Annotated in this window: 49 protein-coding genes (2 of these 49 cut by a window edge); 25 read left to right on the plus strand and 24 right to left on the minus strand. The window is 41.8% G+C overall.

What is annotated here, in order from left to right; all coding sequences use genetic code 11:
• Both smpB and A3775_RS18505 read left to right on the plus strand, forming a co-directional pair.
• Positions 1-392 carry the 3' portion of an SsrA-binding protein SmpB gene (smpB, locus tag A3775_RS18500; protein ID WP_066375633.1) on the plus strand. Its footprint begins 76 nt before the window's first position, so 392 of the gene's 468 nt are visible here — the last part of the coding sequence; its start codon lies beyond the left edge, outside the window; it ends in the stop codon at positions 390-392.
• A 197-nt stretch (positions 393-589) separates the two neighbouring features.
• Positions 590-874 (plus strand): WGxxGxxG family protein, encoded by a 285-nt coding sequence (locus tag A3775_RS18505; protein ID WP_066426194.1) that lies wholly within the window; start codon positions 590-592, stop codon positions 872-874.
• A 98-nt stretch (positions 875-972) separates the two neighbouring features.
• Here the strand turns inward: A3775_RS18505 and A3775_RS18510 are convergent, their stop codons facing one another.
• Positions 973-2,400 (minus strand): IctB family putative bicarbonate transporter, encoded by a 1,428-nt coding sequence (locus A3775_RS18510; RefSeq protein ID WP_066426195.1) that lies wholly within the window; start codon positions 2,398-2,400, stop codon positions 973-975.
• A gap of 122 nt (positions 2,401-2,522) precedes the next feature.
• Positions 2,523-4,082, minus strand: a complete 1,560-nt coding sequence (locus tag A3775_RS18515; protein WP_066426196.1) for a GAF domain-containing sensor histidine kinase — start codon at positions 4,080-4,082, stop codon at positions 2,523-2,525.
• Positions 4,083-4,961: 879 nt separating this feature from the next.
• Here A3775_RS18515 and A3775_RS18520 point away from each other — a divergent pair.
• The 6 genes from A3775_RS18520 (at position 4,962) to A3775_RS18545 (ending at position 12,970) form a co-directional block, all read left to right on the plus strand.
• Positions 4,962-6,125 (plus strand): DegT/DnrJ/EryC1/StrS aminotransferase family protein, encoded by a 1,164-nt coding sequence (locus tag A3775_RS18520; protein WP_066375648.1) that lies wholly within the window; start codon positions 4,962-4,964, stop codon positions 6,123-6,125.
• Between the two features lie 143 nt (positions 6,126-6,268).
• Entirely contained in the window at positions 6,269-7,165 is an 897-nt protein-coding gene (crtB, locus tag A3775_RS18525) for a cyanoexosortase B (RefSeq protein WP_066375650.1), read from the plus strand.
• 265 nt (positions 7,166-7,430) lie between these two features.
• A complete protein-coding gene (locus tag A3775_RS18530; protein ID WP_066375651.1) occupies positions 7,431-8,210 on the plus strand; it encodes a glycosyltransferase in 780 nt (259 codons plus the stop codon).
• 283 nt (positions 8,211-8,493) lie between these two features.
• Entirely contained in the window at positions 8,494-9,225 is a 732-nt protein-coding gene (locus tag A3775_RS18535; RefSeq protein ID WP_066375655.1) for a cyanoexosortase B system-associated protein, read from the plus strand.
• Positions 9,226-9,278: 53 nt separating this feature from the next.
• Positions 9,279-10,634, plus strand: a complete 1,356-nt coding sequence (locus A3775_RS18540) for a polysaccharide biosynthesis/export family protein (protein ID WP_066375885.1) — start codon at positions 9,279-9,281, stop codon at positions 10,632-10,634.
• A gap of 152 nt (positions 10,635-10,786) precedes the next feature.
• Positions 10,787-12,970: a polysaccharide biosynthesis tyrosine autokinase gene (locus A3775_RS18545; protein WP_066375658.1), complete on the plus strand. Its 2,184-nt coding sequence runs from the start codon at positions 10,787-10,789 to the stop codon at positions 12,968-12,970.
• Positions 12,971-12,994: 24 nt separating this feature from the next.
• Here the strand turns inward: A3775_RS18545 and A3775_RS18550 are convergent, their stop codons facing one another.
• On the minus strand, positions 12,995-13,666 hold the full coding sequence (locus A3775_RS18550) for a rhomboid family intramembrane serine protease (protein ID WP_066375661.1): 672 nt from the start codon (positions 13,664-13,666) through the stop codon (positions 12,995-12,997).
• Positions 13,667-13,785: 119 nt separating this feature from the next.
• Positions 13,786-16,896: a plasmid replication protein, CyRepA1 family gene (locus tag A3775_RS18555; RefSeq protein ID WP_066426198.1), complete on the minus strand. Its 3,111-nt coding sequence runs from the start codon at positions 16,894-16,896 to the stop codon at positions 13,786-13,788.
• Between the two features lie 623 nt (positions 16,897-17,519).
• Here A3775_RS18555 and A3775_RS18560 point away from each other — a divergent pair.
• Positions 17,520-17,963 (plus strand): hypothetical protein, encoded by a 444-nt coding sequence (locus tag A3775_RS18560; RefSeq protein ID WP_066375667.1) that lies wholly within the window; start codon positions 17,520-17,522, stop codon positions 17,961-17,963.
• A 123-nt stretch (positions 17,964-18,086) separates the two neighbouring features.
• On the opposite strand, the gene secA is transcribed toward A3775_RS18560, so the two are convergent.
• Positions 18,087-20,879 carry a preprotein translocase subunit SecA gene (gene secA / locus A3775_RS18565; RefSeq protein WP_066375671.1) on the minus strand — a complete coding sequence of 931 codons (2,793 nt, stop codon included), beginning with the start codon at positions 20,877-20,879 and terminating at the stop codon, positions 18,087-18,089.
• Here secA and A3775_RS24400 point away from each other — a divergent pair.
• Positions 20,878-21,021: a hypothetical protein gene (locus A3775_RS24400; protein WP_156481676.1), complete on the plus strand. Its 144-nt coding sequence runs from the start codon at positions 20,878-20,880 to the stop codon at positions 21,019-21,021. The genes secA and A3775_RS24400 overlap by 2 nt on opposite strands.
• 217 nt (positions 21,022-21,238) lie before the next feature.
• Here A3775_RS24400 and A3775_RS18570 read toward each other — a convergent pair whose 3' ends face one another.
• The 5 genes from A3775_RS18570 to surE all read right to left on the minus strand — a co-directional run bounded on the left by A3775_RS18570 (position 21,239) and on the right by surE (position 26,366).
• Complete coding sequence (locus A3775_RS18570) at positions 21,239-21,781, minus strand: diheme cytochrome c (protein ID WP_066375674.1); 543 nt, start codon at positions 21,779-21,781, stop codon at positions 21,239-21,241.
• Between the two features lie 92 nt (positions 21,782-21,873).
• Positions 21,874-22,782 carry a MoxR family ATPase gene (locus A3775_RS18575; RefSeq protein ID WP_066375680.1) on the minus strand — a complete coding sequence of 303 codons (909 nt, stop codon included), beginning with the start codon at positions 22,780-22,782 and terminating at the stop codon, positions 21,874-21,876.
• A gap of 240 nt (positions 22,783-23,022) precedes the next feature.
• Positions 23,023-24,078 carry a bifunctional riboflavin kinase/FAD synthetase gene (locus tag A3775_RS18580; protein ID WP_231867036.1) on the minus strand — a complete coding sequence of 352 codons (1,056 nt, stop codon included), beginning with the start codon at positions 24,076-24,078 and terminating at the stop codon, positions 23,023-23,025.
• 265 nt (positions 24,079-24,343) lie between these two features.
• Positions 24,344-25,243, minus strand: a complete 900-nt coding sequence (locus tag A3775_RS18590) for an MBL fold metallo-hydrolase (RefSeq protein ID WP_066426199.1) — start codon at positions 25,241-25,243, stop codon at positions 24,344-24,346.
• Between the two features lie 325 nt (positions 25,244-25,568).
• Positions 25,569-26,366 carry a 5'/3'-nucleotidase SurE gene (surE, locus tag A3775_RS18595; RefSeq protein WP_066375688.1) on the minus strand — a complete coding sequence of 266 codons (798 nt, stop codon included), beginning with the start codon at positions 26,364-26,366 and terminating at the stop codon, positions 25,569-25,571.
• Between the two features lie 194 nt (positions 26,367-26,560).
• On the opposite strand from surE, the gene pheS reads away from it, so the two are divergent.
• Together pheS and A3775_RS18605 are read left to right on the plus strand one after the other, a co-directional pair.
• Complete coding sequence (pheS, locus tag A3775_RS18600; RefSeq protein ID WP_066375691.1) at positions 26,561-27,553, plus strand: phenylalanine--tRNA ligase subunit alpha; 993 nt, start codon at positions 26,561-26,563, stop codon at positions 27,551-27,553.
• A 101-nt stretch (positions 27,554-27,654) separates the two neighbouring features.
• The gene (locus A3775_RS18605; RefSeq protein WP_066426200.1) at positions 27,655-28,128 is read left to right on the plus strand and encodes an AAA family ATPase; all 474 of its coding nucleotides are present in this window, start codon (positions 27,655-27,657) and stop codon (positions 28,126-28,128) included.
• Position 28,129: 1 nt separating this feature from the next.
• Here A3775_RS18605 and A3775_RS18610 read toward each other — a convergent pair whose 3' ends face one another.
• From A3775_RS18610 to A3775_RS18625, 4 genes are all read right to left on the minus strand, one after another.
• Complete coding sequence (locus tag A3775_RS18610; protein ID WP_066426202.1) at positions 28,130-29,575, minus strand: ATP-dependent DNA helicase RecQ; 1,446 nt, start codon at positions 29,573-29,575, stop codon at positions 28,130-28,132.
• 42 nt (positions 29,576-29,617) lie between these two features.
• Positions 29,618-29,842 (minus strand): DUF6887 family protein, encoded by a 225-nt coding sequence (locus tag A3775_RS18615; RefSeq protein WP_066426204.1) that lies wholly within the window; start codon positions 29,840-29,842, stop codon positions 29,618-29,620.
• A 264-nt stretch (positions 29,843-30,106) separates the two neighbouring features.
• Positions 30,107-31,711 carry a 2-isopropylmalate synthase gene (locus A3775_RS18620; protein WP_066426206.1) on the minus strand — a complete coding sequence of 535 codons (1,605 nt, stop codon included), beginning with the start codon at positions 31,709-31,711 and terminating at the stop codon, positions 30,107-30,109.
• Positions 31,712-31,795: 84 nt separating this feature from the next.
• Positions 31,796-32,317, minus strand: coding sequence for an NYN domain-containing protein (locus A3775_RS18625; protein WP_066375705.1), 522 nt, complete (start codon positions 32,315-32,317; stop codon positions 31,796-31,798).
• A 682-nt stretch (positions 32,318-32,999) separates the two neighbouring features.
• On the opposite strand from A3775_RS18625, the gene A3775_RS18630 reads away from it, so the two are divergent.
• Complete coding sequence (locus A3775_RS18630) at positions 33,000-35,342, plus strand: CHASE2 domain-containing serine/threonine-protein kinase (RefSeq protein ID WP_066426207.1); 2,343 nt, start codon at positions 33,000-33,002, stop codon at positions 35,340-35,342.
• A gap of 52 nt (positions 35,343-35,394) precedes the next feature.
• Here A3775_RS18630 and A3775_RS18635 read toward each other — a convergent pair whose 3' ends face one another.
• Positions 35,395-36,114, minus strand: coding sequence for a rhomboid family intramembrane serine protease (locus A3775_RS18635; RefSeq protein ID WP_066375711.1), 720 nt, complete (start codon positions 36,112-36,114; stop codon positions 35,395-35,397).
• A 446-nt stretch (positions 36,115-36,560) separates the two neighbouring features.
• On the opposite strand from A3775_RS18635, the gene A3775_RS18640 reads away from it, so the two are divergent.
• The 3 genes from A3775_RS18640 to A3775_RS18650 are packed head-to-tail and all read left to right on the plus strand — an operon-like array spanning position 36,561 to position 40,776.
• Positions 36,561-38,750, plus strand: a complete 2,190-nt coding sequence (locus A3775_RS18640; RefSeq protein WP_066426210.1) for a hypothetical protein — start codon at positions 36,561-36,563, stop codon at positions 38,748-38,750.
• A 17-nt stretch (positions 38,751-38,767) separates the two neighbouring features.
• The gene (locus tag A3775_RS18645) at positions 38,768-39,805 is read left to right on the plus strand and encodes a hypothetical protein (RefSeq protein WP_231867034.1); all 1,038 of its coding nucleotides are present in this window, start codon (positions 38,768-38,770) and stop codon (positions 39,803-39,805) included.
• 2 nt (positions 39,806-39,807) lie between these two features.
• On the plus strand, positions 39,808-40,776 hold the full coding sequence (locus A3775_RS18650; RefSeq protein ID WP_066426212.1) for a hypothetical protein: 969 nt from the start codon (positions 39,808-39,810) through the stop codon (positions 40,774-40,776).
• A gap of 252 nt (positions 40,777-41,028) precedes the next feature.
• Here the strand turns inward: A3775_RS18650 and A3775_RS18655 are convergent, their stop codons facing one another.
• Positions 41,029-41,502, minus strand: a complete 474-nt coding sequence (locus tag A3775_RS18655) for an MEKHLA domain-containing protein (protein ID WP_066426214.1) — start codon at positions 41,500-41,502, stop codon at positions 41,029-41,031.
• A gap of 121 nt (positions 41,503-41,623) precedes the next feature.
• Here A3775_RS18655 and A3775_RS18660 point away from each other — a divergent pair, with 121 nt between their 5' ends.
• The 4 genes from A3775_RS18660 to A3775_RS18675 are packed head-to-tail and all read left to right on the plus strand — an operon-like array spanning position 41,624 to position 43,776.
• The gene (locus A3775_RS18660) at positions 41,624-42,241 is read left to right on the plus strand and encodes a hypothetical protein (RefSeq protein ID WP_066375720.1); all 618 of its coding nucleotides are present in this window, start codon (positions 41,624-41,626) and stop codon (positions 42,239-42,241) included.
• Between the two features lie 49 nt (positions 42,242-42,290).
• Positions 42,291-43,130, plus strand: a complete 840-nt coding sequence (locus A3775_RS18665) for an urease accessory protein UreD (protein ID WP_066426216.1) — start codon at positions 42,291-42,293, stop codon at positions 43,128-43,130.
• A gap of 24 nt (positions 43,131-43,154) precedes the next feature.
• On the plus strand, positions 43,155-43,457 hold the full coding sequence (ureA, locus tag A3775_RS18670) for an urease subunit gamma (RefSeq protein ID WP_066375725.1): 303 nt from the start codon (positions 43,155-43,157) through the stop codon (positions 43,455-43,457).
• A 10-nt stretch (positions 43,458-43,467) separates the two neighbouring features.
• Entirely contained in the window at positions 43,468-43,776 is a 309-nt protein-coding gene (locus A3775_RS18675; RefSeq protein WP_066375727.1) for an urease subunit beta, read from the plus strand.
• A gap of 39 nt (positions 43,777-43,815) precedes the next feature.
• On the opposite strand, the gene A3775_RS18680 is transcribed toward A3775_RS18675, so the two are convergent.
• Positions 43,816-44,193, minus strand: coding sequence for a GxxExxY protein (locus tag A3775_RS18680; protein ID WP_066375728.1), 378 nt, complete (start codon positions 44,191-44,193; stop codon positions 43,816-43,818).
• A gap of 78 nt (positions 44,194-44,271) precedes the next feature.
• Between A3775_RS18680 and ureC the strand changes: the two genes are divergently transcribed.
• The 4 genes from ureC to A3775_RS18700 all read left to right on the plus strand — a co-directional run bounded on the left by ureC (position 44,272) and on the right by A3775_RS18700 (position 49,164).
• Complete coding sequence (ureC, locus tag A3775_RS18685; protein ID WP_066426218.1) at positions 44,272-45,978, plus strand: urease subunit alpha; 1,707 nt, start codon at positions 44,272-44,274, stop codon at positions 45,976-45,978.
• Between the two features lie 53 nt (positions 45,979-46,031).
• On the plus strand, positions 46,032-46,205 hold the full coding sequence (locus A3775_RS24755) for a hypothetical protein (RefSeq protein ID WP_197480193.1): 174 nt from the start codon (positions 46,032-46,034) through the stop codon (positions 46,203-46,205).
• A gap of 322 nt (positions 46,206-46,527) precedes the next feature.
• Complete coding sequence (locus A3775_RS18695; protein WP_066426222.1) at positions 46,528-47,673, plus strand: hybrid sensor histidine kinase/response regulator; 1,146 nt, start codon at positions 46,528-46,530, stop codon at positions 47,671-47,673.
• 108 nt (positions 47,674-47,781) lie between these two features.
• A complete protein-coding gene (locus A3775_RS18700; protein WP_066426223.1) occupies positions 47,782-49,164 on the plus strand; it encodes an aldehyde dehydrogenase in 1,383 nt (460 codons plus the stop codon).
• Between the two features lie 120 nt (positions 49,165-49,284).
• Here A3775_RS18700 and A3775_RS18705 read toward each other — a convergent pair whose 3' ends face one another.
• The 3 genes from A3775_RS18705 to A3775_RS18715 all read right to left on the minus strand — a co-directional run bounded on the left by A3775_RS18705 (position 49,285) and on the right by A3775_RS18715 (position 51,153).
• The gene (locus A3775_RS18705) at positions 49,285-49,878 is read right to left on the minus strand and encodes a sulfite oxidase-like oxidoreductase (RefSeq protein WP_066375740.1); all 594 of its coding nucleotides are present in this window, start codon (positions 49,876-49,878) and stop codon (positions 49,285-49,287) included.
• 349 nt (positions 49,879-50,227) lie between these two features.
• Positions 50,228-50,401, minus strand: a complete 174-nt coding sequence (gene rpmF / locus A3775_RS18710) for a 50S ribosomal protein L32 (RefSeq protein ID WP_066375742.1) — start codon at positions 50,399-50,401, stop codon at positions 50,228-50,230.
• A gap of 209 nt (positions 50,402-50,610) precedes the next feature.
• Positions 50,611-51,153, minus strand: coding sequence for a hypothetical protein (locus A3775_RS18715; protein ID WP_066426225.1), 543 nt, complete (start codon positions 51,151-51,153; stop codon positions 50,611-50,613).
• Positions 51,154-51,348: 195 nt separating this feature from the next.
• Here A3775_RS18715 and A3775_RS18720 point away from each other — a divergent pair, with 195 nt between their 5' ends.
• On the plus strand, positions 51,349-53,304 hold the full coding sequence (locus tag A3775_RS18720; protein WP_066426227.1) for a caspase family protein: 1,956 nt from the start codon (positions 51,349-51,351) through the stop codon (positions 53,302-53,304).
• Between the two features lie 43 nt (positions 53,305-53,347).
• On the opposite strand, the gene A3775_RS18725 is transcribed toward A3775_RS18720, so the two are convergent.
• The 4 genes from A3775_RS18725 to A3775_RS18740 all read right to left on the minus strand — a co-directional run.
• Positions 53,348-53,725 carry a Mo-dependent nitrogenase C-terminal domain-containing protein gene (locus A3775_RS18725; RefSeq protein ID WP_066375747.1) on the minus strand — a complete coding sequence of 126 codons (378 nt, stop codon included), beginning with the start codon at positions 53,723-53,725 and terminating at the stop codon, positions 53,348-53,350.
• 547 nt (positions 53,726-54,272) lie between these two features.
• Positions 54,273-56,042 (minus strand): ribonuclease J, encoded by a 1,770-nt coding sequence (locus A3775_RS18730; protein WP_066375750.1) that lies wholly within the window; start codon positions 56,040-56,042, stop codon positions 54,273-54,275.
• 287 nt (positions 56,043-56,329) lie between these two features.
• Positions 56,330-57,214: a 4-hydroxy-tetrahydrodipicolinate synthase gene (dapA, locus tag A3775_RS18735; protein WP_066375752.1), complete on the minus strand. Its 885-nt coding sequence runs from the start codon at positions 57,212-57,214 to the stop codon at positions 56,330-56,332.
• A 178-nt stretch (positions 57,215-57,392) separates the two neighbouring features.
• Positions 57,393-57,671: the 3' portion of an aspartate-semialdehyde dehydrogenase gene (locus A3775_RS18740; protein WP_066426295.1), read on the minus strand. The gene runs 759 nt beyond the window's last position; the window shows 279 of its 1,038 coding nt (coding positions 760-1,038); its start codon lies off the right edge, out of view — the gene reads right to left on this strand; its stop codon occupies positions 57,393-57,395.

Raw genomic sequence — 57,671 nt, forward strand, 5'->3', positions numbered from 1 at the left:
CCTATGAAGCTGGGATTCAGTTGACAGGAACAGAAGTCAAATCAATTCGTGCGGGTAAAGTCAATCTCCAAGATGGTTATGCTTTGATTCGTGATGGTGAAGCATGGCTAATTAACGTGCATATTTCACCTTACAACGCCAGTGGACAATATTTTAATCATGAACCACGCCGGACTCGCAAGCTGCTGCTACATCGTCAGGAAATTCGGAAACTAATTGGTAAAGTAGAACAGCAAGGCTTGACATTAGTACCTTTAAAGATGTATCTCAAGCGGGGCTGGGTGAAAATTAGTATAGCCCTTGGTAAAGGTAAAAAGCTCCATGATAAGCGAGAAGACCTCAAACGCCGTCAAGATCAACGGGATATGCAACGGGCTATGAAAAATTATTAGTGGTAGGAAAATCTTTCTGATTTACACCCCTACACCCATGCTCTATTCTCAGAACAAAGTGATCACAGTAAACGAGCGACTGTATATCTTCAGCGTGAGTTGAGTAAACACCCAGTTTATAGCCGCAGATTGATACTGCTAGCTAGTGTAATCGATACAGTTGTGGATAACTGTGGAAGCAACAAGGAACTTTTACCATGAAACGTTACTTCACCACTTCTGTTGGGGCTGCTGTTCTCTCTTTAAGTATGGCGACTTTGCCCTTGAGTTTACCTGCCAACGCGCAGGTAACTGATCCGAGAGTTGAGACTATCCCCAGGACAACAACTTATTATGAACGGGACACTTTTGATTGGGGTTGGTTGGGTTTAATTGGTTTATTAGGTTTAGCTGGGTTAGCGGGTAGAGGTAGAAGAGATCGTGAAGAACCAACCCGCTATCGTGATCCGAATGCGCCTGGTGCTACCACTTACAGAGACTAAGCCTAGCCGTAGTTTGTGAATTTTTGTGTGTTAATGATTATAGGCACGGCAAAGAAAACTAACTTCCATGATGCCGTGCCTTTTGATTTATTTACACTTTAATTGGCTGCTGGTTGTGGGTTGGGTGAGTTAACTTCTGGAGTTTGCGCTTGAGTTAGAGGTGTCCAATAGCTGGCTATCAAGGCAACCATCAGCCACCAGAGGGTATTCACTTCAGGACGAAACCAGATAGTATCTACTGTGCCATGAGCTAACATCCCCAGCATCGTGGCAAAAGCTCCAATTAACCAAAATCCTTCTTTGTTACCTGATTGTCGCAATCGTCGCAATTGCATAAAGGCTGTATTCGCGGTAACAATGATTAACCAGAGAAAACAGCTAAGTCCAATCAACCCAGTTTCTACAGCCACCTCTAGAAAAATGGAATAGGCACTTAAGGCAGTATAGCGAGGGCGTTGATAAAGAGGGTAGATTTTATTAAATGAGTTGTGACCAGGGCCGATACCGATAATCGGGCGATCGCGGATCATCTCAAATACCGCATCCCAAACATTGCGACGAAAGTTATTACTGCTATCTTGGCGGTCGGCAAAGATGCTCAAAATCCGCAGCCGTACTGGTTCCACGAAAATGACTGCTAGCACCAATAAGCCAATGACACTGCCGAACAGAAGGGGTAGCGACCAAGTGCGCCAAAAAGGCGACATTTGCAAACCCCACCAATAAATTAACAAAGCGATCGCACTCAACAAAGCCACCAACAAACCAATCCAGCCACCACGACTAAAAGTTAAAACTAAACAGGCAGTATTGACAATTAACATGGTTAATGCTAATGCTTTTCTCACCCAGCTTTGCCAAGCAAAAAAAGCAACTAGACTTAAAACTACGGCTGGGACAAGATAACCAGCTAACAAATTAGGATTACCCAAATAACTGTAAACCCTGGTAGTTTTAGATAAGGGAGATTCTGGATCAACCCAAGTAGCTAACTGTGCCGCACCAAAAAACCATTGCCGCAAACCGTATACACTCACAATCAGTGTCACGTGTAAGTAAAGGGTAATCATCCAAGAACGTATTCGAGGCGATCGCAGCACTCTAGCACAAAGAGCAAATAGCAGCAAATACAGCGTCAACGTGATTAAATCACTTAACGCTGCTTTTTTAACTGGTGACAACGCTGTGGCGACAACAGCAACTCCCCAGTACAGCAACACCAAAAGATGAATCGGTGTAAATAAAGAATTGTTTGCGGATGTTGGTTCGTCAGTTAAAGTCAACAATAACCAAAATCCCACACAAGCTAATAGTAATACCCCTACCAGGGTACTAGATACAAAAGGCGCAAGAGCATATACCAAGCTGAGTAAGACAGCAGCTAAGATATCTCCCCACTGAATTAAAACACTGCTTTGCCGCCAAGAAAATAACAGCCCCACCAGATAACGACGCAAGTAACTGGTAGCTAGATATTCTTTTAGCGGTAAATATGATAAAGTAAGCCGTTGCCAGACTAAATTCATAAAACACGCACACTATCAATGAGCAAGCACTATTAGCACTTAGACCTGATCATAATGCGCCTGATATCAAAGAGTCATAACGCCGAATATAACAACTACTAGGTATTACTCATACTCTCCCATCAAGAAATATCGTTAACTTGTGAAGTGCTACTCATTTGCAATGGCAAACTCACTACATAGCGGTGTCCTGATTCTGGTGAACCTTGGATGGAAATCTTGCCCCCATGTAATTCTGCCAATTGGCAGCTAAGTAATAAACCTAAGCTTTCACGGGAAATATGTCCTTTTACTTGAGTGACATCTCTATGAGGATTGCCAGTAAACATATTGGATTCAGCATCATCATCCAAAGGATGTAACTTCTCTAGTGTGATTGGTGAGTCCTCAGTTTCCTTCTGATTTTCCAGATGAACACTGTAAGGATCTGTCTCACCAGCCAACTCTAGTAGAGATAATGTATTGAGCCGGAAATAAGGATCAACCTCAGTAATACCATCTCCTAACCAGGGATGGGAAACCCAGACAGTAATATTGAGCGTATTTTCCTTGTAAGAGACATGAATCCGCACAATGCTACCCGTAGCAGAGAGTTGAATCACACTGAAAATCAGGTGATATAGTATTTGTCGGACTTTATCTTTATCTAAAGGCCAAATACGTCCACGTCCTGGTTCGATAGACAGGCGAATATCTTGCTCCCGACGATTCGCTGCTTCTTCTAAAGTATTGATCGCCTGTTGACATAGCATCTCAATATCTACAGGAGCAATATTCAACTCAGTCGAATTGTCATCTATGCTTCCTAATTCGGTAATTTCGTTAACCAAAGAAAGTAAGTACCGACCACTGTGTTGGATAATCTCTAAATATTCTCTTTGCTTACTGGTCAAAGGGCCATAAATTTCCCTTCCTAAAACACTTGCCATACCTAGTACGGATGTTAAAGGTGTACGTAATTCCTGTGTGAGTTGGGCTAAAAGTTCTAGTTTGATTTCCTTGGTGCCTAAAGATTCTTTTTCTAAACTAGGTGCAGTTACTTTCATATCAGCCACCAGTTCGTCATTGAGTAACAAAGAAGGCGGACTCTGATGGCTGATTTTTTCCGGTTTTCTCGCCATGAGGAGCCGATTGCGCTCAAACTCGCTCATGCTCCACCGGGCTATAATTTGCAAAAACTCAATATCTCGATTGGTAAAATTACGTGGTACTAAGTCCATTACCGCCAAAGCACCCAAGCAATTACCTGCCCCATCTATCAGTGGTGTTCCCAGGTAAGCGCGGATACCATACTCTTGTACCAACTTGTTAGAGATAGGTGTGGAATTGTTCGGATTTTGCGTATCATTAATGACAACTGTTTGAAAATTTTCTACTACCTGAGTGCAGAAAGATTCACCACGCAACAGCTGACGGCTTTGAGCTAAATGATTCATCAGCCCCAGTCTAGATAAGCCCACCGCCGACTTAAACCAATGACGTTCTTGATCTATAAATCCTAAAACTGAAATTGGTGCTTCCAAAAAGTGAGCCGCAGTTTGAGTAGCCTCCTCAAAAACTGCTATGGTTTCTGGTTGCCGCAAACCTAATTCTGACAATGCTTTGAGACGTTGTTTTTCTCTTGATTCAGGAGAAGCCCAACCGTCTTTCAGGACAAATAATCTGTTATCCGGCTCTACCATTGCCACCGTTACCTTGATCATTGCTCGATATTGTGATTTATCTAACCGCTATCACTGGGTTATGATTTCCTATTTTTAAGCATTCCCCAATTTTGCTGCTGACAAACAAGTTGAGCCAAAATTTTCTTCCCTTGATGTAAATAAGGCAGAAAATCTGTACTAAAGCCTTAGTCTCACAGAATTATGTTCGGATAATGGCAGCAACATTGTTTACTCCTGAGTTCGCATATAATGTTAATTCATACTTTTAAGTGGGTATGATAACTGTAACAGTACAGGGTGTAGATTAGGTAGAAAATACGGTGAACATTTTCATGCTCAATATGCTAGAAAGACTCAGCCCGCATGAATTTTGCCTAGGCTACGGTCAGAGATGATCATTGAGGAATCAAGGATGATTTTAATTTCATCAGCCTAAGTATGCCATCAAAGGATTTCTAGTTTTTTCTGCCCCCAAAATTTGTTGACAAAGCTGATACCACTCACTATATATTCTGGTGACAGTCACCCAAGCCAGTTAAACAATCTGATGATGTGCAAGCTTTGTTGCTGGCATTAACCCCTAGAAATTTACACCGCAAATTTTTGGGGTAAATCTCACCCTAACGGAACTGGGATGCTGACTCTCAAAGTGCATAATTTCCCATGAATTCGCTTTATTTATTCGGAATAAATCACAGAAATAACGAATAAATAAATTTGTGAAATTAAATGGTAGAAATTATAGTTTTTACATAGATAATTTTTATTTATTCAAAATTGTATATGAGAAAATATGTCAATTTTTTCTAACATTTGATGCTTGATAATGGCAACAAAACTTACTTTTAAATCATAGGTTCATCAAAACACCAAACTTAATTGTGAGGCTAACTAGCAATGACTAATATGAGAATTCCTTTTGTAGACTTACAGTTACAACACCAGTTAATTCAAACCCAGATTCAACAGGCAATTGCCAATGTTGTGCAGCAAGGAGATTTTATTTTAGGAACAGCACTGGCAGAATTTGAAGCAGACTTTGCCAAAGCCTCTGGAGCAAAATATGGTGTGGGTGTAGCATCGGGAACTGATGCGATCGCACTAGGTTTGCAAGCCTGTAACATTGGGGCTGGGGATGAGGTGATTTTACCAGTGAATACTTTTGTCGCCACACTGATTGGAGTGCTGCAAGCGGGAGCCAAACCCATCCTTGTAGATTGTGATCCGGCAACAGCATTAATTGATTTAGCAGCAGCCGCAAAAGCCATTACACCCAGAACTAAAGCCATTATTCCCGTACATCTGTATGGACAGATGGTATCTCCTGAGCAACTCAGGGATTTTGCCCATACCTACAACGTGTTAATTTTTGAAGATGCAGCACAGGCACACCTAGCCCACAGAGAAGGCTATACAGCCGGTAGTGTAGGTGTAGCCGCAGCTTTTAGTTTTTATCCCAGCAAGAACTTAGGGGCGTTGGGTGATGGGGGAATCCTACTCACAAGCGATGCAGATATTGCCCAAAAAGTGGCTCGCTTACGGAATTACGGCTCATGCCAAAAATATGTGCATGTAGAGATGGGAACAAACAGTCGTTTGGATACATTGCAAGCAGCTGTTTTATTAGAAAAACTACCACATTTACCACAATGGAATCGCGATCGCCTCAGCATTGCTCAACAGTATGACTTAGAACTAGCACCTTTAGCATCTGCTGGTATTATCCCCATCCAAAATCAAAGCGGTGCAGGTCATGTTTATCATCTTTATATCATCAGAATTACAGATGCTTGCCCTGTAAATCGCCAGCAAATCCAAGCCCAATTAACAACAAGCGGAATTCAAACCGGCATTCACTATCCAATATCTTGTCATCTTCAGCCAGCATTTACCAACTTAGGTTATCAAAGCGGAGATTTTCCCCAGGCAGAAAAACTCGCCCAAGAAATACTATCTTTACCCATGTACCCTGGTTTGAAGCATAGCCAAATCCGAGAAGTTGTCGCAGCTATTGCCAGTGTAGTTGGAGATTTTGCAGATCACCCCGCAACTACTCCATAACCAGTGTAATATATTACCAATATATCAGCAAAAAGTGGCGATTAGCACTATACCCCTACAGGGAATTCAGTTGCTTGTTGAATCCATTACAGTCTTCATACTCAGCAGTCTTGATATCTGATGTTTTTGTACCGCTTAAAACTATGGCACTTCAGCAACAGATTAAACACACAAACATAGCCCCATTGTTAAGCATCGGGATTTTCAGCCTTTTGAGCTTGCTATATGCTCCAGTGTTACTACATTGGTTAGATGGATGGCTACACAAAACTATCAGCATTGAACATGAATATTTCAGCCACGGGCTAATCGGGCTGCCATTTGCTGCTTACCTCAGTTGGCAAAACCGCAAACAGTGGCAACGCTTGCCAGATAAAAACCATACCTTGGGCTTAGTTTTACTCGTAATTGGGGGAATTTTTTATTTAAGCGGCGTTACAGAATGGGTGAATCTTTCCTTTCCCACTATCTTGGCAGCACTTTGTTTGTGGTTTAAGGGTATCCCAGGTTTCCGATTACAATGGTTTTCTCTACTGCTAGTATTTTTAGCCACCCCAACAGCCATACCATATCTCATTGCTCCTTACACCTTTCCCTTGCAAAGTTTCATTGCAGGTACAGCAGGTTTTATCTTAAATCAGTCCGGCATGGAAGTAGTTGTTGACGGCATCAATATCTATGTTGCTGGCAGAATTGTGGAAGTGGCTCCCTACTGTGCAGGGCTAAAAATGTTGTTTACAACTATCTACGTCAGTTTGATGCTGCTGTATTGGAAAGGTGTTTTATCTTCACGCCAAACAACAATTTGGTTTTTATCTATTGCTATTCTCATTAGCGTTGTTGCTAATATCATTCGTAATACTTTACTCAGTTACTTTCATGGCACTGGTAACGAAGCAGCGTTTACATGGTTACACGATAGTTGGGGCGGCGACCTCTACTCAGCTTTAATGTTACTGTCATTAGTGCCTCTGCTCAATTGGATGAATCAATATTTCTCAGTACCTCTAGACACCATAGAAGAAGCGGATATAAGCTAGAGGTGAAGTATACCAATCTGCTGAGTTGAGGTAGGCTCACATCTTGCACCTACCAATAAACCCATAAATAGCAGATACAAATTACAAAAAAATCACAGTGTATAAATGCTAAGTATCCAGAAGACTAAACAAGTTGTGACTAGTAAGTTTTTCCACTCAGTCAGCTATTAGATCAATCTAGCTCAATAAATTGAGTTGACCAACTTGAAAATAGAAATAACTGGGGATAAAACCTCCCCTTTTCGATGTTACTGCGGAGGTTAAGATGGAAAAAACTGTGGCTGTGATTATGACTGTCTATAATCAAGAACGCTATTTAGCTGCTGCTATCAAGAGTGTCTTGAATCAAACCAGACAAGATTTTGAACTATTAATTTGGGATGATGGTTCTACTGATAGTTCTGTGAAAATAGCGCGTGAATTTGCTCAAAAAGACAAGCGAGTACAACTTATAGCAGCAGAACATCAAGGACGAGCAAAATCTCTAAAAGCAGCAATGAATCAGATAACAAGCCCCTATTTTGGATTAGTAGACAGTGATGATTTATTAGCACCAACAGCTATTGCAGAAACCTCGGTCATACTGGAAGCACAGCCAAATGTAGGACTTGTATATACAGATTATCAGGTAATTAATCAAGATAACAAAATATTAGGATATGGAAAACGTTGCCGGATTCCTTACTCCAAAGAGCGATTATTAATTGATTTTATGATCTTTCATTTCCGGTTGTTACGCCGAGATGTTTATGAGCAAATAGGTGGGTTCAACGAAGAATTTGAACTAGCTCAAGATTATGACTTGTGTCTACGATTATCTGAGGTGACACAAATACAACACTTAGCAAAGCCACTCTACTATTATCGCTACCATCCACAGAGCGTATCCCAGACCAAAAGAGTCGAGCAAATCCTAGCATCACAGAATGCCATCAACCAAGCTTTAAAGCGTCGAGGACTTGATGAGACTTACGAGCTTGAAGTCGAGATTATAGGACGCTACAGGTTGCGCCCCAAGGAAAAAACACTCAATGTAGGTCTGTAGTAATAACAGACACCCCCGTAGCGGAAGATGAAAGAAGCACAACCAACGTTCATCTACCGATATGGATGTTTTGGCACCATTCAGGGAATTCAGTCGTTTTTGTGGAACTTTTCCCAGCATCGGCTGATATCAATTCACAATTCCAAAAGTCTGATTGAGCTTAGGTTTCAAGAATCACATCCCACTAAGTTAACAACACTTTTTCTCTATTACCTTAATTTTACTGAACTCATCATGTGATTTTTGCTAGTAAAATTTGGCATCAACATAGCAATTTTTACTGATGACTTTCCTATCTAACTTGTTTAAAGAAAAGCATTGGACTTATTTAGCCGTGCTGGTAATTTTGTTGCTGCTCTTAGTAACAGGAGCAGCCCCCGGATACCTCACAGGCAAATGGCAATGGAAACAACCACCACCTATTAGTAACCTCAAGGCATTGAGAGAGATACGTGCTAAAGGGTTAACTCTAGATGGTTGGAAAACTATTGAACAAGTTGAACAACTGATTGGCGAGCATAAATGGTCTGTGCAACTACTTAAGCAAGAAAACTCAGAAAACAAAGCTATCTTGCTGTTATTACCGCAAAATGGCCCCAAGGATCAACCGGAAATTGAATGGACAGATATTAGCGGCTGGGGCAAGTTTCGTTGGGGACAATGGAATATAGCGCAAGAACGTTCTGCTCAGTTAAATATTCCACAATCGCCCGATGCGGTAAATACTCAAATTACAGTAGAAGCTAGATTCTTTCGTGTCTCCACAAATCAAGAAACCTTTGCTGTCTTACAATGGTACGCTTTACCCAACAGTGGTTACACTTCTCCTTGGCGTTGGTTTGTGGCAGATCAACTAGCACAATGGCAAAAGCATCGTGCTAGTTGGGTGGCTGTCAGTATTCTCGTTCCTATGGAACCTTTAGGTAATGTGGAAACTACTTGGCCGTTAGTAAAGTCTATTGGTGAACTAATACAAGCCACATTGATGGCAGGCCCACTAAAGCCAACTCCTTGAGTGTAATTGCTGCTGAAGCTGCCCACTTTCTCTTCTATATTTTCCAGATAGCAATGTTCTTAGTTAGCAATTTTTATATACGTGCATTTAGTACCCTGTGCTTTGCTAGTTTTCAAGCAGGGATTTTCTTAAATACTTTTTCACCTGTTGTTGCTCAAAGTTTACCGCCTTCAGGGGAATCACCAGCTAATTTTCCTTCACCTCCACTAGATACAGAAACTTTACCAGCCAGTGCAAATAATCAGATTTCGCCTCAATTTAACCGTTATCTGTTAGGGCCGGGAGATGTCCTAAACGTGGCTTTTCAACGTCCTGCGGGTGCTTATCGCTTAGGGCCTGGTGACGGTATTAGCGTGCTTGTGCAACGCTTTCCAGATTTGAGCTTTCAAACCACGATTAACCCAGAAGGTAATATCACAGTGCCACTACTAGAAACAGTGTCACTGCAAGATTTAACTTTGCAAGAAGCCCAAGCAAAAATTCGCTCGTTACTCAATCGGTATGTAATTAATCCTGTGGTGGTGTTATCGTTGGCAGTACCACGCCCTGATTTGAACTTCTCAGCCCCAGTTAATCCCGAAGGCAATATTGTCATCCCACAAGTGGGAACTATCTCTGTACAAGGGTTAAGTGTGCAAGAAGCACAAGAAAAAATTCGCTTGACTTCTAGCGAGATTTTAGCAAATCGGATGTTGGTGGTGTCGTTAGCAGCCCCAAGACCTGTGCAAGTAACTGTCAGTGGGGAAGTGTTTCGACCAGGAATTTATGGTATGGCTTCATCAATACCTCGTGTTGCGGATGCTTTACTCGCGTCTGGTGGTTCTACTATGAATGCTGACTTGCGACAGGTGCAGGTACGTCGTCGGTTGATGGATGGTTCTACAATTTCTCAAACGATTGATTTATACGGGGCATTACAAAATGATGGTTCGCTGCCTAGCTTACGTTTGCAGGATGGGGACGCAATAGTTGTACCTAGTCGTGAAATTGGTGCAGATGACGGTTACGATCGCTATTTAGTGGCTCGTTCTTCTCTGGCTGTCACACAAATTAGAATCCGTGTGTTAAATTACGCTGCTGGAGGGCTTGTAACTCAAGCACTGCCTAATGGTAGTAGCTTTGTTGATGCCTTGGGAGGAATCAATCTTGATACTGCCAACCTGCGAGATATTGCTTTAGTGCGGTTCGATGCGGAACGTGGCAAAGCTGTCACCCAAAAATTAGATGCTAAGAAGGCTTTGGCTGGTGATGTCTCTCAAAATGTGCCTTTACAAGATAATGATGTGATTGTGGTTGGCCGCAGCTTGGTTGGGAGAATTACTAATTTTTTAAGTACGATTACTCAGCCATTTTTCAATGTCCGGTCTTTCCTGAATTTCTTTGAAAGCTTCGGCGGAGGGGGAAATTGATGTATATTTTTAGACTAAATTAAAAATGTATAAAAATTATAGCCTGGGGGTGACTAATCCATGAAGCATCAGGAATAATAACAAGTAACTAACTGGACAGCTAGCGATCGCTAGCTTCAATTCAACCTCGTCTGTTTACTTATGGCTTTGTTATGACCCCACCAATTGTTAAACGCTACATTATCGCTTTTGAAAAATACAAGTGGATTGGATTAGCCAGCTTTGGTTTAGTAATCGCGGGGTCAACAGTGGTGGCTATGCAACCAGAACCACCAGCCAGTTATATAGCAGATGGCGCACTGACATACACTCGTCCACCAGTTTCATTTTCTACTACTGGTACGGAAATTCAGCAACAGGGTCAGGGACTCGATGCCAAAGTGTTACTATCAGATCCTTTGGTGGAAACTGTAGCAGCAAAGGTTAATGTTTCACCTAAAACTATTGGCAAAAATATTGCTATTAAGGCACCAAAAAAAAGTGCCACCGGGGAATTAGAATCTAGCATTATTGAACTGAAATATAAAGATACTGACCCTAAGCGCGCTCAAGAAATCATCCTGGAATTGATGCAAGCAATGGTCAAGCTGAGTAATGATATTAATACTGGGCGATTAAATGCAATTATTGAAAAAATTAACGAACGCATACCCCAAGTAAGATCAGAACTGCAAGCGGCAGAAAGGAAACTAGAACTGTATGATCGCCTGGAACGTCCCGCTATATTAGCAGCAGAAAACGGTAGTCTGTTGAGTGCGATCACTAATAGTCAAAATCAACAGCGTACAATTCAACAAACTATTACGGGGATTGATGCCCAAATTCGCAGTTTGCAAACAAAATTGGGATTAAATGTCGATCAAGCTTATGTTTCTTCTGCCTTAAGTGCTGATCCCATCATTGTCAGTTTACGCAATCAGATTTATCAGACTGAATCACAAATAGCTTTGCTGCGTAAGGATTTACGCCCAGAACATCCCACCATGATTCAGTTGCAGCGTCAAAAACAAGCCAATGAGGAATTATTACAACAACGGGCTGCGGAGGTAATTGGTGGTGGTGGGGCAGCCGCACCTTTAGCACGTAACGTTACTGATATCCGCGCCCAAATTAATTTAGATCCAGCTAGGCAGCAACTAGCAAACCAGATGGTGGCTTTGCAAACCCAACGAGAAACCCTGGAACAGCAGTTGGCGCAGCAATTGCGCGAAGAGATGCGATTGCGAAAGGAATATTCTCAAATACCCAACAAACAACTAGAGCGATCGCGCTTAGAACAGGAGGTAGCCCTCAAGAAAGCTGTTTTTGATCAAATGCAAGCCAAACTCACCGATGCTAGAACTGCTGAGGCAGAAACTGTCAGCAGTCTTAGCATTGCCCGACTTCCTTCGATTCTGCCTGAACCTAAAAAATCTAAGAGTATACCTTTTACTTTAGGTGTGGGCGGTTTCTTGGGAATTTTAGTTGGTGGTGGAGTTATATTCTTGTTAGGTTCGCTAGAAGGTACTTTGAGAACTAAGGAAGATATCCGCGACAACCTCAAGCAACGGGAAGCGGTACTGTTGGGAGAACTACCGTTAATGCCTGTGGATGATTTACCCCCTGAAGGAATACCGGTTGTTTTTTCTCCAGATTCCCTATATTTAGAGTTTTATGAGAAGTTCCGCAGTAATCTGCGCCGGATGGGTGGGAAAAATTTGAAGGTAATTTTAATTACTAGCACAGGTAGCAAAGAAGGTAAAACTACCAGTGCTTATAACTTGGGTGTAGCAGCTGCGCGAGCGGGAAAAAGAACTTTAATTATTGAAACAGATTTGCGATCGCCTTCCTGCTGTTCATCGCTGAAAATCAACCCAGATCCAGATGCTACTATAGAACCCCTGCGTTATTACGGTAGCTTGAGTGAATGTATTCGTTTAGTGCCAGATGTTGAAAATTTATACATCATCCCCAGTCCAGGGCCTGTGCGTCAGTCGGCGGCTATTCTAGAATCAAGCGAAATGCGGCGACTGATGGAAGATGCCAGGGAACGTTATGATTTAGTAATTTTAGATACCAGTCCCCTGAGCTTATCCAATGATCCCTTATTAATCCAACCTTACAGCGATGGCATCATCCTAGTAGCCAGACCAAACTATACTCAGGAAAATATGCTAGGAGAAGCTATAGACCAATTAGTGCAAGATGAACTGGGATTATTAGGAGTGATTATTAACGGTGCTGATATTACCATCACTTTACCACCAGTAGCTCAATCCTCATCTGAGGATGTACCCGAAGAAGACAAACAGGAGGAATCACCACAAATCTCCGTAGGTGTAACTAACTTCAAATAATTGCCCTGGCAGTCAAATCACCCACTAATCACGTCTAAATAAACCAAATAAAGGGCTAAGAATTAACCCGAAGACAAAACCGCCAATATGCGCCCAATAAGCAACGCCTCCTGTTTCTACACTCATGTTAGCAGCAGCTTGTAGACTAGCAAGACCAGATATAACATTCTGGATAAAGAAAATCCCAATCAATACCAGTGCCGGAATACTGATTGTAGTCACAAAAAAACCTAAAAAAACCAAAGTTGTAACTCTGGCATAAGGAAAACGAATAATGTATGCACCCAACACCCCAGAAATCGCACCGCTAGCACCCAAAGACGGGATAGTTGAATACATCCCAATAAACCATTGACAAGCAGCCGCTAAAGCACCACAGGCTAAATAAAAAATTAAATATTTGAGATGTCCTAAGCGTTCCTCAATATTGTTACCAAAAACCCACAGAAACACCATGTTGGTGATCAAGTGCCACCAACCACCATGTAAAAATTGCGACGTGAATAAAGTTGTCCACTCACTCGCAAAATTGCTGGTTAGCTGTACGGGTACTACAGCATACTGATCTAAAAACTGATTTAATTGGGCATTAGATAAGCTCAATTCGTGAAGAAAGACTAAAACATTCATCCCAATTAAACCGTAGGTAAAATACGGGGTGACTCGCGTCGGGTTTTCGTCGTAAAGGGGAAACACAGGTGTTTTTCCTCATCATTCATTAATTGCAATATAACGTGAACCCGGAGTTTAATTGGTTAAATGTATCTTTTTATTCTAAGTGAGTTAAACCGGCACGCAAAGCACCGCTTTCTACCCTAAGCACCTCTAACCCTTACCATTTGTGACTTACGGTGTAAGGCAATATTAGTGATTTCACAGCCGACGGTTTTCATCTGCGCTAATATACGTTTATCCCGTTGATGCCAAACTGCAAATATTTGTTGTCTACCATCATAAAATGTGTCTGGGTCAATTTGATAAATATCATTGACGCGTTTTAACCTCAAACCGAATAAATGTAACAATCGACTCAAGATTTTAATTCCTGTGGCTTTATTTTGTCCTTTGAAAAAATCAATACCCAGGACTCTTTTAATATGTTTACTGTGTTGCCCAACTACATCTTTTAGCCAGAGTAACTTACTATCATCCTCAGTTAATTTTAGTTCTGTATCTAGGAATTGCAGCATTCCCAAGGCTCTCATTGCCTCAACTTTCAAGGTATAGGTTTTTAAATCTGGTAAAAACACTTTACCCTCACCTAAAGATAATTGCTGTTGCCATTCTTGCTCATCTTTGATATGAAAATACTCACTTTCATGGGTGAGATAATAATGAATCAATAATTGCGAGTAATATCCTTGATCATCCTGCAATTTCAGACGAGGAGTTATTTTAACTCCATATTTTTGCTTGAGATGATATTTCTGGATTTGGTGACGTTCTTCATCAGTAAGTGAATGTTGAACAGATAAATACTCATATTCTACATAATCAATATCTTTGGCGTTGGCAACATTGGTTGCTGCTGTTAATTGATTTTGTTGCTTAATATTTTTAATTTGACGCTTAATTTCTTTAGCTTTTTGCCGTTTGTCTGTCCATTCTTTCTGTACTTTGACAATTTCGAGGACTAATCTTTGGCGATTAGCTACATCACTCGGATCAGTTGCTAAAAATGCTAACCGTAAATCTCGGATAATATTGTTGTGAATGGCATTGCTTCTTACCCAAAGTTGATGTCCATCAGTCTTTAAACCGTCTTGCATTGATTGTCTGTAAAGACGCAAAGAAGCATTTACTCTCGCAGATATTTTAGCCCAAGTGCGTAAATGAATCGGGTCATAAACTAAGGGTAAATCTACATCTATTTTATGTAAGGGACTCAGCAATGCTAAGTTTTCTTTTTGATTTTCTTGATACCAATTTGACAGTAAACGATAGTTTGTACTACCGCTACCAATTAAGCCAATTCCTCTTTTAGCACACCAAACAATTCGCGGGACATTATCCCGAACTCTGGCTAATGCTTGTCGGGCTTCTGAATCGGGAATTACTCCTTGAAAAATGCCATAAACTCGGTCAAAATGTTGGACATCGATACTAATACCTGTCCCTAAACTAGGAGTTACAAATACATGATCATATTCAGTAATTTTTTGATTAATAGCTGCTACAAAATCTACGGCTGCATGTCCTGGTGTATTTGTGGTTTGACTATTGATAACTAGGGTTTTTGGAAATTCATATTTTAGTTTTTCTAAACGCTCTTTGAGATAACTTTGGATGGTTTCACAACTGTAACGTCCAGAGCGGCTGTCTGTTGTAACGTAACATTTTCTGCCAGCGAGTAAGTCTAATTCTAATTGTTGAATTAAAGGTATGGGATTGGGAGAATCATAAAATGTCACATCCCAACCTCGTTGGGGTTTCCATTGATTTACTACTACCCAAGGTTTAATTTTACATCCTGCTAACCCTTGGAGATATTCTAAAGAAATATCTGATAAATCAGCATCTTGGGCAATGACTAAGCCCCCAGTTAATAATACTGTAGAAATTAATTGTTGGAATACTTTTAAAATTTTGACGCGCTTGTGTTTACAAGTGTTGCTGTTGAGAAGATGCCATAAAGATTGTTCTACTTCATCTAAAATGACTATTGCTCCTTGCCAATCTTCTGGATGCAGTTTCCAGATAGAATCAACACACAAACCTAAAGATGGGATTAGTGCTGATGCTGGATGATTAATTATTAAGGCATTACTCTGGTTTTTGATGCTTTCACTCTGACCTAATCCCCATTTAATCCCAATTTTTTCACATAAAAATTTACCTAGTTGGATTCTATGGGTAATGAGTAATACAGGTTTGTGGTGAGTTTTGGCTTGAGTTACAAGAGATTGTAGGGCTGTGGTTTTACCTGTACCTTTTGCTGATTTGACTCCTACTAATCCAGCAGTCGGAAAATTGATTTCTCCTAAATAGGGACGATTAATGGTGAGTGTAGCCGGAATAGTTAACTCGGTGTGGGGTTTAATTTGGGCTAGGTAAATTTCTAAGTCAACGCTTTGACGATAAACTTTTTCAAAGGTGTTTGCACCTTTGGCAACTATCAACTCATCAACGCCTTTTTCTTGCCCTGGTAGTTTGATGACTTTGACAGGACATTTTTTTTCTTGAAATAAACAGCCAAGTTGCGCGATCGCATTACTGACGGCAGCGATTTTTTTAGCTTCGGTTTCAAAATCAAAACATATATAAAAACTGCGTTGCATCCGCGTAAATGCCGCTAAGTCAGGTATCAATTGCCGATTGATCACTTTACCAAATCTATCTTTGATTACCCGATAACCGCTAGTAATCCCAGGAATAGCGATCGCTGCATAGCCTTGTGTCAATAATGTAGCAGCTTTCTTGGCTCCCTCACAAATAATCACAGGGATTTGAGACTCCATCACCCATTCCCAAAAGCCTACAGCTTCGCCCTGTTCGTTGATGCGGATGTGGGCAGGTATGGCAATATTATACCTTTGGGAAATTTTCTCCCAGATACCCAACGTCACCCGCAGACAAAATAACCTTGTTGGTGTGCTAGGAGGATGTTCGTATTTAATCGGCTTACCATTTTGATTCTGACGCGGTTGGTTCGGTTTAAAGCAACCCCATTCCATCGCTTCCCAATTATTCAGGGGATCTAAGCCAGAACACCACCAGCCACCAGCACCAGCATGACTGTAGCGTTGTAACCAGCCAGTTTTTACCATTCCCGTGTTCGTGCGGGGTAGATGCTCAGAAATCAACAGACACTCTAATGCTGCTACACCTGTGAGAGTCTTGAAATTCAGTTGTGTCAAGGCTAAATCAATACCACTACTCTTAATTAATTCTTCAAGATGTTGTGGGTGTAAGTCTTGTAGATACATGGGGCGAACCGCGAACGGAATCAGGATGGATTTAAAACCTTACCACGCCTTTACTGATTTTTTTTAGCAAAAATTCTCAGGGTATCTTGATATTTTTGTTACTTCGTTATCCGAGATACATCGGTGAGTGAGACCTTGGGTGATTTTGTCCGATGTCATTCGGAAATTAATAAGTTTGTATTGTATTTTTAGTGACAAAAAATTTTATATTTTCCGTATTTTTCTGGCGTGACTTGCTCTATCACAAAAGTATAATTTTTGTCAATCAAAGTTTGTCAACTCTCTCTCCCTGGGTTTGAGTCTCCCACCAATAGGTGGTAGGACTGGACGGGGGTAATCTTTCACAGATAGTCCCTGTTCCCTGTTCCCTGTTCCCCGTTCCCCGTTAAATGAAAATCAGAGGGCAGAAGGCAGAAGGGAGTTGATAATCACATCCAATTATGTATATGTAATTTAATTTTTTTCTAGTTCAGTGAAATTCCATATACGTATTGACAAGAATGAAGTATAAAGTAACAGGGTTAAAAAAATTAGAACCACAAACAAAGTTGACTTGTATTTTGGTCAAAGAGTTATTTTTTCTGCCCAATGTTAATTAAATATTATCGGAGATATGACAACTTATGCCCAGTATACTCAAACGAACTGCTACACTTTCTCTAGCAGGTGCGATCGCATTAACTTTTACAGGTTGCGGAGAAAGCAAAGTAGCTCAATGTAACAAAGTTATTAAAGTTGCCAATCAGGCGGCGGTTTTAGGTCAAGAATTCGGTAAAGATCCCAAATCTGCAAAAGGTTCTCAAGGTCTAATTGAACTTTCTGGTAAGATAGACCAAATCAGTACAGAAATGAAAGGCTTGGCAATTCAAGATGAAGCATTAAAAGGTTTCCAAGGACGCTTTTTTAAACTCTATCAAGACATTAGTAAAAGTTTAAATGATACAGCCGCAGCTATAGATAAAAAGAACATACGAGATGCAAATCGCTTTTTAGTAACCTTACAAAAGAGCAGTGTTGAAGAAGGTGCCATAGTCAAGGAAATCAATACCTATTGCTCTGGTAAATAAACATTTTTTCCCAAATATGACCAAAAAGGGAACAGGGAACAGGTTTTTAGTACATCCTTTATTGATTGCCAAAAGCGGGTCAAGGTTTGGCTCACCACTTTAACCCGCTTTGGATGATAAATTTTACACCATCTCAGAAGAAGTTTGCACTGCTGGCTGAGGCTGAGGTTGGAACATGAACAGCGAGTAAACAACATCACGGCGGATGTTGACCATCATATCCAAGAACAACTCATAACCCTCACTCTTATACTCAATAAGCGGGTCTTTCTGTCCATAACCACGCAAGCCTACAGACTCACGCAAAGCATCCATTTGTTGGAGGTGTTCACGCCATAGGGTATCAATGCGTTGCAAGATGAAGAAACGTTCAGCTTGGCGCATCAGTCCAGGTTGAATTTGGTCAATTTGGGCTTCTTTGAGGTCGTAGGCAATTCTTACTTGTTCATGCAAGAAGGCTTTAATTTCACCTACTCCCATGTCTTCTAATTGACTGGCTTGCATATCAGACAGCAAATAGACGAACTCCTTAACTTTCTCCACCAACTTTTCTAATTCCCACTCTTCTGAGGGGAGATCGGCGTTAATGTAGTAGTCAACGATTTCGTCCATCGTTTTTTCGGCGTACTTAATGACCTGTTCTTTTAGGTCTTGCCCTTCCAACACCCGACGACGTTCGGCGTAGATGGCGCGACGTTGGTTATTCATTACCTCGTCGTACTCAAACACCTGTTTACGGATGTCGTAGTAGTAGGTTTCAACTTTTTTCTGTGCGCCTTCTAAGCTGCGGGTAAGCATGCCCGACTCAATGGGCATATCTTCCTCGACGTTGAAGGCTTCCATTAAACCGGCAACGCGATCGCCTCCAAAAATCCGCAGTAAGTTATCCTCTAAACTCAAGAAGAATCTGGTTGAACCAGGGTCTCCTTGTCGTCCGGCGCGTCCCCGTAACTGGTTATCAATCCGCCGTGATTCGTGGCGTTCAGTACCAATTACGTGCAGACCACCCAATTCTATAACTTCGTTATGCTCCTGCTCGGTAAATTCTTCGTATTCCTGCTTCACCCGTTTGTAAGCATCTCGTAATTTCTGAATTACCGGGTCATCAGTAGGGGCTTTTTCGGCGGCTACAGCTACCTTATCTTCTGCTTCTAGTTCTGCTAAACTACGCTCACCATACTCCCGCACGGCAGCATCTACAGCTTCTTTTAACAGCTGTTCTGCTTCTTTAGAGATTTGGGTGGGGAAAATTTCCGGGGAAGCTTTCCAAGTTTTGACTTTTTTGCCAGGAACGAAACCTTGACCGCCACCGTGTCCTGTGGGTAAACCCGCCGCCCTCTGTACGCCAAAAACGTCTTCATCGTCTGGTCTAACGATGCGTGGCATCAAGTATTCCCGCAGTTTCAGCCTGGCCATATATTCGGAGTTACCACCCAGGATGATGTCCGTACCACGTCCCGCCATGTTTGTGGCAATGGTAACAGCACCTTTACGTCCTGCCTGAGCGACAATTTCCGCTTCCCGTTCTACGTTTTCGGGTCTGGCGTTGAGTAATTCGTGGGGAATGCCTTGTGCTTTTAGTAGTTGACTGAGATATTCAGATTTTTCCACACTGGTAGTTCCCACGAGAACCGGTCTACCCTGTTGGTGCATTTCGGCACATTCACCAGCGATCGCGCGCCATTTGCCAGTCTCTTTCTTAAATACCAAGTCAGATAAATCTTGCCGTTTTCTGGTGCGGTTGGTAGGAATGATCGTGACTTCTAATTTGTAAATTTTTTCAAACTCGGCTTCTTCTGTTTTCGCCGTTCCCGTCATCCCCGCCAATTTGGGATACAACAAGAACAGGTTTTGATAAGTAATTGTTGCCAGCGTTTGGGTTTCTGGCTGAATATCTACCCGTTCTTTCGCTTCAATCGCTTGGTGCAAGCCATCACTCCAACGCCTTCCGGGTAACACCCGTCCAGTAAATTCATCAACAATTACCACTTCGCCATTACGGACGATGTAGTTGACATCCTTGACGAAAAGTTCTTTAGCTTTAATCGCATTAAATACAAAGTGCGCCCAAGGATCTTCCGGATCAAATAAATCTGTCACCCCCAAAAGCTGTTCTGCTTCCGCGAAACCTTCATCGGTTAACAGTACGTTACGAGCTTTTTCATCTACCTCATAATGCTCATCTTTTCGTAGAGTCAAGGCGATTTCCGCCGCTTGGAGATACTTTTCTGTCGGTCTTTCTACCTGACCTGAAATAATTAATGGTGTCCGCGCCTCATCAATTAAAATTGAGTCTACTTCGTCAATGACGCAATAGTTAAACGGACGCTGTACTACATCAGCCATTGATGTAGCCATGTTATCCCGCAGATAGTCAAAGCCTACTTCACTGTTAGTTACATAAGTGATATCGCAGTCATAATTTTTCTTGCGTTCACTGGGAGTCATGCTCGCCTGAATCAAACCCACACTTAAACCCAGAAAACGATGTACCTGTCCCATCCATTCCGCGTCCCGACGAGCCAGGTAATCGTTGACAGTGACTACGTGGACACCTTTACCAGTCAGGGCATTTAAATAACTTGGTAAGGTAGCCACTAGGGTTTTACCTTCACCAGTTTTCATTTCGGCGATTTGTCCAGTATGTAGAATGACACCGCCCAACATCTGAACATCAAAATGCCGCAACCCTAAGACTCGTCTACCTGCCTCCCTCACTACAGCAAAGGCTTCTGGCAGGATATCGTCCAGAGTTTCGCCTTTGGCCAGTCTCTGTTTAAACTCTACTGTTTTGCCTTTTAAATCTTCATCGGCAAGAGCTTGAATCTCTTCCTCTAGAAGATTAATTTCTGTAATGTAGGGTTGGTATTTTTTCAGCTTACGAGCGTTGGGGTCGCCCAACAAGAGTTTTAGCATGGCAGATTCTGGAACTAAATTGAGAGGATGGGAATTAAAAGGGTTTGACTATTCTAATGATTATAAGAATTTAACCCAACCCAACCATTGTCAGTCATGGATGGGAATGAGAGGTAAAGTAACTCAAAAACAGCAAAAATGAGACTCAATCTATGAATTTAGATGATCCGTTTGATTTCGCAGTTTTAAATGGAAACTCTTTTAATAGTATCATTTCACCCCCAGATGAGGCAGCGATCGCCCACCATACTCAAGTAGCGATATCCGATGAGGGGGATGAGGGAGATGAGGGAGAATTTCTTCTTAATATCCAGTACCTAGTACCCAGTCCCCAGTACCCAGTCCCCAGTCCCCAGTCCCTAATTTTCCCACTCTGGACTGAGGCGACGAAAATTAAAGTCCTTAGCACTCGGATGACAACTGATACAACCACTGATCTGCACAGGGCGGGGTAAATCGACTTGGGGATGTAAAGCTTTAAAATAACGCGAATTATTCACTCGATAGGGTGTGTTTTCGTCTGGTAATTGGGAACGGGAGAAGGTGGAAAGATACCTCCATACAAGCATACGCGGTGGATCAATCAACGGTTTGAGGGTTACGCCGTAGTGCTGGGAGTCTTCTATCAGGTTTCTCCAGGTTTGGGTGGGTAATACCGCCGGTGGTAGGGCAATATGACAACCAGAACAATTTTCTAGATATAATTCTTGTCCTAGTTGGTGTTGTGCGGGTACTAGATCAATTGTGCCAATTTCTGCTGAGGGTGTGACACCTTGGGCGGTAGTTGCCAAAGCTAACAGCCAACCCATTACCAGACTCCAAGTTAAAATGATGAATATTAACCCCAAAGGCTTGCGGTTGAGTTTGCGGCTACGGGATTTGCGTTTAACCAGATTTGACATTCCTCACATTCCCAAATAAACATTTAGATGTGTCCTTGTTTTTTAGGCGATCCTAACACGCGCAAATCTCAGCAGGATAAGGAAACTAGCGTTTAAGGAATAGGTACTGCTCGCAATAATCGCTCCACTACACTTCTAGCATTACGCCCTCCTCTGGGAATCAGACGATGACAAAGTACATGAGGAGCTAAAAACTTGACATCATCGGGAATGGCATAATCACGCCCCAACAGAAAAGCTAAGGCTTGGGTGGCTTTTTGTAAGGCTACTGTCCCCCGTGGACTCACACCAAGGGTAATTTCTTCATCTTGGCGTGTTGTCCGCACTAATTCCAGAATGTATTGCTGTAAGGAAGTTTCTACTTGGACTTTTGAGCAGAGATGACGTAATTGTGCTACTTCTTCCAAAGTCATGCAAGGTTGTAATTCATCTACCTTGATACCCTGCTGGAGATTTTGCAGCATTTCTAATTCTTCATCAGCAGAGGGATAACCTAAGCTCAAGGACAGCATAAATCTATCCATTTGGGCTTCTGGTAGGGGAAAAGTACCTTGATATTCGATGGGGTTCTGGGTAGCAATCACAAAAAACGGTTGTGGTACTGGGCGGGAAACTCCATCAACTGTAACTTGATGTTCTTCCATCACTTCCAGTAAAGCTGACTGGGTGCGGGGTGTGGCGCGGTTGATTTCGTCGGCTAGCAAGACGTTAGCAAAAACCGGGCCGGGCAGAAAAGTAAATTCGCCGCTTTTGGGACTCCAGATGTTTGTGCCTGTGATATCTGTGGGGAGTAAGTCGGGTGTACATTGTAGCCGTTGAAATTTACCATCTAGTGAACGAGCTAAGGATTTAGCTAAAAGAGTTTTACCGACTCCTGGCACGTCTTCTAGGAGGGCGTGACCTCCACCTAACAACGCTACTAAAACTAAGCGTATGGCTTCATGTTTGCCAACGATGGTACGATTGAGGTTTTGGGTTAGAGCGTCAATTTTTTCTCTCATGCTCCACAGGTTGGGGGTTGGTGACTCGGCGATAAGAAACTGGAGCAGAGAATAACCTATGCCCTATTCCCCACTCCTCTATTTACAGTGTTCCCACTTAGCTGCTAAACAATTCACAATTCAAAATTACATTTCAAAATTTATAGCAGGAGGCAGGAGGCAGCCAGTAGGGTGCGTCAGATATCAACAATCTGTTTATTGGCAGCATTTAAGCAGTCTGACGCACCCTACAAGACAGATTTAATGTGACACTTGCGTAAGTCCTAATTCTGATAAAACTTCTTTGGCAATGGTGCAGTCTTGTTGAATTTGGTTTTTGAGGGCTTCTAGGGATGAAAATTTTTGTTCTGGGCGCAAAAATTCTACTAACTCTACAGCTAGTTTCTTACTGTATAAATCACCCGACCAATTGAAAAGATGTACTTCTATAGAAAAATTAGTACCGTTGACTGTCGGACGATTACCAATATTCATCACTCCCAACAGTTCACTAGATGTATTATCTGCTGATATCTCGTTGAGCAGGTTGACACGGACTGCATACACTCCTTGACGGGGGATAAATTTGTCTTTGGGGAGTTCTAAGTTAGCTGTGGGAAAGCCTATGGTTCTACCTAGTTGTTCACCTTTGACTACCGTACCAATCAGGGTGTAAGGTCGTCCTAAGCATCGGTTAGCGTTTTTGATATCTCCGATTTCTAAGTGTTGGCGGATCAGTGAAGTGCTAATAGGAGCAGTAGAGTGAGTTTGATCTGATAAAGGTGCTGTCGTAGTTTGTAAAGTTACTATAGTCACAGGTATATGATACTTGGCGGCGATCGCCTGCAAATCTTTGGCAGTTCCTCGGCGTTCTTTGCCAAAACAAAAGTCTTGTCCGACGCTGATTTTCTGACAGCGTAGTTGCTGTACTAAAATTTTTTGGACAAATTCTTCAGGAGTCAACGCGGCTAATTCTCTGTCGAAGGGTAGCAAAACTAATTGTTCTACCCCAAGCGATCGCAATTGTTGTACTTTTTCATCTAATGGTGTTAACCATGTCCGGGGTTGCCCGGTAAAAAACTCCTGCGGGTGGGGATTAAAGGTGACAACTGTCGAGTATATCCGTTCTTGTGGGGTTGGTGGCGTGGTGAGTTCATGGGGTGAGTGTGCTGATAAATTTTCCCCATCTCTTAATCCTGACTGCAAAACTGGTTGAATGACTCTGTGATGGCCAAGATGGACACCATCAAATTTGCCAAGAGCAACAGCAGTTGGTGTTAGCAGCCCTTCAGTTGCATTTGCAGAAGCCACCCACACAGAACACCCTTTTTGAGACAAATTTAGCACTGAGATTCTGGGATTTGAGGTTTATTGACAACAGGCAGGAAGCAGAGGGCAGTTATGCTGAAGGCTGCATCTGCTGACAATTTTCGAGAGCAAGAGTTTAAGACACCAAGTCATCAAGAGGCTCCAATTCAGATGCGTTTTCAAAAGTTTGAAAACGTTCCTTCTGCCTCCTGCCTCCTACCTCCTGCCTTCTTCAAATTTAATCTAAAATCTCCCATGACTTTGACTGTCACGGTTAATCGGAAATATGACTGACAGGCAAAGATTCTGATAAGGGGCGTGATACAGGAATATGAAGTACCATTCCTTCCCGTGCCATGACAGCACCAGGAAATTGAGCAATGGCTTCTGCTCCCACATTATCTAAAAAATCATCATCATGGGCTGGATCATGATGAAATATTACCAGTGTCTTGACATTAGCTGCTTTCGCTATTTTCACGGCTTCTTGCCAAGTAGAATGTCCCCAGCCGATTTTCGGTGATCTAGGGGAATAGTATTCGTCATCAGTATAGGTAGAATCGTAAATTAAAATATCCGCATTCCGTGCCAGCCACAGCACATTTTCATCTAATCTATCGGGAAAATGTTCTGTGTCGGTAATGTAAACCGCCGCCCCATTACACCAATTCACTCGATATCCTACCGCCTCCCCAGGATGGTTGAGTGATGCCGTTTCTACGGTAATGCCACCATCAATATATATTGGTTGCCCTGGGTGAACGTTGTGGAAATGCAAGTTAGCTTGCATGATCTGCAAGGGTACGGGAAAATTTGGATGCAGCATCTGATCATTCAGACGCTGTTCTACTGTAGAACCATCAGGAGCGATCGCACCATAAATATGAAAGTTATTCCCTTTGACAAATCCGGGGACAAAAAAGGGAAATCCCTGTATATGATCCCAATGGGAATGAGTGAAAAATAGATAAGCTTCTATCGGCATTTGGCGCAATAACGATTGCCCCAAAACGTGCAGCCCTGTACCACCATCAAAAATTAAGCGTTTACCACCCACTTGCATGGAGATGCAAGGAGTGTTACCACCATAACGGACTGTGTGTGTCCCTGGACTGGGAATGCTGCCGCGAACACCCCAAAATTGTACGCTAAATTGGTTCTCTATCCTAGACATGGGCATTATTTGCTGGACTGAGCGGGCAATCAATAACAAAAGTTTGTGTTGTCTTGTTAAATTTATGCTGTTTTACTGTATGTGATAGAGAAAAAGGTGAATGGTAAAACAGCACACCTTGTTGAAGGTAGCTTATGTCAACTAACTAAGTGAATGCTAGGCATTTACTTTATTATTCCCAAAATATTTGTATAAGTAATATCAACAACGCTCCTAATTTATAGCCTATATTTGGCTGTGTTGCATTTTACTGACTCAAACGGATTGGGTATTGGCAACAGCAACGAATAAACATACCAGGAAATCCGATTTACCCTCAAATTCTTTAAGAAAAATTCCACTCCCAGTCAAATAATTTATCTAATCCGGTGGCATAAGTCAGGTTGTATTGCAATGGCGTAATGCTAATATAGTTATCCCGAATCACATTTACATCAATGGGTATGTTTTGCGGTAAATGTAACCCGGCTGGCGGTTCGACATCTTCTAACACTTCCCCAGTTAACCAGTAGTAGGTTTTACCACGCGGATCAATGCGTTTGTCAAAAACGTCTACATAACGCCGTACTCCTTGACGGGTAAGTTTGACACCGGCAATTTCTTCGGCTTTCACCGCCGGAATGTTAATGTTGAGCAACATCAAATCGGGAATCGGTTTGTGAGATATTTGCTCGACTAGGGTTGTGGCAAACTCCGCCGCCGGTTGAAAATTTTTTTCAGTGTGGCTGGTTAGGCTCAGTGCGATGCTGGGGATGCCTTCAATCATGCCTTCCATAGCCGCAGACACCGTACCAGAATAGAGGATTTCTGTCCCCAAGTTGGCACCTTGATTAATGCCAGAGAGAACCAAATCCGGGGGCGATTCTAATAAAGCCCACAGTGCCAGTTTTACACAGTCGGAGGGAGTCCCATCACAAGCCCAAGCTTTGACGGCAGGATGAAAAATCGATTCGACAATTTCGGCGCGAATCGGTTGGTGTAAAGTCAGTCCGTGGCCAGTTGCCGATCGCTCTCGGTCAGGGCAAACTACGGTAACATCATGGCCTGCTGCTGCTAAACAGTTGGCGAGGGTACGGATACCTAACGCGGAAATGCCGTCATCGTTGCTAATTAGTAGTTTCATAGTCAATTAACACAGGGAATGGGGAGTAGGGAGTGGGCAGAACAATCACCTATCTATCTAATCACGTTAAACTGGTAAAAAGACGTATGGTTTTAACTCCTGTCGTTGATGAATTAATGGCATACTACTAAAGTTATTTGTCGAATAGTCCAAAAATATGGACTATTGACTATGGACTATTGACTATTAACTCAATGACTAGCAACTTAGAAGCTCAACTTTTAGCATTGCGCCAAGAGGGAGAACAAGCGATCGCCGCCGCCGATAGCCTAGAACGTCTGGAGGAACTCAGAGTTAACTATCTGGGGAAAAAAGGCCAGCTAGGTGCGCTGTTGCGAAGTATGGGGCAGATGAGTGCGGAAGAAAGACCTAAAATTGGTGCGATCGCTAATACCGTCAAGGAAGCCCTACAAGCCAGTTTAGACCAGCAAAAGGCTGCTTTAGAAGCGGCTCAAATTCAAGCACAACTAGAAGCAGAAACTCTAGATGTGACGATGCCCGGCATCTACCGTCCCCAAGGTCGCATTCATCCTTTAAATGGTATAATTGACAAAGCATTAGATATCTTTGTCGGCATGGGTTACACCGTGGCGCAAGGGCCAGAAATGGAGACAGATTACTACAATTTCGAGGCTCTGAACACTCCACCCGATCACCCAGCCCGTGATATGCAGGATACTTTCTACCTGCCTGACGGTAATCTTTTACGTACTCATACTTCATCAGTCCAAATTCGTTACATGGAAAAGGAAGAACCACCCATCCGGGTTGTTGCTCCAGGGCGAGTTTATCGGCGTGATAATGTTGATGCCACTCACTCGGCAGTTTTCCATCAAATCGAGTTGTTAGCCATTGATGAGGGATTGACTTTTACAGACCTCAAAGGCACTATCAAAGTATTTTTACAAGCAATGTTTGGTGATTTGCCCATTCGCTTCCGTGCCAGTTATTTCCCATTCACTGAACCTTCTGCTGAGGTAGATTTACAGTGGAATGGGCGTTGGTTAGAAGTCATGGGTTGCGGTATGGTTGATCCGAATGTGATGAAATCTGTGGGTTATGATCCAGAAATTTACACCGGGTTTGCTGCTGGTTTTGGTGTAGAACGTTTTGCAATGGTATTACATCAAATTGATGATATTCGCCGCTTGTATGCCAGCGATTTCAGGTTTTTAAGCCAGTTTTAGGTATACGGCAACCAAACACGTAGAGACGTTGCATGCAACGTCTCTACACTATTGTCTAATTAGCCGAAAACTGCTGTAATATTTATTGTTAAATCAATACAATGTATCGATTTGTAATATTTGGTAATTCCGGTTCTGGAAAAAGCACCTTAGCACATCAATTAGCAGAAAAATTCAGTATTCCAGTTCTTGATCTAGATACTATTGCATGGGAAGCAAATCAAATTGCTGTCCGCCGTTCTCATGCAGATGCAGCAAAAGATTTACTAAATTTTATCAACAATAATCATTCTTGGGTCATTGAAGGTTGTTATAGTAGCCTCATCGAAATTGCTCTAAAATTCGCCAGTGAAATTTATTTCCTCAATCCTGGTATTGATAAATGTTTAGAAAACAACCGTAACCGCCCTTGGGAACCTCATAAATTTACATCACCGGAAGAACAGGCGGCAACTTTTGAGTTTCTCCAAAATTGGATTCAAGAATATGAAACTCGTGATGATGAATTTGGTTATTCATCTCATCGCGCATTATTTGAGCAATTTAATGGCAAAAAGCAAGAAATTACTGGATAAGTCAATTTCGACAATTATCACAATGTCCACAACGCCAGTTAGTGGCTTCTTTATCAAAACCAAAAGCATTTAATAAAAACTGCCAACGACATTGTTTAGTAGTTAAATATTGCGTCATTTGTTGAGCAGCTTGTAATTGCGTTGGCGGTTGATGTTTGGCTTTGTGTTCTATTTTGTAATGGAAAGGGTCAAGCCAGGTTAATTGTCCGGTACTATGAAGTAAAGCTAAAGCTACTGCACTATCAGGAAATTGTTTGGTGATGGCGTTAACTTCTCCCTGGTGTGGTAGTTTTTTGATTAACTGCTGGGCTTTTTGTTGCTGCGATCGCATTTGGTCTTGAAAAAATTGCTGTCTTTGTTTATCATCTGGATCTAACCACCCGGTAGGCTCACTCACCAATGTTAAAGCCTCGGCTGGTTTACCATCCCTACCAGCGCGCCCAATTTCCTGCACATATTCAGATAACAGGTGCGGTGCGTGATAATGTATAACCCATCTCACATCAGGCTTATTTATCCCCATCCCAAAGGCACAGGTACACACCACAAAGGGAATTTTACCACCCAACCAACTGGCTTCCACAGCCCGGCGTTCTGTTGCACCTAAACCGGCGTGATAGCTGGCGGTTTTGTAACCCATCTGTGTTAACCAAGCGGCTAAACTTTCACTATCTCGCCTGGTACGAACATAAATCAATCCGGCTTGTTGTGGTCGATTTTGAATAAATTTGATTAATTGCTGTTTCCTACCCCTTGGTGTCCATATAATGCGGACGGTAGGATGCAAATTAGGACGGTAAGGATTCAGGCGAAAAATCTCTGTTTGTTGTAATTGTAAAACAGTTTGAATAGTTTTCTGCGCTAGGGGGTCAGCCGTAGCAGTAAAGGCTGCAATACTAATTTTAGTCCCCGGTGGTTTATGTTTGAGTAATGCCGGTCTAACTGCGCCTAGTCTGCGGTAAGTTGGACGAAATGTTTCTCCCCACTGTACTAGACAATGGGCTTCATCCAAAATCAAGCCATTAATTTGCAATTGCGGCTGAGTTAATCTTTCCCAAACTGGTGGACTTAATAAAGTTTCTGGTGATAAATAGAGTAATCTTAGCTGTTGTTTTTCTAAAGCTTGCAAAGTTGCACGGCGTTGAAATGATGGTAATTCACTATGCAAGAGTGCGGCTTTTTGCTGACGTTGCAGTAGTTCCTGCACTTGATTTTCCATCAATGCTACTAATGGGGATATTACCAAAGTCAACCCGGTTTGTAGGAGTGCTGGAAGTTGAAAACAAATTGATTTACCGCCCCCTGTGGGCATAATTATCAGTGCATCTTGTTGTGATAATAAACTGTTGACGATTTCCCCTTGTGGCGGACGGAAATCTTCATAACCCCAGATTTTTTGAAAAGCCGCGCGGACTTCTTGCCAAGATTTTTGATGATGATAATTCATGAATGGTAGTAGATGCCTTGATTTTGACCGTGTGCATAAACATCAATCCTGTTCTCTATTGCTACCTTTTGCTGCTTCTAGCCGTTGGCGAATTGCTGCTTGAATTTTTTCATCAAAATTAGGATCATCTGGACTAGCAATGATTTTGTGGGGTTGCTGATTAAGTCTATCTAGATATGCCTGAAAAGCAGCTTTATCTTGACGGTTTCTGAGAAAGTATTGCTTCAATTCTGCATCTGACATTGCACTGTAATTAACTTGACTCATCAAAATACCTCTCCATTAGGTAATATTTGAAACTCAAGCTCTTCGTTTTGTCCAGCTAGGATATAAATGTTCAGAGTTCGGTTATCTAAGCATATCAGATGTATTGGCTGGAGCATAATATACGTCAATTGATAGCAAACACGATATAAACTCTGTAATTGAGCCTCAGTAGCCACTTCGATCAACCTACCTGCTGTCTATTCTCATATCTTAGGGCAAGGCTGAAGTAGAAAAAATACTTACAACAACCTTGGCCTAAAACTTCTACACTGTCTCTACAGCAACTTCTTGAGGTTTCTCTTGTGTTTGCAAAGCTGCATATAAACGATTGAGGGCGTTAACGTAAGCTTGCGCGGAAGCTACAATGATATCTGTGTTGGCTGCACGACCGGAAAATACTCTCGATTCATGTCTTAGGCGGATAGTCACTTCACCAATGGCATCTATTCCGGCGGTTACTGACTGCACAGAAAACTCAATCAACTGGTTAGGCACGTTTACGACACGGTTAATTGCTTTGTAAACTGCGTCTACTGGCCCTGTTCCGATGGCTGCGTCGGTGAGTTCTTCGCCTGTGGGGGTGCGGAGGGTAACTGTAGCTGTGGGGCGGGCATTGCTACCGCAGGAAATCTGTACCAATTCTACCCGGAATAAGTCGGGTGCTTGTTGGATTTCGTCGTTAACAATTGCTTCTAAGTCCCAGTCAGAAATTTCTTTCTTTTTGTCGGCTACTTCTTTAAATCTGACAAAGGCTTTATTGAGTTCGGTTTCTGAGAGTTCAAAGCCTAATTCTTTTAGCCGGGTGCGGAAGGCATTACGCCCAGAATGTTTACCCAATACTATTTGATTGTCTGTTAAGCCAATCAATTGGGCATCCATAATTTCATAGGTGAGTTTATTTTTCAAAACTCCATCTTGGTGAATTCCTGACTCGTGGGCAAAGGCGTTAGCACCGACAATTGCTTTGTTAGGCTGGACTAACATTCCCGTTAAGTTGGAAACGAGGCGGGATGTTTTGTAAATTTGTTTGGTGTCAATATTGGTGAGTGGTTCTTCGGAATTTTCGGGTCTACCCAAGAAGGGGTTAAAATATTGTCGCCGGACGTGTAACGCCATGACTAATTCTTCTAGGGCGGCGTTTCCTGCCCGTTCACCGATGCCGTTGATGGTGCATTCTAATTGTCTAGCACCATTTTTGACGGCTTCTAGGAAGTTAGCAACTGCCAAGCCTAAATCATTATGTCCGTGAACGGAAATAATGGCTTGATCGATGTTGGGGACATTTTCTTTAATCCCCTTAATTAATGCCCCGAATTCGTTGGGTGTGGTGTAACCAACTGTATCGGGAATGTTAACTGTTGTTGCGCCGGCGGCGATCGCCCGTTCTAAAACTTGGTATAAGAATTCTGGATCAGAACGTCCGGCATCTTCTGGGGAAAATTCGACATCGTTGGTGAAACTCTTGGCATAGGCTACCATTTCTTCGGCGATCGCCAACACTTCTGCTCTAGTTTTTTTAAGTTTATATTGCAGGTGAATGTCAGAAGTGGCAATAAAGGTATGAATTCTCCCTTTAGCGGCGGGTTTAATGGCGGTGGCGGCGGCTTTAATATCATCGTGTCTCGCCCTAGCCAAACTACAAATTACCGGGCCGTTTTCTGTGCCGACAGTTTGAGCAATTTTGCTGACTGCTTCAAAGTCGCCGGGACTAGCAAAGGCAAACCCGGCTTCGATGATATCAACTCCCAACCGTGCCAATTGTTTGGCGATCGCTAACTTTTCGTCTATATTTAACGTTGCGCCTGGACACTGTTCGCCATCGCGAAGCGTCGTATCAAATATGATGATTCTCTCTGGTTTATTTGTCATTGCGACTCTTGGCTTTAGTTTTACTTTTAATATCGCTTACATTAGTGGTTTTAGGTTTAATTTTGTAAATATTTGCAAAGGACATTAAGCTTCTGTTTTCTCTATTTGGTCTCTAATATCATTTAAGTCTATATATCTATCTGTGGCATTGCGTAATTCTCTGGCAATCATTCCTTCCGTTGAAACTACGGTAATATGTGTATTTTTGGAACGTAATAGTTCAATTGCCCGTTCAAAATCTCCATCACCACTAAATAAAACTACTCGGTCATACTGATCAACCGTGTTAAACATATCTACAACGATTTCAATATCTAAATTAGCTTTCTGTGAATAACGCCCTGACGAATCATCATAATATTCTTTGAGGATTTTCGTTCTGACTGTATATCCTAAGCTAATTAGCGCATCTCTAAATCCTCGTTGATCCTGTGGGTCTTTTAAGCCTGTATACCAAAAGGCATTAATTAATGTTGTGTCGCATTGTTCATGTTTGAAGTATTCTAAAACTCTTCTGGGATCAAAAAACCACCCATTTTTTTGTTGAGCATAGAACATATTATTTCCGTCTACAAAAATAGACAGACGATTCATTGGAGAACCCATAGAAAAATACACCTAAAAATAGTAAAGAAATTAGAGTGAACAATAGATTATAGCAATTATCAATTGACAAATTGGCTAATATCTCAAGCTTAGGTTGTCATGTATAGCTTTTATCTTACCTCTTTCACAGGTAAAAATTAGCTGCCAGATATGAATTTATCTGTGGGGTGTTAAACATTTTCACCACCCACACTATCCAAGACACCCTGTAATCAAAATCTACCAATAAAATTGACTCCTTAACAGGATGATTTACGCTTGAGGCATCAAGTTTACTTCTAAAGAGGTAAGGCATAGGTCTTAGGATAGGATAGGGACTATATAAATTGTGCATTTAACAAGATTTGCATAACTGTCAATCTATCAACCACTCGTCAAGCACAAACAGGATCTGTGAGTTGCAGAGAGTGTAATCTAGCCAGCATCAAACACAGAGTCGGTGAATTCCGCCTCTAGTTCATCAGGCATAATCACTACTGGCATCTCACAGAGAGAGGAAGTTAGACAGTGTTTGGGGTAAAAGCTGCCTCAGTCGAGATTTACTCAAGCGTTGATGAATAATAACTGTTTTATTCCGAATGTATAAGTTGCTCATTTAAGTCTGATTTCAATATGGTTGTAGTATAAATGGAAGTGAATAAATCAAACAATTGTACGTAAACTAATTAATTATTAACACGATATGGCAGAAGAACCTAGATCAACCTCCGATAAAAAATATGTATCTACTGCCAATATAGCGTCAAATAAACCAACAAAACCAACACTGACAGCCTCATCCCGCCAGCCGCAGCGTGTGCTTGGCTTTGGTAATGTACTCGCCTTTGCGTTTGCAATTGGGGCAGCATTACTGACCACTTCTAGCATAACTGAGACTAAATGGCTAGAAAATCAAGCCCTGTCTGCATTTTTTCACCTGCGGGGTGCGCTGGTGCCTCCAGAAGATATTGTCATTTTAGCAATTGATGATCAATCCATATCAGTACCCGAACAATACTATAAAACAAATCCGCAAAAGTATGCCTACCTGGAACCACTGAGAGCATTCCCGTTTAAAAGGGCGGCTTATGCCCAGGTAATTGACAAACTGATGCAAGCTGGGGCGCGGGCTGTGGCTTTGGATGTGGTGTTTGATACTCCTGGTAGTTATGGTGCAGAGGACGATCGCCAACTGCAAGCGGCTTTGCAAAAATATGGTAGTAAAGTCACCCTCGCCGCGCAGTATGACATCTTTGCATCTCACCAAGGCGTATTCACACAGTTGAGATTACCATTAGAAAAATTTCAAGCCCCTCCAGTGTCTATCGGGACTGTAAATTTTCCTATAGAAGTAGATGGTAAGGTGCATCGGTTAGCTAATGAGTTCACCAAGCAGTTAGCCATAGATGATGTTCTCACAGATAAAATCCCTGCGTTTGAGCAAGCGGTGTTAGGTGCAGCCCAAGTTAATTATCCCCAACCGCAAGGCGATCGCATCCACTTCTGGGGGGCAGCTGGCACATTTGAAACGATTCCTTTATGGTATGTCCTCGACCCGCAAAACTGGAACTATTATTTACAGCAGGGTCGGGTATTTCGGGATAAAATTGTCTTGGTGGGAGCTACAGCCCAGTTAGCCAATGATTATCATCCTGTTCCCGTGGGGAGAAATTGGTTGTCTCCTGAACGGATGTCAGGGGTAGAAATTCACGCCAATGCGATCGCCACTTTGTTAACCGGAAAAGCGATCGCGCCAGCAATTAACAGTCCTTTATTGCAAGGTTTATTTGTGCTGGGATTGGTTGGCGGTACATCATTAATTATTAGCAACAGCAAAAGCGGAATTAAAAGATTTATCTTGTGTATGGCTGTGGCTGGGGTTTGGGGAGTGATTAGCTATATAATTTTGACTGAGAGACAGTTAGTTTTACCGACAGCAGTACCAATACTAGCGATCGCATTTACTGGCACATCTTATCTAGCAACGGAAGTAGCCAGGGAAAAAATCAGAACACGCCAAATAGTCGAGATTTTTCAGAAATATAAAACTTCCCCCGTTGTCCAAGAGATTATCAGCCAACAACAGGACTTGCAAGACCTACTACAACAACGAGATTTAGCCGTAGCCGGGAACATTCTGGGCGGACGCTATAAAATAGTCAAAGTTCTCAGTTGTGGTGGATTTAGCGAAACCTACATTGCCGAAGACATACAACGCCCTGGTAATCCCCAATGTGTCGTCAAGCAACTCAAACCAGCCAACAGCGAAGCCAAGGGATTAGAACTAGCTAGACGTTTATTTGCCACAGAAGCGCAAACATTAGAAAAATTGGGAACACATCCGCAAATTCCCCAGTTATTGGCTTATTTTGAACAAAACGCAGAATTTTATTTAGTACAAGAATATATTATTGGGCATCCTCTCAACCAGGAATTACCATCAGGTGAAACTACATCAGAGATAAAAGTTATTAAACTTGTCAAGCAATTATTACAAATATTAATCTTCGTCCATGAAAATAGTGTAATTCACCGGGATATTAAACCCAGCAACATCATCCGGCGACACTCAGACAATAAATTAGTATTGATTGACTTTGGTGCAGTCAAAGAAATTTCCTTACCACAACTAGAAAATCAAGAGCAAATTCCCTTTACTATTGGGATTGGGACGAGAGGATATGCACCTAACGAACAATGTTTTGGTCGTCCGCAATATAACAGTGATATCTATGCAGTGGGGATGATAGGGATTAAAGCCTTAACAGGTATCGCACCCCACGATATACCAAGAGACTCTTTTGATGAATTGAAATGGATAGATAAAGCTATAGTAAGTCAAGGTTTCGCGCAGATTCTCAGTAAAATGGTGCGGGATGATTACAAACAGCGATATCAGTCAGCGTTAGAAGTATTAACAGCAATTGATGAATTAGAACATACGCCCATGCAGAATTCCATCCCCCCAACTTACCCAGCAATGAAGACATTAAAATCTTCAGATGATTCTGACTCACCCACCGCACCCTGGCCGAAAAAGTTCTAAACCCAGATACCCAACTTCTCAAAAAAGTCGGGTATCTATGACATCATCAATTTTATCCATACCAAGATTCTTCTTTTGGTTTATCACTAAATAAACCCAACAAAGGAGCAAGAATTGCGCCAAAGATAAAACCGCCAGCGTGCGCCCAATAAGCAATACCGCCGCTTTCCATGCCGATATTAGTACGTGCTTCTAAGCTAGCGAGTCCGTAGAAAGACTGTTGTAGAAACCAAAAACCTAAAAAGAAATATGCAGGAACACGGAAAGTGGGGAAGAAAAAGCCGAGAGGGATAACACCGAGAATTTCAGCTTGGGGGAAGCGGAGAATATATGCACCCATCACACCAGCGATCGCACCACTAGCACCCAAAGAAGGAATGTTAGAATCTTGAGCGAAGAACCATTGAGCCAAAGACGCTAAAACACCACAGGAAAGATAAAACAGCAAATACTTGGCATGACCTAATTTTTCCTCAACATTATTCCCAAAAATCCAGAGAAACAACATATTACCAGCTAGGTGCAGTAAACCACCATGCAAAAATTGCGAACTAATTAATGTTGCCCATTCTGGTACAGGTTGATGCACATCAACCCCAGCAAAACTTAAACTCAATTCCTGGGGAACTACAGCTGCTAAATGTAAGAACCCGTTTAATGCTTGCGGAGGAAGACTAGCTTCATAAAGAAACGCCAGCACATTCACCGCAATTAATCCAAAGGTGACATAAGGCGTAATTTGTGTAGGATTATTATCTCGAATAGGAACCACTGGTTTATTTCCTCATATTGCAGCAGCTAACCCCAAGGTAATAATTTTTGCTTGTGGTTGCTTCTAGCCAGTGGGTGAAAATCAAAAAATCTCCAAAATGTAGGGTGCGTCAGTACGAGAAACCCTCCTAGGGGCGGGTTGATCAATATCTGGGATTATTCAACTAGGGTATTTGTGAACCCGCCCCTACCATATCTAGAATGCGTGAGTTATGTCCCGTTCTGACAAGAAAGGATTCGTAAGAACACACCTTACTAACTTATTTGACTAAATTACGCTTTTTTTGGTTCTAGGTTGTTAATTAGCTCACTGAGTTTGGGAACACTAGCAAAAGTGATTTAAAACGTCACTGTGTTCTCAATATCCGTCATCAGTACAGTTAAGCGAATTTAACTGTTCCTGAAGCTGTAACTCAAGCCTAAATTATCTACCGAACAAGCTGTTTTATGTACGCAACTACCAACAGGACTGAGAAAATTGCTAGTATTCTGCAAAAACGCCGTCCTCTAGCTGAGAAAATTCAAAATGTAGAGACTAATCTGCGATCGCTTTCTTCCACACTACGCCATCTGGAAAACAGCCGCAATCATTTACTAGCAAAACTCGAAGATCAAAACGCCTGTCAACGGTTGCAGGAAATCGATTGTACAGCCATTCACAAAAGTATTGATCAAGAATTGACTGCTTTGAGTCAGCTAAAAATGCGTTTTTGTCGTGATACCCTCAACATTGGGGTAGTTGGACGCGCACGACAAGGTAAAAGTCGTTTACTACAGAGTCTCACAGGACTCACTACTGCCGAGATACCAGACGGAGATAGGCAACATTGCACCGGGGTTCGTAGTACCATTTACCACCACCCCAACGTCAATACTTACGGAGAAGTTTGGTTTTACTCAGAGCAATCATTTTTAGATGAGGTAATTAGACCTTATTATCAAAAACTCGGTTTAGGCAACACACCCAACACAATTGAAGAATTTGGGAAAAATCCTCTACCTAACTTGCCTAAAAATATCCCCGGATATGCTGAACCGGCAGCAATGTATGAACACCTAAAAAAATATCACACTAATTTAGAAAAGTATCAGCACTTGTTACAAAAACCCTCACCTCGGCGGATTTCTAGAGATGAAATTAGGGAATATGTAGCTCAAGATACTCCTGAAGGTGAAAGAATATTTTTTAACTATTTAGCAGTGCGGGAAGTAAAGATTTTTTGTAACTTTCCTAATACTGATGTAGGACAAATTGCTTTAGTAGATATGCCTGGGTTGGGTGATACAGGCGTAGGTGATGAAGACAGATTAATGAGAACTCTAGGACAAGATGTTGATGCTGTGCTGTTTGTGCGGATGCCAAAATCATCTGGTGACTATTGGGCAGAAGTAGATGTAAAACTATATGATACTGCTCGCCAAGCACTGCTTGATTTGCCTCTTGACTTGTGGTCTTTCATGGTACTCAATCAAACCTCTTCTAACTCAAAAAACCACAATAACTTTCCCAATTGTCAAGACTTAGCCGCAGACATTAGCAACAAACATATTAATGTTCGTGAATGTATTATAGCTAATTGTGCTGAGGTAGACGAAACCAACAAACTTCTAGATAGAGTTCTTGAATATTTTGCCTTGAAAATTACTGATTTAGATAAGCAGTATGCAACTGCTTGTCAAGAGAGATTGATTAAACTTCATCATCAAGTGCAAGCTGAGTTAAAGAAAGCGAATAATGCCTTGAGTGAAGAATTCAACGATGAAGAAGAGTCAATGTTTGATGATTTATTTGAGGAATTTTTCGAGGAAGTGACAAATAGTCTAGAAGAACTGCTTAAAGAGCTAATTGTCAAGCGTGATTCCCAAAATGATTACTTGAAACAGCAGATAGAAGAAGTTTTTCAACTTTGCCGTCAAGACACTGGCATTCCCACCGTGGAGGACATAAAAAAGAGAGCTAATCGTGAAGGCTCTTATCTAACAGCCTACAGTAAATATCTGCATGAAATCAGAACTAATCTCTCAAACAAATTTCTGTCTTTGGATGATAGCTTAAAATATTCAATCGAGGAAATAAAATCTTTAGTGGCAGATGTTTTAGTAGAAAAAGGACATCTGGGAGGTTTAACAGCAGCACGAGGTTCTGAATTTATCAAAGTGATTGCTGAAGAAATACCTGATACTTTATCTAGCCTCAAACATGGATTTCAAATCCTATCTGATTTTCAACTATCATATAGAGGATTAATTCAGCATCGCATTCGCAAGCATCTAGATAAACTAACACCTAATTTAGCCGTCCGCCTTCCTCAAACACCTGACGAGCAAAATGTTCTTGATACTTTTCAAGAGATTTACCCAGAAGTAATTTATCAATGTGGAAATGCCTTACAAGATTTCCTTACTGAGCCTAATCAAGCCGCTTTTGCAATATTAGAAGAATTTGTTGATCGTGTACTGCGTGCAGAAAACATTGAGAAAGATTGGCGGAAGTTTTTACGCAAAGTTCGTAAACAAGTTTGGGCGGAACATTTTCAACCTTTAGCTGATAAAAATCGCCTTCTACGCGAGTGGTTTAATGTGGTAGAGCAAGCAACTAATATTAATGATTTACCAGCCCAGAACTTTTTGAACTAAAATCACAAAATTCCATAATGCAAATTTTTCAGTGGATTAAAAGAATGTTGAGCAGAATATTTCAAGGGAAAACTGAACCAATACAAACTCTAAAAATTACCATGCTGGGTAGTAGCGGTGTTGGTAAAAGCAGTTTATTAGCAGCAATATATGACCAATTTGACCAAGTAATTGGTAAGACTAATCTGCAAATAAAGCCTACTGATGATGCTACTAGAGTCATTATGGATGCTCGTCTGCAAGAGTTAAAAAGTCTTGTGGGTAATACTATAAAAGTAACAGGCGGAGTTAAAGGTGGTGGTTCACCTCGCTCCTTCTTGTTTGATTTAGGTAAAACAGGTAGATCACCTTCTTTAAGATTGCAATTTCAAGACTATCCGGGTGGATATATTGAGTCACACGCGACTCCTGAGAATATCAAAACTGTAGAAAATTTCATCAGGGAATCAGCAGCAGTTTTAATTGCAATTGATACGCCTATGATGATGGAAATGAAAGGTAAATGGCATGACAGGTTTAATCAGCCGACAAGAATCATCAATTTATTTAAACAAGCATACGAGAACTTAGATACACCAAGACTGGTGATCCTTGCTCCCGTCAAGTGTGAAAAATACATTCAAAATGACAAGGATGCTAATGAATTACTAGCAAATATTAGAGACAAATATGGCACATTATTGGATTACTTTGGTAGTGATGAACTGCTTCTTAAAGTCGCTGTAGTAGTAACACCAGTTCAGACAGTTGGTAGTGTATTTTTCTCCAGAGTAGAAATGCAAGATGATGAACCTTGTTTTTATTTCGTAAAGCGTGATCCTGACTCTTTCTACCAACCAAAAGATAGTGAACAACCACTCTGCTATCTTTTGCGTTTTATCCTAAGATTACATCTTGAAAAACGACGTATACCAATTATTAACTCTATACTGAATATTTTCGGTAAAGATGTCGCATTTAAAGAAGCTGTACTTGATTTTACTGGTAACTGTAAGAATACTGGTGGCTTCGCAGTTATACAAGGTGCAAATTTACTGAGAATTGATAGCAAATAATTATGGATATTTACATTCAAAGTAGAGGAATATCTCAGGATTACTTCTGGTTAAAAATCGGTGTTCATGAGAATGAGGACATCCGAAAAAATCCGCCTATTCCTCCTCGTGAATTTACGGATTTAATAGATACTGATGCTCATTCACTTGTTTTAGGTCGTTCTCAAGGTAAACTAATCTTACTTGTAACTGGGTTGAAAACCAGTGAACGTGCAGACAACCGTAACCGCCCCATTCGTAATTCTGTAGCCTGGGTAGGTGATGCTTCAGATGAAGCAATTATCAAATCTCTCACGGTGCAAGCATTGAGAGATGAGTTACAACAAATAATAGACAAGGCTGTAAAATCTGGAGGAGAGAATGGTTTTATAGTTTTGCCAAACGAGCGAGAAAACTTCAAGCCAAATGCTATTAATCAGGGTAAATCACCTGCTGACTCCACAGCTAAATTTGAGGAATTATCACCAGAAAATCAAGAAAAATTAGCCAGGGAACTGGAACAAATTACAGCTTTCCCAAAACAGAAACTTTTGGTAGTTGTTACAGGAATTAGAAAAAACAGCGATTTGGAAGCTGCTGGAGTATGGCGTGGTTTATCAAGCTTAATTGACAAACATGGAACTTCAGAAACTAAACAAAGCAGGGAAACTGAGAAATCAAACCCAATAGCTCCTTTAAGTAGTTTTTTCAACAATTCTAACGTAGTGCTGTCCTTGAAAATTTCTTTCTTGATAGCATTTATCCTGTCTTTAGTTTTAGGTGTTTTTCTATTCCAACAATGGAAACTACAAAATCAAGAAACTGAAAACATCAAATCTCAAATTGATATTTTACAGAAGCAGCAACAAGAAATAGATGAGCAAATACAGGAGTTACAGCGTCAACGTCAAGAAATAGACAAGCAAATTGAGAAATTAGAATTGCTGATTGGAGAAAAACATACTTTTAGAATTTCGTTAAAACCACTTTAACGAGTTGCGAAAGCCAAAATTAATGTCATAGTCAGCAAAACTTCCGTCTATACTAAAAGTATGAATTGTTTCAGAAAGTTTGTGCTGATTTTTCACGGGATCTGGAAAACCCCTCTCCAAACCTCTCCCCTGCAAGGAGAGAGGCTTTGATTTTTCGCCCTTCCCTAGTAGGGAAGGGGGTTAGGGAGTTAGGTTTCAAGTTGGGTTTTCCACATAACGTGAACAGTCAGAAACTTTGTGAAACAATGGTCATCAAAGAAATGTACATTTAGTGTAGACTGCGGCTTGTCCGCAATATTGATGTTGCTCATCCAAAAGATTCCACAGAATACCGTCTTGGATATGAAAACGCTTACCAGTGCTAGTGATTCGCACACCAGAGAAATAACTAAAACCTTGAGTTGCGGCTTCTGCTAACAGGCGATCGCGTTCTTGTTGTACTATCTCTTCAGCAGTTTTACGCGAAGCCATTTTAGTAAACTCTTCCCAAGATAACCCCCATAATTCCAAAGCTTTCAGATTTCCGTAATTAAAAATTGGATCTGGTTCAATCCCATGAGAAACTAATACAAATGGGGCTGTAAATAATTGCTGCGCCACTTCCTCTAGTGAACCATTCACATCTAGTAATGACTTCCCCAACCAATGCTGAAAACTTTTCATCAAGCGTTGACTGTGGAGAATAATTGCTGGTTGCTGCCAAGGAAATTCCATCAAATTATTCATATAAGATTCACTATAATATCAAGTAATATTTTACTATATAGCATTTTCTAATATAATAATGTAAAAATTTATCTGCGTACATCTGCGTCCATCTGCGTTCAATTCTAATTAACAAATTATGATGTGGTTTAGCAATTCTTTAGAAAATCAACTCAACCATTGGAACAAAGTTATCAACCAACAACCAGACAACCCTAACGCTTACGTTAGACGAGGGATGGTGAAATTTCAGCTAGCTCAAATTGATGAATCTATTCAAGATTTTGACAAAGCCGAACAGTTAGATAATCGGATTAAACCTTATCTTTGGCAACGAGGGTTATCATACTATTATGCTGAAAGATTTGCAGAAGGCGCACAACAATTTGAGATAGATTTAACAGTCAACTCTCAAGATGTAGAAGAGACAGTATGGCGTTATCTGTGTATGGCGCGGTTGGTGGGTGTAGAAGAGGCGCGAAATTCTCTATTAACAGTGAAGAATGATCCGCGTGAGATAATGCGGTGTGTATATCATTTGTATGCCGGAGATTGTACCACAGATGATGTTTTAAAAGTGGGAAAATCAGGAGGGGAACGCAGCAATTTTTACGCCCATCTTTATCTAGGATTATATTACGAAGCCGAGAATAACCAAGAGTTAGCCAAAGATTATCTAGTCAAGGCGGCAGATAATTATAAACTTGATGATTATATGTGGTATTTGGCGCAAGTACATAAAAAATTGCGAAGTTGGTAATAATTAAAAAACAATCATCATAAATATTTACTCTTATTTACTTTAGATAATGACCGCTAATTTACATACGGAAAAAGGTTGGCATGGCAAACTAAATTTAGTGTATGCTAATCGCCAGGATGCAACCGAGTTAATTTACAATCACCAGCAAGCACCGCTAAAAGTGCAACGTCCGTTTTATCCAGAAGGTGAGAAAGTCTGTCATAGTGTGATTTTACACACGGCTGGGGGAGTAGTGGGAGGCGATCGCCTGTCTACTAACATCCACCTCCAACCCCATACCCACGCCTTAATCACCACAGCCGCCGCCGGGAAAATATACCGTAGTAATGGCTTCCAGGCGAAACAAACCATAGATATACAAATAGATGCAGGTGCTTGTTTAGAATGGCTACCGCAAGAAACAATATTATTTAACGGTGCAAATTATCGGCAAGATTTACGGGTAGAATTAGCAACCGGAGCGAATTTTATAGGCTGGGAAATTACCAGATTTGGACGCAGTGCTAGAGGAGAGAAATTTTTACAAGGAGAATGGCGATCGCACACCGAAATTTGGCAACAAGACGCACCCCTATGGATAGATCGCCAATACCTACCCGGTAACGAAACCGTTTTTCATAGTTCTCACGGCTTATCATCTCAACCAATAGCGGGTAACTTCCTATACGTAGGTAGTCAAGTTTCCACAGAAACCATCGAAAAGTCACGTAACCTATGGCTAGGTATAGGAGAAACTGGAGTTACCCGCTTAGAAAATGGATTTTTATGTCGATATCGTGGTAATTCCACATCAGAGGTGAGAAACTGGTTTACAACCGTGTGGCAAATGCTACGAGTTGATAATTTCCGTCGTAGTCATTGCATACCCAGAGTGTGGCAAGTGTAAGCAAACGCAAAGGAGGAAAACAGAATGCAACTCACGCCACAAGAAAAAGATAAACTATTAATTTTTACAGCCGCCTTATTAGCAGAAAGGCGGAAAGATAGAGGCTTAAAACTAAATTATCCCGAAGCAGTGGCTTATATTTCTGCTGCAATTTTAGAAGGTGCGAGAGATGGACGCACCGTAGCAGATTTGATGAGTTATGGCACAACCTTATTAACCAAAGATGATGTCATGGAAGGCGTAGCGGAAATGGTGCATGAAGTCCAGATAGAAGCAACCTTTCCTGATGGGACAAAATTAGTCACAGTACATAATCCAATTCGTTAAATTTAAAATTATGATTCCAGGGGAAATAATTACACCAGATGGTGAAATAGAATTAAACGCAGGTCGTCCAACTGTGAAATTAATAGTAGCAAATACAGGAGATAGACCGATTCAAGTCGGTTCACATTTTCATTTTTATGAAGTGAATAACGCCCTGAATTTTGATAGAGAACAAGCGTTAGGAATGCGGTTAGATATTCCAGCCGGGACAGCAGTTAGGTTTGAACCGGGGGATGAAAAGGAGGTTACTTTAGTACCTTTAGTTGGTAGTCGTCAGGTTTATGGATTTAATGGCAAGGTTAATGGAGTATTATTTTAACGCAAAGGGGCGCGGAGGTAAACGCAGAGGTACGCGGAGTTAGAGGTTATTGGCTACGCGTTTGATACCTTCTTTGAGGTGGAGGACGTTAAAGTTGAGGAGGAGTCCGAGTTTACAGTGGGTGAGTTTGAGGTAAGTGAGAAGTTGTACTGAGTGAATGGGTTGGAGAGATTCCACAGATTTGACTTCAATAATTACTTTATTTTCGACAATCAAATCCAAGCGATAAACACAATCCAATTGTACCTGCTGATACACCAGAGGTAAAGAAACTTGTCTCCCAACCTGAAACCCCTGCTGCCGCAACTCATAATCTAAACACTCCTCATAAGCCGACTCCAACAACCCAGGCCCTAAAGCCGTATGCACCCTCATCCCACACCCAATAATCATCCTACTCAAATCATTCTCATCCATACTTTGCGCCCCTTTGCGTTTCCCTCCGCGCCCCTTTGCGTTTAAACACAATTCTATCCTCACTCCCAAAACTATAATATGCCCTACGAAATGTCAAGACGCGCCTACGCGGAAACCTATGGCCCCACAGTAGGCGATCGCATCCGACTAGCCGACACAGAACTATTCATAGAAGTAGAACAAGACTTCACCACCTACGGCGACGAAGTAAAATTCGGTGGTGGGAAAGTCATCCGTGATGGCATGGGACAATCCCCCATATCTAACGCTGATGGTGCAGTAGATTTAGTAATTACTAATGCTTTAATTCTCGATTGGTGGGGAATTGTCAAAGCAGATATCGGCATTAAAGACGGTAAAATATTCAAAATCGGGAAAGCTGGTAATCCTTATATTCAAGACAATATAGATATTATTATCGGCCCTGGAACAGAAGCCTTAGCCGGGGAAGGAATGATTCTGACGGCTGGTGGTATTGATAGCCATATTCATTTTATCTGTCCCCAACAAATTGAAGTTGCGATCGCCTCTGGAATTACTACTATGATTGGCGGTGGTACAGGGCCAGCCACAGGTACAAATGCTACTACCTGCACCCCTGGCCCCTGGAATATCTACCGAATGTTACAAGCGGCTGATGCTTTCCCGATGAATTTAGGCTTTTTGGGCAAAGGAAACGCCAGCCAACCCCAAGGCTTAGTAGAACAAGTTTTAGCTGGTGTAATTGGGTTGAAGCTACATGAAGACTGGGGGACTACTCCCGCCGCCATTGATACCTGTCTGAGTGTTGCTGATGACTATGATATTCAAGTAGCGATTCATACCGACACCCTCAACGAAGCCGGTTTTGTCGAAGATACCATCGCCGCCTTTAAAAATCGCGTCATCCACACCTACCACACCGAAGGCGCAGGTGGGGGACACGCACCAGACATTATCAAAGTCTGCGGTGAAGCGAATGTTCTCCCATCTTCTACTAATCCTACCCGTCCTTACACCGTCAACACCCTAGACGAACACCTAGATATGTTGATGGTATGTCATCACCTCGACCCCAGCATCCCCGAAGATGTCGCCTTTGCTGAATCTCGCATCCGTCGGGAAACTATCGCCGCCGAAGATATTCTCCACGACTTAGGCGCGTTTAGTATAATTTCCTCCGATTCCCAAGCAATGGGGCGAGTAGGAGAAGTAATAATTCGTACTTGGCAGACAGCCCATAAAATGAAAGTACAACGGGGAAGTCTTGCTGGAGATGGTCTGGCGGATAATTTGCGAGCTAAAAGATATGTGTCTAAATACACAATTAACCCAGCAATTACACATGGTATTGCTGAGTATGTGGGTTCTGTCGAGGAAGGTAAACTTGCAGATTTATGCTTGTGGCGACCAGCATTTTTTGGTGTGAAACCAGAGATAGTGATTAAAGGTGGAATGATAGCATGGTCACAAATGGGAGACGCTAACGCCAGTATTCCCACACCCCAACCTGTGTATATGCGTCCGATGTTTGGCAGTTTTGCCGGTGCGAAACACGCCACATCTTTAACGTTTTTGTCTCAAGCTGCAATAGAAAGAGAAATTCCTAGCCAGTTGGGTTTGAAAAAATCAGCCGTTGCAGTTTCCGGTATACGTCAATTAACTAAACGAGATATGAAGTTAAATGATGCTTTACCGCATATAGAAGTAGATCCTGAAACTTATCAAGTCAAAGCCGATGGGGAATTGTTGACTTGTGAACCCGCTACAGTTTTACCAATGGCGCAAAGATACTTTTTGTTTTAGTCTGGTTTGTAGTAGGGGTGGGTTGACAGATATGATTAATGATCAACAAGGATATGAGTGAACCCGCCCCTACTTTAGCACTGAGTTTTAAAACGGAAGTCAGGAGTTACGAGGAGGTACAGAGAATGCGGTACGTCACCAGTATTGAACGCCTAGCAAAAGAAGAAGGAATTGTTGAAACTGCTAGAGAAAGTGTCCTTGAGGTGTTAGAAACAAGATTTGGATAAGTACCAACTTCTATTGTTGAAGCCATCAATGGCATTAATCAGCCATCCTTGCTGAAGACACTACTTAAAAGTGCGATCGCTATTCCCTCAACTACAGAATTTCAACACCTATTAGATAATCTCACGTCTGGAGAATAAGCGATCGCTATGATCTCCACCGTAAAACTTTACAAATATTTAGATAATATGGCTTGACATCTCAAGATTAATTAAAAATTCAATTGCCAGATTGTGTATAGAGGGATATCCTACTCTACGGGAGATACTGTTGCACTCACACGCTCCCGGAAAAGCTTAGTTATAAAATATACCTCCGTATCACATGAGTTTACAAACTTCTCACTCTGGCAACATTCTCGTGGTTGACGACTCTCCAGATAATGTTTTCCTCATTCAAACCATTTTGGAAGGAGAAGGTTACACGGTTTACACCGCAGAGAATGGCTTTTTAGCACTAGAGCAACTACAAGCATATCCCTGCGATTTGGTGTTACTGGATTTAATGATGCCAGGAATGGATGGTTATGAAGTAACTCGGCGCATTCGTGGGGAGATGCAACTACAGCAATATATCCCGATTCTGCTAATTACTGCCCATGATGCTCCAAATGTAGCACAGGGGTTAGACTTAGGTGCTGATGATTTTATCCGCAAACCTGTGACAATGGATGAATTACTGGCGCGGGTGCGATCGCTTTTACGTTTAAAGTTCATTATGGATGAACGTGATGAAATAGCCCGTCAGCGTGAAGATTTTGTCTCGCGTCTCACCCATGACTTACGTACTCCCCTGGTAGCGGCTGATAGGATGCTGTCACTACTTCAGCAAGGTGCTTTGGGAGATTTATCACCCCAAATGCAGGAAGTCATCACTATCATGGCACGCAGCAATATCAACCTGCTAACTATGGTGAATACCTTATTAGAAGTTTATCGCTTTGAAGCCGGGCGGAAAACCTTAGCGTTTCAACCTGTGAATATAAACCAATTATTACATGAAGTAGTTGGGGAACTCTCACCCCTAGCCCAAGCAAAAAGCCTACCGATTCATCTAGATTGTGGCGAACCATCAAACACCAGCATTGTAACAGGCGATCGCTTAGAATTACATCGTCTGTTTACTAATCTGATCAGTAACGCCATCAAATTTACTGAATCCGGCTCAGTTAATATCCGTTGCCAAAATCAGATTTTGAATCAACAGAAACACAATCCTGAGTCTAATTTCCCTGACAATATTGGCGAATACATCACTGTGGAAATAGCAGATACAGGCGCAGGTATTCCCCCAGAAGAACAAGCAACTTTATTTGAAAGATTCCGTCAAGGTAATCATAAAATTTCTGGCAGTGGTTTAGGGCTTTACCTATCACGTCGCATAGTCGAAGCCCATCAAGGAAATATTCAAGTAAATTCTGAATTAGGTAAAGGTAGTGTATTTACTGTTAGCTTACCTCTCCAAAAGTAAATGAGATGATTTACTGATGATTTATCTAAACCTCATCTTTTAGTGTAGATTATAAATATTATTTTTAACTTTTTCTCAGCTTAAAACAAATTCTGCATGAGGATAAATATGTTGACAGGAGAATTGTCCAAAATTCAGGATATCATTGCCAAACAGCGCAAATTTTTTCAGACAGGTAAAACCAAAGAAATTGCTTTTCGGCTAGAACAGTTAAAGATGCTCAAGCAATTAGTGCTTGAGAATGAATCAGCAATCATACAAGCACTAAATCAAGATTTACATAAACCTGAATTTGAAACTTATGCTACAGAAATTGGGGGAATAAAAGAAATTAATTATGCGATAAAAAATCTTAAATCTTGGACTCAACCCAAAAAAGCCCCAGTTCCCGCCGATTTTTTCACTTACTCAGCCCGAATTTATCCAGAACCACTCGGAGTTATTTTAATTATTGGCCCTTGGAATTATCCATTTAACTTAATTATCTCACCATTAGTAGGAGCAATAGCCGCCGGAAATTGTGCTATAATAAAACCCTCAGAACTAGCCCCTCATACGTCTAAATTATTAGCCGAGCTTATTAGTAAATATTTCCCCAGTGAATATATTGCCGTAGTAGAGGGAGGGGTAGAAACTAGCCAACAACTACTACAAGAAAAATTTGATCATATCTTCTTTACTGGTGGTACAGCCATCGGTAAAATAGTCATGGAAGCGGCGGCAAAACATTTGACACCAGTTACCCTAGAGTTAGGTGGTAAAAGCCCCTGTATAGTAGATACTGAGATTAACCTCGAACATACAGCCAGACGTATTACTTGGGGAAAATTCATTAATGCTGGACAAACTTGTGTTGCACCTGACTATCTGTTAGTGAATCGAAAAATCAAACCAGATTTAATAACAGCATTGCGAAAAACCATCAAAGAATTTTATGGTGATAACCCAGCGAACAGTCCAGATTTTGCCAGAATTATCAATCAAAAACACTTTACACGCCTATCTCAACTAATCAAACATGGCGAAATTATCATAGGTGGAGACATCAACCCCGAAGAACGTTATATAGCACCGACAATAATTGATCGTGTCTCCTTAACAGATCCCATCATGCAAGAAGAGATTTTCGGGCCGATTTTACCTATAATTGAATACACAGATATTCAAGAAGCGATCGCCTTAATCAATTCTCAACCAAAACCCCTAGCCTTATACCTATTTTCCCACAACAAAAACTTGCAACAGAGCATCTTAAAAGAAACCTCATCAGGTGGCGTATGTCTCAACGACACAATCATGCAAGTAGGCATTTCATCTCTACCATTTGGTGGCGTAGGTAATAGCGGTATTGGTAGCTATCATGGTAAAGCCAGTTTTGACACCTTTTCACATTACAAAAGCGTCTTAAAAAACACCTTCTGGCTAGACTTAAATTGGCGTTACGCTCCTTACAAAGACAAATTATCCTTACTCAAACGCATTATCAAATAACAAAACTCCGCGTTCCTCCGCGTAAACCTCCGCGTACCTCCGCGTTCACAAAACTCAACCCCAACTTGATAGTGCATTACGGCTAATTCTGACATCACCGTAACACACCACTACTCTCAATCACCAACTATATCGTTGTTCCGCCCAAGGTTCACCACGACGATGATAACCATTGCGTTCCCAAAAACCCAACTCTTCCCGTTCCAGAAACTCTAAACCATTAATCCACTTAGCACTTTTCCAAGCGTAGAGATGAGGAACAACTAACCGCATCGGCCCCCCGTGTTCCGTGGGTAGGGGTTCACCATATAATTGAAAAGCGAAAAAATTGTCTTCCCTAACAAAATCCTTCATGGCAATATTAGTAGTGTAACCCCCATAGCAATGTTCCATAACATGGGCTGCTTTGGGTTCTACCTCAATCAGATTCATCAAATCTGTGACTTTAATTCCAGTCCATTTGACATCGAGTTTAGACCAACGGGTGACACAGTGAAAATCTGCTGTAAATTCGTGTTGAGGTAGTGACATAAAATCAGACCATGTAAACACAGCAGGTTTTGCCAAACCCCAAACCCGAAACTCCCATTCTTCTATACTGACTTGGGGAGCAGTACCGTAAGTTAAAACGGGGAACCCGTTAGCTAAGTGCTGCCCTGGGGGAACGCGATCGCGATTTTCCTGACTTGGTTTTTGAAAAAATTTTCCTAGCATATCCGCTAAAAAATCTCTCTTTTCAACAGTTTTGTTGCCTAATCACCAACTCTGAGCGTCCACACTCCACCCAGAAATCAGCAAAATATTAAGTTTGATAAATTATTTTATCCTCAGTTACGGGTAAGTGGTAATGGGTAATAGGTTGAGCCAATTACTCATTACCAATTTTTTCTCATCCCGATTAGCTTTGGTGAACTATCTGTAATTCATAATCCTTTAAAGAAGCTGGGGAATAGGTGATGACATAATAGGGAGAAGTTTGTTAATCCTGTTGCGGCTAACCACATAATGCGGTGGTTATCGCCGCTCAAAACTTCCCATTTATGTTTATCCCTCTGGGAAATGATTATTCTTCTTCGTCCTCTTCTTCAGCAGAAGGATAGACAAATGTAGAGCGTCCAGTCAAAATTGATTTGCCCAAGGACAGAGCTTTTTGAGCTTCAACAGCAGCTTTGCGTCTCCAGGTAGCTCGACGTTTATCGCGTTTAGATTTAGAGGTTTTCTTCTTAGGAACAGCCATGATAGCCGATATCGTAATTCTTGACAACCTTTCTATTCTAAGCGATCAAATGCCTAAGTCAAAAATAAAAAGTTGAAGGGTTTGGGAATGAGGCTGATGGCATGAGACATATATGTAGAGACGTTGCATGCAACGTCTCTACAAGTCTGTTGATGGTTGACTGTTGACTAGGTAAAAGTTCTTCTCCCCCACTCCCGATTCCCTACTCCCTACTCAGTAGGAGTGGCTTGAGGTTCAGGAGGTTGAGTTGGTGGTGTTGTGGTGGGGCTGGTGGTAACTTCTGTTGTGGGATTGAGAGTAGTTTGTGGTTGTTCAAAAAATAGTAGCGATCGCGCAGTTTTAAAATAAGTCGCCCATCTGCGAGGATCGGGACGGGTGCGCCATTGCTGGCGACTGACTTCTAATGATAAAATAGGCGCGATCGCTCCATAACTTTGTACGGATACAATCACAGACACCTCTGTTACTAAAATATCTTGGTCAAAACTCCGTTGAGCTGCGGCTCTGGCTGTTGTTTCTGCTCTGCGTAATACGGCTTCGTAGCCTTCATCTGGTAATCTGTCAATACTCAAATTAACTCTAGCTGTATAAGCTCGCACAATCTGGGGTGAAATCGCCTCTGTCACCATCCATACAGCCACAGGAGAGAAAAGCAAAAATATTAATGGAAATGTCCGGATTTTTTTGTCAAATTGGCTAATAACTGGAAAGGGAATGATCGATGATAGGTGGTGAATACTATTTTTGTTCATAACTTTTTAGTTCCCTGGAGTGGTTCTGTATTGTCAATAGTCTAAGTGTTTTTATTAGGAAAAAAGCCATAAAACATACACAAATTTATTGGTTCAATCAGAACTATTTAGACTATCAGACATAGGTTAGCTTTGTTTTTTCAGCAAAGCCAACCGCAATTTTAGGCAAGCACACAACAACCTACAAAGAGCGGGATGGCAAATTACTGGGCGATCGCGATCGGCATCAATCAATATCAGTTATTCCAACCTTTACTGTGCGCTAAGGCAGATGCGGAAGCGTTAAAGGATTTTTTAGTGGAACAAGCAGGTTTTGTGCCGCAACGTTCCCTACTGATGACTGATACTTCGCCACCAATTGGCGATAGATCAACATATCCTACTAAAGATAATATTTTGCTGTTGGTGGAAGATTTAGCCGCCGCCTGTTGGCAACCACAAGATTACCTATGGTTATTTTTTAGCGGTTATGGGGTGAATTACGAGGGCAGAGATTATTTAATGCCCGTTGATGCTGATCCCAAACAAGTAGCACAGACTGGTATAGAATTGCGCTCGCTCATGCAAAGTCTGCAACTAGCTAACCTGAATGTATTGTTGCTACTTGATATTAACCGCGCTGTTGGCACAATTGATGATATTCCCCTTGGCAAAGAAACCTTAGAATTAGCCAAAGAACTACAACTAGCTACGATTTTGTCCTGTGAACCAGCACAATTTTCCCAAGAAAGTCGCGAATTAGGTCATGGTTTATTCACAGCCGCATTGTTAGCAGCTTTACGTTCTGGTTATGGCAGTAACTTAAAGGATTTACAAAAACACCTCAGCATTATCACCCCAGAATTATCTCAACATTACTGGCGACCTACACAAAACCCAGTAGTAGTTCTCCCCGCTATGCCACCAGCAATGTTACCGCCAGTTGTCACCACAACCAACACTGAAACTATCCCCAGTACAGCCGCACCTCAAGCCACAATTCCCACCACATTAGTACCTTCAGCCGCAGAAGCAATTATTTTTCCCGATGAAAACTTTGCTGTAGCACTGACATCTGCGCCTATATCTGTTCACAATTCGCAGTTTATCAGCAGTTGGGAAGCTGCTCAAAGTGTAGAGACAACAATTAAAGATAAATCCCAGTCGTTATCATTACCAGATTTTCCATTAAATAGCAATTCTGACACCATCACCCCAGCATCAGAAGTCACCCAGCCTTCTCTACCAATTCCACCTGAACCAGAGACGAGTAGCAGGTTCATTCCTAATGCTCCCCCACCTTACATATCACGCCTACCGGAAAATCAAACAGACACCTCAATCTGGAAACAATTTCTCGTTTGGGGTGGAGGTACGATGCTGGTAGTAGCTTTAATTAGTGTACTGCTACTACGCAATCACGCCAGAATGTTGCAACAAGCTCAAAGGCCATCTTCTACATTGCCTGATGCCGGTGATGTTCAAGAGTTGAAAACGCCCTCAAATCCTAACGCAGTCACTAAAGTATCTTCAACAAACCAATCAACAGCCCAAATTGTTAAGATGTCTGAAGCTCAAAAACGCAACCAAGCGTTATTAGACTCAGCACAAAAGTCTCTGAGACAAACTCAAGCTAGTGATCTCAAATTGGCCATCACTAAGGCGCAGAACATCAAACCCGGTGAACCACTATATGAGCAAGCGCAGGAGAAAATTCAGCATTGGAGCCGCATGATTTTAGATTTAGCAGAAGGTAGGGCAAAACAAAGACAATATAATGATGCGATCGCAGCTGCTCAATTAATCCCCAACGACACAGCCATTTATTCCCAAGCGCAAGCAGCAATTACACACTGGCGTTTAGAGGCTAAACAGTATCTTGCCAACATCACCCTTTTAAATGCTGCCAAGGGTTTAATCCAACCAGGACAAGCATCTAGTTATAATCGCGCCATTGAAGTCGCCAAAAAAGTACCACCATCACAACCCGGTTACGATTTGGCACAAACATCAATTACTAAATGGAGCGAAGAAATTTTCAATTTAGCCAAAAGACGCGCCGAGCAAGGACAATACCAGTTGGCTATTGAAACAGCCACCTTAGTTCCCGCCGTCACAGCTGTTTATGAAGATGCTCAAGAAGCCATCCAAAAATGGCAAAATAGTCAATAGTCTCCGGAATGTTGACTATTGACCGTTGACTATTGCTCAATGACTAACAATACTGGGATACATCCTCGCCGCATTCATCAGCCAGGTAGCACAGGGCGCGAAAGCGCAAGCTCACAACTTCTTCATATAAAGGATTGAGCTTGCATAATGGCGGAATGTGAAGCCATGTCTTGCCAAATGCTTTGATGTCTCGTTCAAAAGGACATTGAGAGGGAATCAGTTGACACAAACGGTGAGCAAATTGGCGATCGCGCAGTTCAATACTATCTACCCATCGGCGTAGAGGTTTGAGGAGATCCCTTCTAGCTGGAGAAGTAGAACTTGGCAACGGTTGGGAATCAGTTTTATTTATTTCTGGTTGATTTACCCAAACCCAGCTTGCCAAAAAAATATTTTTTGTGGTATTATCAAATACCTTCATGATTATGCCTCTGTGTTAATGAGGTTATTCACCCTATCGGTGAATATATACAGCTTGAAACTTCCCTAATCGGGAAAAACTTGTCCTGAGCAAGATATAATTGACTTGATCACTACCCACTGAAGTCAGGACACAATTTATTACTACGTCAAGTTAATCGCAATTTTCGCGGAATGGGTAGTGTAGCCATCCAATCTTATTGATAACTTGACACAGTTTAAATTTTAATAAAGCCATCTACCTTTGGACGGGTTTTACGGAAATAGTTACAAAACTTAATATAGAAATTTTTCTCAGGAAAGAATATCAGAGATAGACGCACAAAATCCTATCTTGAAGTCGCAAACATAGGAATAGTGCTATCGAAAAACTGAATATCAAGCAATTTAGACTTTATGGTGCAATTTGGCTGCTCCACCTAGAGTGAGCATTAAGCTCAATCTCACAAAAAAACGCAAAGGCTATCAAACACCTTTGCGTCTTTGCGCCTACCGCAAGCGATTTCGTTTTAGCGGTATGCGTGAGCTTTAAAAAAAGTCTAAATGCCCTACGAAGCCACCTGGGCAGCCGTGCGCGTCCGTCGTCTTCTACCATCAGCAACCTTCACAGGCGGCTCATCGGGAGTTTGCATCAACAAAGTCACAGAAGGCTGACATTGCAATTCTCGACGAATCGAACGGTGCAATTCGCGTTCCAAAGTGCCATGCAAGCCACCCCAATCTACTTCCGGTTGCAAACCTTCACCATTCGCAAACTCTGACCAACGCACGCTGAGAATTTCTTCAAGACGCTGTTGTACCCATTTTTGCAAGAGCGATCGCTCGACACTGGTAACAACACCCCGCAGGTGAATGTCTGGCTTGGCCATCAGTTTACCCTGCCAATCGATAGCGGCGGCAATTGTGACAATTCCTTCCTCCGCCATGCGTTGCCGTTCATGCAACACTTTCGCACTCACCATACCAGAACTCGTAGTATCTACCAACTCGATACCAGATGGTACTTTCCCAATCACGCCAATCGAGTCTTCGGTGAGTTCAATCATATCGCCGTTTTGAATAATCACCATATTCTCGGCGGGAACGCCCATCTTGCGCGCTGTTTCCGAATGTTTCACCAACATCCGATGTTCACCGTGGACTGGTACAAAGAACTTCGGTCTAGTTAAAGCCAGCATCAGCTTTTGGTCTTCCTGACAGCCGTGACCAGAAACGTGAACGCCTTGATCCCGTCCATAGACCACTTTTGCCCCTTGAATCATCAATTTATCGATGGTGTTAACCACCGCAATTGTGTTACCTGGAATCGGGTTGGCAGAGAAAACAACGGTATCGCCTTCACGAATTTTAATATGGGGGTGTTCTTGATTGGCAATCCGGGTCATGGCTGCCATCGGTTCACCCTGGGAACCCGTAGTCAGAATTAACACGTTTTCATCAGGAAGATTACGAACCGTATGTAAAGGTTGGAACAGATTGTCTGCACACTTGATGTAACCTAAATTACGGGCATGGGCAATTAAATTCAGCATGGAACGCCCCACCACTGTCACCACACGGTTATGCTTTTGCGCCAATTGCAAAATCATGTTGATGCGATGGACGCTAGAAGCAAAGGTTGTGACAAACAGTCGTCCTTGGGTTTGACTAAATACTCGGTCAAGGTTGGGATAAACGGCGGATTCGGAAGGTGTAAAACCTGGTACTTCGGAGTTGGTAGAATCACTTAACAAGCAAAGTACACCTTTTTCGCCGTGTTCTGCTAGGCGTTGGATGTCAAATCTTTCGCCATCGACTGGGGTGTGGTCAAATTTAAAATCTCCGGTGTGGATGACGACACCCAAAGGCGTGTGGATGGCAACGGTGAAGCTATCCGCGATTGAGTGGGTGTTGCGGATATATTCCACAAAAAATGATTTGCCGATGCGGACAATATCACGGGGTAGAACTGATCTTAACTCGGTGCGATCGCGTACTCCGGCTTCTTCCAATTTCCCTTCTAGCATTGCCATTGCTAATCTAGGGCCGTAAATCACAGGAATATCAAATTGTTTGAGGTGGAAAGCTATCCCGCCAATATGGTCTTCATGACCGTGGGTGACAACCATCCCTTTAATTTTGTGGCGATTTTCCCGCACATAGGTCATATCTGGGAGGACGATATTTACCCCGTGCATTGCTTCTGTGGGAAATGCCAACCCTGCATCTAATAAGATAATTTCATCATCGTATTCAAAAACGCAGGTGTTTTTACCAATTTCATGCAATCCGCCTAAAGGAATAATTTTTAGGGCGGAGTTCGTTTCGTTTTTAGCCATTTTCTCCTGAGATGTGTTGTTTTTTGGTTGAGACTTAAATTTTTTGAAACTTAATTAACTGGAAATTTGAGTTTTTTTGTAGGAATGAGAACACAGGACTGCTGTCATCAAGCAGCCAAATTTTGGTTAAATGTGCAGTTTTTGGGGCAATAACAAGAACTTTACATAAAGTAATTCATTGTATATCTATAAACTTTTATAACAGGCGTTCTCTGCCTATTACATGAATTGATATACATTTTTGGCAAACAGTAAATTAGCGAGTGCTTCAATAATGGCAATTATGTTTAAATTAAACCGAGTTTTTGCAGTACCGCCTGTAATTTTTCGCTAACTTCTGGGTCAGCTTCACATAATGGCGGACGAGTTGAACCAACCTCCCAACCTTGAAGTTTTAATGCTTGTTTAATGGGAATAGGGTTTGTAGTGACAAATAAAGTTTTGAACAATGGAAATAGTTGGAGATGGATTTCATTGGCAACTTCCACTTTACCAGCATGAAAAGCTTGAATCATTTGCTGTAGTTGGTTGCCAACCAGATGAGAGGCTACGCTGACTACACCCTTTGCTCCGATTGCTAACAAAGGCAGGGTCAACGAATCATCTCCAGAGTAAATCTCAAACTCTTTTGGTGTCAACCTACGAATTTCACTAGCTTGATCAAGATTACCACTAGCTTCTTTAATGCCAACTATATTGTCTATTGTTGCTAATCGCGCAACTGTCTCTGGAGTGAGATTTTGACCAGTGCGGCCGGGGACATTGTACAACAATAGTGGTATTTCAGGACAGGATTCGGCTATGGCCTGAAAGTGTTGGTAAAGTCCAGCTTGTGGCGGTTTGTTGTAGTAGGGGACAACTTGTAGTGTACCATGTACTCCTATTTTAGCTGCCTTTTGGGTGGCGGCGATCGCCTCTTTGGTGGAATTTGAACCACACCCTGCTATTACCTTAGCTTTGCCGGCTACTGCTTGCAATACTTCCACAAACAACTGGTATTCTTCGTCCCAACTTAAGGTAGGAGACTCACCAGTTGTACCGCACACCACCAAGGTGTCTGTACCATTATCAGCTAGATGTGCTGCTAGTTCTGCCGCTACAGCATAATCTACACTCCCGTCTGCTTTAAACGGTGTAATCATAGCTGTTAAAACTCTGCCGAAATCTCCCACCCTATTTTCACTCCTGATTACCTGTTTGTTTTTTTGTCTTGGTGGTTTTTATTTTAATCACTTATGCGCCAATTGCTAAAAATTTGGAGACTGGGCATAAATTAATGCAAAATTTTCTCATTCAAAATTCAAAGTTGAATAAATTTTGCCTCATGCGCCTTCTATTCGCTATTTCCCACTAAGAAACATAAGCCTTTGCGGGTTGGAGTAAATTTTTTTCTACTAACAACTCAGCAATTTGTACGGCATTCAACGCTGCACCTTTACGGATTTGATCGCCGCACAACCAAAGTTCTAAGCCACAAGCATGAGAAATGTCTTGGCGAATTCTACCTACTAAAACTTCATCCCGTCCACTGGCTTCTATAGGCATGGGGAAGTAATTTCTGCCCCAATCTTCTACTAATTTTACTCCAGGGGCGCGACTTAGAATTTCTCTGGCTGCTTCTGGAGAAAA

Source organism: Anabaena sp. 4-3 (assembly GCF_001597745.1).
Classification (GTDB): Bacteria; Cyanobacteriota; Cyanobacteriia; order Cyanobacteriales; family Nostocaceae; genus Trichormus.

Coding starts and splice junctions, on each gene's coding strand:
- A3775_RS18505 (WP_066426194.1), top strand. CDS start 590: ATGAAACGTTACTTCACCACTTCTGTTGGGGCTGCTGTTCTCTCTTTA.
- A3775_RS18620 (WP_066426206.1), bottom strand. CDS start 31,711: ATGACAAATAAACCAGAGAGAATCATCATATTTGATACGACGCTTCGC.
- A3775_RS18715 (WP_066426225.1), bottom strand. CDS start 51,153: ATGAACAAAAATAGTATTCACCACCTATCATCGATCATTCCCTTTCCA.
- A3775_RS18695 (WP_066426222.1), top strand. CDS start 46,528: ATGAGTTTACAAACTTCTCACTCTGGCAACATTCTCGTGGTTGACGAC.
- A3775_RS18660 (WP_066375720.1), top strand. CDS start 41,624: ATGTGGTTTAGCAATTCTTTAGAAAATCAACTCAACCATTGGAACAAA.
- A3775_RS18640 (WP_066426210.1), top strand. CDS start 36,561: ATGTACGCAACTACCAACAGGACTGAGAAAATTGCTAGTATTCTGCAA.
- A3775_RS18725 (WP_066375747.1), bottom strand. CDS start 53,725: ATGAAGGTATTTGATAATACCACAAAAAATATTTTTTTGGCAAGCTGG.
- A3775_RS18515 (WP_066426196.1), bottom strand. CDS start 4,082: ATGGTAGAGCCGGATAACAGATTATTTGTCCTGAAAGACGGTTGGGCT.
- A3775_RS18570 (WP_066375674.1), bottom strand. CDS start 21,781: ATGTCAAATCTGGTTAAACGCAAATCCCGTAGCCGCAAACTCAACCGC.
- A3775_RS18665 (WP_066426216.1), top strand. CDS start 42,291: ATGACCGCTAATTTACATACGGAAAAAGGTTGGCATGGCAAACTAAAT.
- A3775_RS18520 (WP_066375648.1), top strand. CDS start 4,962: ATGACTAATATGAGAATTCCTTTTGTAGACTTACAGTTACAACACCAG.
- A3775_RS18555 (WP_066426198.1), bottom strand. CDS start 16,896: ATGTATCTACAAGACTTACACCCACAACATCTTGAAGAATTAATTAAG.
- A3775_RS18510 (WP_066426195.1), bottom strand. CDS start 2,400: ATGAATTTAGTCTGGCAACGGCTTACTTTATCATATTTACCGCTAAAA.
- A3775_RS24400 (WP_156481676.1), top strand. CDS start 20,878: ATGGCAGATTCTGGAACTAAATTGAGAGGATGGGAATTAAAAGGGTTT.
- crtB (WP_066375650.1), top strand. CDS start 6,269: ATGGCACTTCAGCAACAGATTAAACACACAAACATAGCCCCATTGTTA.
- A3775_RS18625 (WP_066375705.1), bottom strand. CDS start 32,317: ATGGGTTCTCCAATGAATCGTCTGTCTATTTTTGTAGACGGAAATAAT.
- A3775_RS18730 (WP_066375750.1), bottom strand. CDS start 56,042: ATGGCTAAAAACGAAACGAACTCCGCCCTAAAAATTATTCCTTTAGGC.
- A3775_RS18575 (WP_066375680.1), bottom strand. CDS start 22,782: ATGAGAGAAAAAATTGACGCTCTAACCCAAAACCTCAATCGTACCATC.
- surE (WP_066375688.1), bottom strand. CDS start 26,366: ATGAAACTACTAATTAGCAACGATGACGGCATTTCCGCGTTAGGTATC.
- A3775_RS18645 (WP_231867034.1), top strand. CDS start 38,768: ATGCAAATTTTTCAGTGGATTAAAAGAATGTTGAGCAGAATATTTCAA.
- rpmF (WP_066375742.1), bottom strand. CDS start 50,401: ATGGCTGTTCCTAAGAAGAAAACCTCTAAATCTAAACGCGATAAACGT.
- A3775_RS18560 (WP_066375667.1), top strand. CDS start 17,520: ATGCCCAGTATACTCAAACGAACTGCTACACTTTCTCTAGCAGGTGCG.
- A3775_RS18540 (WP_066375885.1), top strand. CDS start 9,279: ATGTTCTTAGTTAGCAATTTTTATATACGTGCATTTAGTACCCTGTGC.
- pheS (WP_066375691.1), top strand. CDS start 26,561: ATGACTAGCAACTTAGAAGCTCAACTTTTAGCATTGCGCCAAGAGGGA.
- A3775_RS18700 (WP_066426223.1), top strand. CDS start 47,782: ATGTTGACAGGAGAATTGTCCAAAATTCAGGATATCATTGCCAAACAG.
- A3775_RS24755 (WP_197480193.1), top strand. CDS start 46,032: ATGAGTGAACCCGCCCCTACTTTAGCACTGAGTTTTAAAACGGAAGTC.
- A3775_RS18535 (WP_066375655.1), top strand. CDS start 8,494: ATGACTTTCCTATCTAACTTGTTTAAAGAAAAGCATTGGACTTATTTA.
- A3775_RS18705 (WP_066375740.1), bottom strand. CDS start 49,878: ATGCTAGGAAAATTTTTTCAAAAACCAAGTCAGGAAAATCGCGATCGC.
- ureA (WP_066375725.1), top strand. CDS start 43,155: ATGCAACTCACGCCACAAGAAAAAGATAAACTATTAATTTTTACAGCC.
- A3775_RS18650 (WP_066426212.1), top strand. CDS start 39,808: ATGGATATTTACATTCAAAGTAGAGGAATATCTCAGGATTACTTCTGG.
- A3775_RS18680 (WP_066375728.1), bottom strand. CDS start 44,193: ATGGATGAGAATGATTTGAGTAGGATGATTATTGGGTGTGGGATGAGG.
- A3775_RS18590 (WP_066426199.1), bottom strand. CDS start 25,243: ATGTCTAGGATAGAGAACCAATTTAGCGTACAATTTTGGGGTGTTCGC.
- secA (WP_066375671.1), bottom strand. CDS start 20,879: ATGCTAAAACTCTTGTTGGGCGACCCCAACGCTCGTAAGCTGAAAAAA.
- A3775_RS18630 (WP_066426207.1), top strand. CDS start 33,000: ATGGCAGAAGAACCTAGATCAACCTCCGATAAAAAATATGTATCTACT.
- A3775_RS18655 (WP_066426214.1), bottom strand. CDS start 41,502: ATGAATAATTTGATGGAATTTCCTTGGCAGCAACCAGCAATTATTCTC.
- A3775_RS18545 (WP_066375658.1), top strand. CDS start 10,787: ATGACCCCACCAATTGTTAAACGCTACATTATCGCTTTTGAAAAATAC.
- A3775_RS18605 (WP_066426200.1), top strand. CDS start 27,655: ATGTATCGATTTGTAATATTTGGTAATTCCGGTTCTGGAAAAAGCACC.
- A3775_RS18530 (WP_066375651.1), top strand. CDS start 7,431: ATGGAAAAAACTGTGGCTGTGATTATGACTGTCTATAATCAAGAACGC.
- A3775_RS18615 (WP_066426204.1), bottom strand. CDS start 29,842: ATGAGTCAAGTTAATTACAGTGCAATGTCAGATGCAGAATTGAAGCAA.
- ureC (WP_066426218.1), top strand. CDS start 44,272: ATGCCCTACGAAATGTCAAGACGCGCCTACGCGGAAACCTATGGCCCC.
- A3775_RS18610 (WP_066426202.1), bottom strand. CDS start 29,575: ATGAATTATCATCATCAAAAATCTTGGCAAGAAGTCCGCGCGGCTTTT.
- A3775_RS18675 (WP_066375727.1), top strand. CDS start 43,468: ATGATTCCAGGGGAAATAATTACACCAGATGGTGAAATAGAATTAAAC.
- A3775_RS18720 (WP_066426227.1), top strand. CDS start 51,349: ATGGCAAATTACTGGGCGATCGCGATCGGCATCAATCAATATCAGTTA.